57 protein-coding genes and 1 tRNA gene (2 of these 58 only partly in view) are annotated in these 54,744 nt (G+C 58.3%); 27 read left to right on the top strand and 31 right to left on the bottom strand.

Translation table 11 applies throughout. The annotated features are described in order from the left end of the window. Nucleotides 1-732, bottom strand: the 5' portion of a protein-coding gene (locus QUE75_RS16360) for a calcium/sodium antiporter (RefSeq protein ID WP_286251811.1). Its footprint begins 234 nt before the window's first position; 732 of the gene's 966 nt are visible here — the first part of the coding sequence; the start codon lies at nucleotides 730-732; its stop codon lies beyond the left edge, outside the window. 230 nt (nucleotides 733-962) lie between these two features. On the opposite strand from QUE75_RS16360, the gene QUE75_RS16355 reads away from it, so the two are divergent. The 6 genes from QUE75_RS16355 to QUE75_RS16330 all read left to right on the top strand — a co-directional run bounded on the left by QUE75_RS16355 (nucleotide 963) and on the right by QUE75_RS16330 (nucleotide 5,226). Further along, nucleotides 963-1,118 carry a hypothetical protein gene (locus QUE75_RS16355; RefSeq protein WP_167392879.1) on the top strand — a complete coding sequence of 52 codons (156 nt, stop codon included), beginning with the start codon at nucleotides 963-965 and terminating at the stop codon, nucleotides 1,116-1,118. 140 nt (nucleotides 1,119-1,258) lie between these two features. After that, a complete protein-coding gene (locus QUE75_RS16350; protein ID WP_286251810.1) occupies nucleotides 1,259-2,008 on the top strand; it encodes a ParA family protein in 750 nt (249 codons plus the stop codon). Nucleotides 2,009-2,057: 49 nt separating this feature from the next. Further along, the gene (locus QUE75_RS16345) at nucleotides 2,058-2,726 is read left to right on the top strand and encodes an alpha/beta hydrolase (protein WP_286251809.1); all 669 of its coding nucleotides are present in this window, start codon (nucleotides 2,058-2,060) and stop codon (nucleotides 2,724-2,726) included. Nucleotides 2,727-2,775: 49 nt separating this feature from the next. After that, complete coding sequence (locus QUE75_RS16340) at nucleotides 2,776-3,147, top strand: thiol-disulfide oxidoreductase DCC family protein (RefSeq protein ID WP_106694103.1); 372 nt, start codon at nucleotides 2,776-2,778, stop codon at nucleotides 3,145-3,147. Between the two features lie 52 nt (nucleotides 3,148-3,199). Then, entirely contained in the window at nucleotides 3,200-3,766 is a 567-nt protein-coding gene (locus QUE75_RS16335) for an NADPH-dependent FMN reductase (protein ID WP_058090471.1), read from the top strand. A gap of 59 nt (nucleotides 3,767-3,825) precedes the next feature. Then, a complete protein-coding gene (locus QUE75_RS16330) occupies nucleotides 3,826-5,226 on the top strand; it encodes an SLC5/6 family protein (protein ID WP_286251808.1) in 1,401 nt (466 codons plus the stop codon). Here the strand turns inward: QUE75_RS16330 and QUE75_RS16325 are convergent. The 3 genes from QUE75_RS16325 to QUE75_RS16315 are packed head-to-tail and all read right to left on the bottom strand — an operon-like array spanning nucleotide 5,223 to nucleotide 8,550. Then, on the bottom strand, nucleotides 5,223-6,731 hold the full coding sequence (locus tag QUE75_RS16325) for a flavin-containing monooxygenase (RefSeq protein WP_286251807.1): 1,509 nt from the start codon (nucleotides 6,729-6,731) through the stop codon (nucleotides 5,223-5,225). The genes QUE75_RS16330 and QUE75_RS16325 overlap by 4 nt on opposite strands. A gap of 22 nt (nucleotides 6,732-6,753) precedes the next feature. Beyond that, entirely contained in the window at nucleotides 6,754-7,680 is a 927-nt protein-coding gene (locus QUE75_RS16320; RefSeq protein WP_106694099.1) for a ferritin family protein, read from the bottom strand. A gap of 39 nt (nucleotides 7,681-7,719) precedes the next feature. Beyond that, entirely contained in the window at nucleotides 7,720-8,550 is an 831-nt protein-coding gene (locus QUE75_RS16315; RefSeq protein ID WP_286251806.1) for an SDR family NAD(P)-dependent oxidoreductase, read from the bottom strand. A gap of 166 nt (nucleotides 8,551-8,716) precedes the next feature. Between QUE75_RS16315 and QUE75_RS16310 the strand changes: the two genes are divergently transcribed. Continuing rightward, nucleotides 8,717-9,340, top strand: a complete 624-nt coding sequence (locus QUE75_RS16310) for a TetR/AcrR family transcriptional regulator (RefSeq protein WP_106694097.1) — start codon at nucleotides 8,717-8,719, stop codon at nucleotides 9,338-9,340. A 67-nt stretch (nucleotides 9,341-9,407) separates the two neighbouring features. Here the strand turns inward: QUE75_RS16310 and QUE75_RS16305 are convergent. From QUE75_RS16305 to QUE75_RS16290, 4 genes are all read right to left on the bottom strand, one after another. After that, nucleotides 9,408-9,483, bottom strand: a tRNA-Phe gene (locus QUE75_RS16305). Between the two features lie 118 nt (nucleotides 9,484-9,601). Beyond that, nucleotides 9,602-9,874, bottom strand: coding sequence for an oxidative damage protection protein (locus QUE75_RS16300; protein ID WP_061332992.1), 273 nt, complete (start codon nucleotides 9,872-9,874; stop codon nucleotides 9,602-9,604). 83 nt (nucleotides 9,875-9,957) lie between these two features. Continuing rightward, nucleotides 9,958-11,022 carry an A/G-specific adenine glycosylase gene (gene mutY / locus QUE75_RS16295; protein ID WP_286251804.1) on the bottom strand — a complete coding sequence of 355 codons (1,065 nt, stop codon included), beginning with the start codon at nucleotides 11,020-11,022 and terminating at the stop codon, nucleotides 9,958-9,960. Then, nucleotides 11,019-13,193 (bottom strand): AsmA family protein, encoded by a 2,175-nt coding sequence (locus tag QUE75_RS16290; RefSeq protein ID WP_286251802.1) that lies wholly within the window; start codon nucleotides 13,191-13,193, stop codon nucleotides 11,019-11,021. The genes mutY and QUE75_RS16290 overlap by 4 nt, the downstream gene beginning before the upstream one ends. A 193-nt stretch (nucleotides 13,194-13,386) precedes the next feature. On the opposite strand from QUE75_RS16290, the gene QUE75_RS16285 reads away from it, so the two are divergent. The 5 genes from QUE75_RS16285 (at nucleotide 13,387) to hisF (ending at nucleotide 16,911) form a co-directional block, all read left to right on the top strand. Then, nucleotides 13,387-13,848 carry an SRPBCC family protein gene (locus QUE75_RS16285; protein WP_106694642.1) on the top strand — a complete coding sequence of 154 codons (462 nt, stop codon included), beginning with the start codon at nucleotides 13,387-13,389 and terminating at the stop codon, nucleotides 13,846-13,848. Between the two features lie 106 nt (nucleotides 13,849-13,954). Continuing rightward, nucleotides 13,955-14,548, top strand: coding sequence for an imidazoleglycerol-phosphate dehydratase HisB (gene hisB, locus QUE75_RS16280; RefSeq protein WP_058090483.1), 594 nt, complete (start codon nucleotides 13,955-13,957; stop codon nucleotides 14,546-14,548). A 27-nt stretch (nucleotides 14,549-14,575) separates the two neighbouring features. After that, nucleotides 14,576-15,214, top strand: a complete 639-nt coding sequence (gene hisH / locus QUE75_RS16275) for an imidazole glycerol phosphate synthase subunit HisH (RefSeq protein WP_061332988.1) — start codon at nucleotides 14,576-14,578, stop codon at nucleotides 15,212-15,214. A 176-nt stretch (nucleotides 15,215-15,390) separates the two neighbouring features. Further along, on the top strand, nucleotides 15,391-16,128 hold the full coding sequence (hisA, locus tag QUE75_RS16270) for a 1-(5-phosphoribosyl)-5-[(5-phosphoribosylamino)methylideneamino]imidazole-4-carboxamide isomerase (protein ID WP_152439019.1): 738 nt from the start codon (nucleotides 15,391-15,393) through the stop codon (nucleotides 16,126-16,128). A 9-nt stretch (nucleotides 16,129-16,137) separates the two neighbouring features. Beyond that, a complete protein-coding gene (gene hisF / locus QUE75_RS16265) occupies nucleotides 16,138-16,911 on the top strand; it encodes an imidazole glycerol phosphate synthase subunit HisF (RefSeq protein WP_072676352.1) in 774 nt (257 codons plus the stop codon). Here hisF and QUE75_RS16260 read toward each other — a convergent pair. From QUE75_RS16260 to gpmI, 4 genes are all read right to left on the bottom strand, one after another. Beyond that, a complete protein-coding gene (locus QUE75_RS16260) occupies nucleotides 16,908-17,687 on the bottom strand; it encodes a divergent polysaccharide deacetylase family protein (protein ID WP_152439683.1) in 780 nt (259 codons plus the stop codon). The genes hisF and QUE75_RS16260 overlap by 4 nt on opposite strands. A gap of 35 nt (nucleotides 17,688-17,722) precedes the next feature. Next, nucleotides 17,723-19,117 (bottom strand): S41 family peptidase, encoded by a 1,395-nt coding sequence (locus QUE75_RS16255; RefSeq protein ID WP_106694644.1) that lies wholly within the window; start codon nucleotides 19,115-19,117, stop codon nucleotides 17,723-17,725. An 87-nt stretch (nucleotides 19,118-19,204) separates the two neighbouring features. Then, nucleotides 19,205-20,308, bottom strand: a complete 1,104-nt coding sequence (locus tag QUE75_RS16250) for a murein hydrolase activator EnvC family protein (protein ID WP_106695143.1) — start codon at nucleotides 20,306-20,308, stop codon at nucleotides 19,205-19,207. A 53-nt stretch (nucleotides 20,309-20,361) separates the two neighbouring features. Beyond that, the gene (gpmI, locus tag QUE75_RS16245) at nucleotides 20,362-21,909 is read right to left on the bottom strand and encodes a 2,3-bisphosphoglycerate-independent phosphoglycerate mutase (RefSeq protein ID WP_286251791.1); all 1,548 of its coding nucleotides are present in this window, start codon (nucleotides 21,907-21,909) and stop codon (nucleotides 20,362-20,364) included. A gap of 217 nt (nucleotides 21,910-22,126) precedes the next feature. Between gpmI and QUE75_RS16240 the strand changes: the two genes are divergently transcribed. The 8 genes from QUE75_RS16240 to QUE75_RS16205 all read left to right on the top strand — a co-directional run bounded on the left by QUE75_RS16240 (nucleotide 22,127) and on the right by QUE75_RS16205 (nucleotide 30,242). Further along, nucleotides 22,127-22,543 (top strand): rhodanese-like domain-containing protein, encoded by a 417-nt coding sequence (locus QUE75_RS16240; protein WP_106694646.1) that lies wholly within the window; start codon nucleotides 22,127-22,129, stop codon nucleotides 22,541-22,543. A gap of 132 nt (nucleotides 22,544-22,675) precedes the next feature. Continuing rightward, entirely contained in the window at nucleotides 22,676-23,173 is a 498-nt protein-coding gene (gene secB / locus QUE75_RS16235) for a protein-export chaperone SecB (RefSeq protein ID WP_058090491.1), read from the top strand. A 139-nt stretch (nucleotides 23,174-23,312) separates the two neighbouring features. Continuing rightward, on the top strand, nucleotides 23,313-25,310 hold the full coding sequence (locus QUE75_RS16230; RefSeq protein WP_286251787.1) for a TonB-dependent receptor plug domain-containing protein: 1,998 nt from the start codon (nucleotides 23,313-23,315) through the stop codon (nucleotides 25,308-25,310). A gap of 37 nt (nucleotides 25,311-25,347) precedes the next feature. Next, on the top strand, nucleotides 25,348-26,472 hold the full coding sequence (locus QUE75_RS16225) for an HmuY family protein (protein WP_286251785.1): 1,125 nt from the start codon (nucleotides 25,348-25,350) through the stop codon (nucleotides 26,470-26,472). 3 nt (nucleotides 26,473-26,475) lie between these two features. Continuing rightward, entirely contained in the window at nucleotides 26,476-27,549 is a 1,074-nt protein-coding gene (locus tag QUE75_RS16220) for a hemin-degrading factor (RefSeq protein WP_286251783.1), read from the top strand. Beyond that, nucleotides 27,546-28,400, top strand: coding sequence for a heme/hemin ABC transporter substrate-binding protein (locus tag QUE75_RS16215; RefSeq protein ID WP_068351437.1), 855 nt, complete (start codon nucleotides 27,546-27,548; stop codon nucleotides 28,398-28,400). Before QUE75_RS16220 ends, QUE75_RS16215 begins: the two co-directional genes overlap by 4 nt. Then, nucleotides 28,390-29,427, top strand: a complete 1,038-nt coding sequence (locus QUE75_RS16210; RefSeq protein WP_286251780.1) for a FecCD family ABC transporter permease — start codon at nucleotides 28,390-28,392, stop codon at nucleotides 29,425-29,427. The genes QUE75_RS16215 and QUE75_RS16210 overlap by 11 nt, the downstream gene beginning before the upstream one ends. A gap of 20 nt (nucleotides 29,428-29,447) precedes the next feature. Further along, complete coding sequence (locus QUE75_RS16205; protein ID WP_286251777.1) at nucleotides 29,448-30,242, top strand: heme ABC transporter ATP-binding protein; 795 nt, start codon at nucleotides 29,448-29,450, stop codon at nucleotides 30,240-30,242. Here QUE75_RS16205 and trmL read toward each other — a convergent pair. The 5 genes from trmL to traF form a co-directional block, all read right to left on the bottom strand. Next, nucleotides 30,200-30,664, bottom strand: coding sequence for a tRNA (uridine(34)/cytosine(34)/5-carboxymethylaminomethyluridine(34)-2'-O)-methyltransferase TrmL (gene trmL, locus QUE75_RS16200; protein ID WP_286251776.1), 465 nt, complete (start codon nucleotides 30,662-30,664; stop codon nucleotides 30,200-30,202). The genes QUE75_RS16205 and trmL overlap by 43 nt on opposite strands. A gap of 5 nt (nucleotides 30,665-30,669) precedes the next feature. Next, the gene (locus QUE75_RS16195) at nucleotides 30,670-31,848 is read right to left on the bottom strand and encodes an acetyl-CoA C-acetyltransferase (protein ID WP_138435453.1); all 1,179 of its coding nucleotides are present in this window, start codon (nucleotides 31,846-31,848) and stop codon (nucleotides 30,670-30,672) included. A 139-nt stretch (nucleotides 31,849-31,987) separates the two neighbouring features. After that, a complete protein-coding gene (locus QUE75_RS16190) occupies nucleotides 31,988-32,728 on the bottom strand; it encodes a pteridine reductase (protein ID WP_230715551.1) in 741 nt (246 codons plus the stop codon). Between the two features lie 15 nt (nucleotides 32,729-32,743). Beyond that, nucleotides 32,744-33,856, bottom strand: coding sequence for a multifunctional CCA tRNA nucleotidyl transferase/2'3'-cyclic phosphodiesterase/2'nucleotidase/phosphatase (locus tag QUE75_RS16185; protein ID WP_286251771.1), 1,113 nt, complete (start codon nucleotides 33,854-33,856; stop codon nucleotides 32,744-32,746). A 161-nt stretch (nucleotides 33,857-34,017) separates the two neighbouring features. Further along, nucleotides 34,018-35,262, bottom strand: coding sequence for a conjugal transfer protein TraF (gene traF, locus QUE75_RS16180; RefSeq protein ID WP_106694655.1), 1,245 nt, complete (start codon nucleotides 35,260-35,262; stop codon nucleotides 34,018-34,020). Between the two features lie 248 nt (nucleotides 35,263-35,510). Between traF and QUE75_RS16175 the strand changes: the two genes are divergently transcribed. Both QUE75_RS16175 and QUE75_RS16170 read left to right on the top strand, forming a co-directional pair. Next, entirely contained in the window at nucleotides 35,511-36,050 is a 540-nt protein-coding gene (locus tag QUE75_RS16175; RefSeq protein WP_286251769.1) for an LPP20 family lipoprotein, read from the top strand. A 33-nt stretch (nucleotides 36,051-36,083) separates the two neighbouring features. Next, a complete protein-coding gene (locus QUE75_RS16170; RefSeq protein ID WP_286251767.1) occupies nucleotides 36,084-37,286 on the top strand; it encodes a flagellar assembly protein T N-terminal domain-containing protein in 1,203 nt (400 codons plus the stop codon). Nucleotides 37,287-37,288: 2 nt separating this feature from the next. Here the strand turns inward: QUE75_RS16170 and QUE75_RS16165 are convergent, their stop codons facing one another. The 8 genes from QUE75_RS16165 to trhP all read right to left on the bottom strand — a co-directional run bounded on the left by QUE75_RS16165 (nucleotide 37,289) and on the right by trhP (nucleotide 45,394). Beyond that, the gene (locus tag QUE75_RS16165) at nucleotides 37,289-37,747 is read right to left on the bottom strand and encodes a SufE family protein (protein WP_058090504.1); all 459 of its coding nucleotides are present in this window, start codon (nucleotides 37,745-37,747) and stop codon (nucleotides 37,289-37,291) included. Further along, on the bottom strand, nucleotides 37,744-38,286 hold the full coding sequence (sufT, locus tag QUE75_RS16160) for a putative Fe-S cluster assembly protein SufT (RefSeq protein WP_152439009.1): 543 nt from the start codon (nucleotides 38,284-38,286) through the stop codon (nucleotides 37,744-37,746). Before sufT ends, QUE75_RS16165 begins: the two co-directional genes overlap by 4 nt. Nucleotides 38,287-38,304: 18 nt before the next feature. Beyond that, nucleotides 38,305-38,661 carry a HesB/IscA family protein gene (locus QUE75_RS16155; RefSeq protein WP_061332969.1) on the bottom strand — a complete coding sequence of 119 codons (357 nt, stop codon included), beginning with the start codon at nucleotides 38,659-38,661 and terminating at the stop codon, nucleotides 38,305-38,307. A 12-nt stretch (nucleotides 38,662-38,673) separates the two neighbouring features. Then, nucleotides 38,674-39,927 (bottom strand): aminotransferase class V-fold PLP-dependent enzyme, encoded by a 1,254-nt coding sequence (locus QUE75_RS16150; protein WP_286251764.1) that lies wholly within the window; start codon nucleotides 39,925-39,927, stop codon nucleotides 38,674-38,676. A 4-nt stretch (nucleotides 39,928-39,931) separates the two neighbouring features. Beyond that, nucleotides 39,932-41,218, bottom strand: a complete 1,287-nt coding sequence (gene sufD / locus QUE75_RS16145) for a Fe-S cluster assembly protein SufD (RefSeq protein ID WP_138435446.1) — start codon at nucleotides 41,216-41,218, stop codon at nucleotides 39,932-39,934. A gap of 15 nt (nucleotides 41,219-41,233) precedes the next feature. Then, nucleotides 41,234-41,995, bottom strand: coding sequence for a Fe-S cluster assembly ATPase SufC (gene sufC, locus QUE75_RS16140; RefSeq protein WP_286251761.1), 762 nt, complete (start codon nucleotides 41,993-41,995; stop codon nucleotides 41,234-41,236). A 41-nt stretch (nucleotides 41,996-42,036) separates the two neighbouring features. Then, nucleotides 42,037-43,485 (bottom strand): Fe-S cluster assembly protein SufB, encoded by a 1,449-nt coding sequence (sufB, locus tag QUE75_RS16135; RefSeq protein WP_286251760.1) that lies wholly within the window; start codon nucleotides 43,483-43,485, stop codon nucleotides 42,037-42,039. A gap of 586 nt (nucleotides 43,486-44,071) precedes the next feature. Continuing rightward, complete coding sequence (gene trhP, locus QUE75_RS16130; RefSeq protein WP_286251758.1) at nucleotides 44,072-45,394, bottom strand: prephenate-dependent tRNA uridine(34) hydroxylase TrhP; 1,323 nt, start codon at nucleotides 45,392-45,394, stop codon at nucleotides 44,072-44,074. Between the two features lie 187 nt (nucleotides 45,395-45,581). Here trhP and QUE75_RS16125 point away from each other — a divergent pair, with 187 nt between their 5' ends. Continuing rightward, nucleotides 45,582-45,938, top strand: coding sequence for a helix-turn-helix domain-containing protein (locus QUE75_RS16125; protein WP_072676369.1), 357 nt, complete (start codon nucleotides 45,582-45,584; stop codon nucleotides 45,936-45,938). Here the strand turns inward: QUE75_RS16125 and fabB are convergent, their stop codons facing one another. After that, nucleotides 45,939-47,150 (bottom strand): beta-ketoacyl-ACP synthase I, encoded by a 1,212-nt coding sequence (gene fabB, locus QUE75_RS16120; protein WP_152439004.1) that lies wholly within the window; start codon nucleotides 47,148-47,150, stop codon nucleotides 45,939-45,941. 11 nt (nucleotides 47,151-47,161) lie between these two features. Beyond that, entirely contained in the window at nucleotides 47,162-47,671 is a 510-nt protein-coding gene (gene fabA / locus QUE75_RS16115; RefSeq protein ID WP_061332961.1) for a bifunctional 3-hydroxydecanoyl-ACP dehydratase/trans-2-decenoyl-ACP isomerase, read from the bottom strand. A 249-nt stretch (nucleotides 47,672-47,920) separates the two neighbouring features. Here fabA and QUE75_RS16110 point away from each other — a divergent pair, with 249 nt between their 5' ends. Beyond that, nucleotides 47,921-48,454 (top strand): SRPBCC family protein, encoded by a 534-nt coding sequence (locus QUE75_RS16110; RefSeq protein WP_138435443.1) that lies wholly within the window; start codon nucleotides 47,921-47,923, stop codon nucleotides 48,452-48,454. Here the strand turns inward: QUE75_RS16110 and QUE75_RS16105 are convergent. Continuing rightward, complete coding sequence (locus tag QUE75_RS16105) at nucleotides 48,406-49,590, bottom strand: NnrS family protein (RefSeq protein WP_286251751.1); 1,185 nt, start codon at nucleotides 49,588-49,590, stop codon at nucleotides 48,406-48,408. The two genes, QUE75_RS16110 and QUE75_RS16105, sit on opposite strands and share 49 nt — an antisense overlap. Nucleotides 49,591-49,715: 125 nt before the next feature. Between QUE75_RS16105 and QUE75_RS16100 the strand changes: the two genes are divergently transcribed. Continuing rightward, on the top strand, nucleotides 49,716-50,093 hold the full coding sequence (locus QUE75_RS16100) for a SirB2 family protein (protein ID WP_286251749.1): 378 nt from the start codon (nucleotides 49,716-49,718) through the stop codon (nucleotides 50,091-50,093). A 5-nt stretch (nucleotides 50,094-50,098) separates the two neighbouring features. On the opposite strand, the gene QUE75_RS16095 is transcribed toward QUE75_RS16100, so the two are convergent. Further along, entirely contained in the window at nucleotides 50,099-50,920 is an 822-nt protein-coding gene (locus QUE75_RS16095; protein WP_106694665.1) for an ion transporter, read from the bottom strand. A 216-nt stretch (nucleotides 50,921-51,136) separates the two neighbouring features. Here QUE75_RS16095 and QUE75_RS16090 point away from each other — a divergent pair, with 216 nt between their 5' ends. Then, nucleotides 51,137-52,489: a hypothetical protein gene (locus tag QUE75_RS16090; RefSeq protein ID WP_286251745.1), complete on the top strand. Its 1,353-nt coding sequence runs from the start codon at nucleotides 51,137-51,139 to the stop codon at nucleotides 52,487-52,489. A 27-nt stretch (nucleotides 52,490-52,516) separates the two neighbouring features. On the opposite strand, the gene QUE75_RS16085 is transcribed toward QUE75_RS16090, so the two are convergent. Together QUE75_RS16085 and QUE75_RS16080 are read right to left on the bottom strand one after the other, a co-directional pair. Next, nucleotides 52,517-52,975 carry an EVE domain-containing protein gene (locus tag QUE75_RS16085; protein ID WP_230715799.1) on the bottom strand — a complete coding sequence of 153 codons (459 nt, stop codon included), beginning with the start codon at nucleotides 52,973-52,975 and terminating at the stop codon, nucleotides 52,517-52,519. A gap of 18 nt (nucleotides 52,976-52,993) precedes the next feature. Further along, nucleotides 52,994-54,349, bottom strand: coding sequence for an MFS transporter (locus tag QUE75_RS16080; RefSeq protein WP_286251740.1), 1,356 nt, complete (start codon nucleotides 54,347-54,349; stop codon nucleotides 52,994-52,996). Nucleotides 54,350-54,624: 275 nt separating this feature from the next. Between QUE75_RS16080 and QUE75_RS16075 the strand changes: the two genes are divergently transcribed. Then, nucleotides 54,625-54,744, top strand: the 5' end (the start) of a protein-coding gene (locus tag QUE75_RS16075) for a universal stress protein (RefSeq protein ID WP_286251738.1). Its footprint extends 342 nt past the window's final position; the window shows 120 of its 462 coding nt (coding positions 1-120); the start codon lies at nucleotides 54,625-54,627; its stop codon lies beyond the right edge, outside the window.

The following is a 54,744-nucleotide window of genomic DNA, read 5'->3' as shown; positions in this document are numbered from 1 at the left end:
GCCCAGAATGTTACCCAGTGCCAGGTCGTGCTCACCTTTGCGGGCCGCAATGATGGAGGAAGCGAGTTCCGGTAGCGACGTGCCGATCGCAACAATGGTCAGGCCAATGACCAGGTCACTGACGCCGAAGCGGGTAGCCAGGTCGACGGCTCCCCAGACCAGGATGCGGGAACTGATAATCAGCAGGAGAAGCCCCACCACCAGCCAGAGAATTGCCTTGCGAATGGGCATGGGATGAGCGGCAAGCTCGGCATCCATTTCAGTGGCGAAGGCATCATCGTTTTTTCTCATGCCAGACCAGATGCTCCATCCCAGCAACAGCGCAAACAGCACCAGCAGGCCGGCTGCATCCAGCCGGCTGAGTTCACCATCAAACAGCAGCCAGGCCGCCGCAAGGGTAACAAGAGCCAGAATTGGCAATTCCTTGCGCATGACCTGAGAGTGCACGGCGATGGGCGCAAGCAATGCAGTAATCCCCAGTATCAGGGCGATGTTGGTGATATTGGAGCCATAAGCGTTACCCAACGCCAGACCCGGATTTCCCTGGCTTGCAGCCAAGGCTGAAACCACCATTTCAGGTGCAGACGTACCAAAGCCAACTACCACCATACCAATCAATAGAGGCGGCATGCCGAAATGACCAGCCGTCGCAGCCGAGCCTTCCACAAAACGATCCGCGCTCCAGACCAGAAGGGCGAGACCGGCAAGAATGGCGAGAGAAGCAATCAGCACGTTAGTGGCTCCCTGGTTAATGTCGGAGTATTTGACGGCAATCGCGGTGGCCGCACAATTACACAGAACTACCTATGAGCAAAAGGTCTTTCCAGGACGCCTGGCGCTGTCAGGGCCGCTGCGACCAGAAATGTGAGCCACACCGTGAGTGTCATTGCTTACGCTCTTGGAATTTGGGAACGTGATATAATAGTGAAGATTGAATGTAGGCCAACAAAGGAGAAACCGAGATGGCCAGAAAAAAGGCGAAAGCCACACAGCACAGCGCTGTGCAACGGGAACTGAGAACACCAAAGTACCAGATGCGCGTGGTTGAAGACAAAACCAAGTACAAGCGCAATCGGGACAAAACTGTGCGGATGGAGGGCTTCCGCAAAGCCGCGTGAGCGTGGTTTTACGAAAGCCCTTCATACTCGCGACACCCCCGTTCCAGCTATTGCTCTGTCATAAAAGCTTCATAGAAGCCTGGCGGGTGGCTGTTATCCTGTAGTGTTTTCTGACACCAGACACGGCAGGAGCCCCCGTCATGAGAATTATTGCCTTCTACAGCCCCAAAGGTGGCGTGGGTAAAACCGCAGCGGCCGTCAATATGGCCTACCTGGCCAGCCGCGAGAACATCCGCACATTGCTTTGGGATCTCGACCCGCAAGGGGCTGCCAGTTTTTACCTGGCGGGTGCGGAAGTGGTCAAAGGCCGCAAACTCTCCAAGCTGCTGGAAGGCAAATCTCCCATCGCCCGCTTCATCCATGAAGACGTATACCCCAATCTAGACTTTATCCCCGCCCATAGCAGCTTCCGTAACTTCGATATCAAGCATGAACACGACGAAGGACACAACGTCCTGAAAGACCTACTGGCGCCGTTGTCTGAAGACACCAGTCTGGTGGTTCTGGACTGCCCGCCCACGCTCTCGCGCCTGACCGAACAGGTTCTGGAAATGGCCGACAAAGTCTATGTACCGGTGGTGCCTACCTGGTTGTCACTCAACAGCTGGAACCAGTTACGGGAGTTTGTGAAAGACAAGAAGTTGGGTAACAAGAAACTGCGGCCGTTTTTCTCGATGGTGGACCGGCGCAAGAACCTGCATCGGGAGATACTGGCTCAGCCTGCTGAGTTGCTTGGCGCCCCGGTAAACGCAGCTGTTCCTTATGCCAGTGTGGTTGAGCGGATGGGAGAGGAGGGCCAGCCGCTGGAACTGTTGGCGCCAAATAGCCCGGCCGCTGTCGAGTTTCGTAAGCTGTGGGTGAGCGTCCGGAAGGATCTTTGGGCTCGCTGACCGGGAAAGTGTTAAAGTCGCCGGACTTCACCTGACTTCCGGAGGCCCGATGACAGCCCTGAATACCTTGCAAATTGATACCGGCGAGAACCCCCAAACCACCATCATCTGGCTGCATGGCCTGGGCGCCAGCGGCCATGATTTCGAACCCGTTGTTCCGGAGTTTCGTTTCTCCCGGGAGCAGCCCGTTCGCTTTATCTTTCCGCACGCACCGGAGTTGCCAGTAACCATCAACGGCGGCATGGTCATGCCTGCCTGGTACGACATCTTGGCCATGGATGTGGACCGTAAGGTGGATACTACGCAACTGCGCGCTTCTGCCGGGATGGTGGCTGAGCTTATCCAGCAGGAACGGGAGCGGGGCATCACCAGCGAGAACATCATTCTGGGTGGTTTTTCCCAGGGTGGCGCGGTGGCCTATGAGCTGGCGTTGAGTTACCCGGAGCGGCTGGGCGGCCTGTTTGCCTTGTCTACCTACTTTGCCACTGCGGACTCCATTCGATTAAGCGACGCCAATCGGAAACTGCCGATCTTTATCGGGCACGGCCGATTTGATCCGATTGTGGCAGAGCACCTGGGGCTGGCGGCGCAGCGAAAGCTTCAGGATCTCGGGTATGAGCCGGAGTATTACTGCTATGGTATGGAACATAGCCTTTGTCTGGAGGAGGTGAGGGATTTGGACGGGTTTCTGTTCCAGCTCACCTCGGAACGAAAGTAAGGGGCGTGAGCCCCGGGCGTTGCCATAGTTTTAACAAAAGGGAGGCGTTATGACGCATGCCCAGGACAAATTGTTGGTATTCTATGACGGTTCCTGCCCTGCCTGTATCAAGGATCGCCGCTGGTATGAGAAGCTGGCCGGGCGGACCGGTGAGTCCGTAGAGTGGCTGGATATCACCGGCCGTGACGAAGAGCTGCGGCAGCAGGGTATAGACCCGGACAAGGCTCTGAGAGAGCTTCACGTCAAAGACGGTGAGGGCAATATCCATCGGGAGTTGGATGCGTATATCCTGCTGATGTCCCGAGTGTTGGTGCTGAAGCCGTTGGCCTGGGTAATTGGTTTGCCGGTCATTCGTCCCGCGCTTGCTCGACTCTACCATCGATGGGTTGACCGCCGTCTTTCGGACGAAAAAGGGCGATAAGAATCCCGGCGTATCAGCAAAACTGAACAATGACTGAAGAAGGAAATCCGGTATGCCTCTCAAGCTACAAACGATCATCTGCAGCACCCGCCCTGGCCGTGTTGGCCCATCTATTGCCGAATGGTTTAACGGTTTTGCCAATGAGCAGGGCAGTTTTTCCAGCGAACTGGTTGACCTGGCGGAGTTTAACCTGCCGGTTTATGACGAACCTAACCACCCCCGCCAGCAGAAGTACCAGCACGACCACACCAAGGCCTGGTCTGAGAGCGTCGCCAAGGCGGACGCCTACGTGTTCGTGATTCCCGAATACAACTTCTGCCCGCCACCCTCCTTCATGAACGCGATCAACTATGTGTACAACGAGTGGAATTACAAGCCCTGTGCCTTTGTCAGTTATGGAGGTGTTTCCGGCGGCCTGCGTTCCGCGCAGATGGCCAAACAACTGGTTACGACGGTGAAGATGATGCCCATGGTTGAGAGCGTGATGGTGCAGATGCCCTGGGAACTGCTGGATGATAATCGCAGATTCCAGCCGGCAGACCACCACACCAGTTCGGGGGGCAGTATGCTGGCGGAGCTGGCCAAGTGGGCGGATGCGCTCAAAGCCATGCGCCAGTGAGTGGGCCAAGTGCCGACCCCGGAACCTGATCCGGTTAATACCGGCGGAGGAAGTGCGACTTGTTCTATCTAACGGTTGCCGTGCTCAGCGCGGCACTCCTTGGTTTTGCGGTTCTTGGTCTACGCGCAAGACGGGCGGACGGTCTGCTGGATGACTATGTCACCGCTCGAAACTCTCAGAGTGCACAGGCCATCGGGCTATCGTTCCTGGCTTCGGGCATGGGGGCGTGGATTCTTTTTGCACCACCGGAAATTGGTGCGTTTGTGGGGCCTGTGGCGCTGGCGGGTTATGCGGTCGGCTCCGCGTTGCCGTTTCTGGTGCTGGGGTTCTATGGCCCTGCCATCCGTAAGCGCTTACCGGCAGGCCGCAGTATCGGCGAGTTTGCCGAGGCTTGCTATGGCGCCGGGGTACGACGCTGGGTGTCGTTGGTTTCAGTGGCCTACATGGCGTGTTTCCTGGCGGCGGAACTCACCGCTATTGGCGCCATTGCCGCGCTGCTCTCCGATATACCACCTGCGTTGGTGATTCTCGGTGTGGCGCTGGTCACGCTGATCTATACCTCTGTTGGTGGTTTGAGGGCAAGCCTGGCCACAGACCGTTGGCAGGCCTGGTTGTTGTTGGCCTTGTTGCTGCTTGTGGGTGGTGTTGCCTGGTACTGGTTGCCCTCCATGCCAGCGGAGGCGGTCATGCCTTCTGTGCCTGTTGGCAGTGCGCTGTCTGTGGCGCTCACTCTGGTGATTGCGGTGACCGCCGCCAACCTGTTTCACCAGGGCTATTGGCAGCGGGTGTGGGCAGCTGAAACGGATAGTGCCCTTGGGCGCGGCGCGGTGTTGGGTGGCATCAGCACGTTTCTGGTGGTGATGGCCATTGGTAGTCTGGGGATGCTGGCGGCCATGCATGGTTTACCGCTGGGCGAGCCTCCCATTCCATTCTTCGCATTACTTTCCGCCGCCCCGGCCTGGCTTGCTCTGCCAGCGCTGGTTCTGGCGGTGACGCTGGTGGCCTCCAGTGTCGATACCTTGCAGAACGCTATTGCTTCCATGGCGGTGGCCAGTTCCGGACGACGTGGCCTGTCAGTGCGTGCTGCCCGCTGGGCGACGGTGATACTGATGGTGCCGGTGGTGTGGGTGGCGCTTCAGGGCTTCTCAGTACTGCGGCTGTTCCTGATTGCAGACTTGCTGTGTGCGGCGATTGTGGTGCCGGTGCTGCTGGGATTGTGGCGCCGTATGTCGCCGCTGGCAGCGGTGACTGGTGGTCTGGCCGGGTTGCTCGGTGCCGTGCTTCCCGGCTGGGTGAGCCAGGGGAGCTTCACCGCAGGAGCTCTGGCGGCGAGCTTTCCGGACAGCATCCCGACGCTGGCGCCATTCCTTGGCGCCTTGCTGGCATCGAGCCTGGTCAGTTTGCTGATAGCCTGGTTGTATCCGGGTACCCGGGCTCAGGAGGCTGTCGGGCGGCCTTAAACGGTCTCGCTCGCGGCCTCTTCTGCCAGCAGGCGGTAATCCTTTAGCTCCAGATCGGCCATCTGCTTTGCGTATTGTGTTGCGAAGCCGGGGTACATCGTCGCGTTGAATCCATCCTCGGTGAGGTACCAGCTTTGGCATCCGGAATTCCAGTTGGTTTTGGCCAGCCGGCTCTGGATGCTTCGGTTGTGGTCGTCCTGGGCTGATTGCCGAACATCCAGGGCTTTGAGCTTGAGGCTCTTGATGGTGCGAATGCTCCGGACGATGTAATCCATCTGGGATTCCATGTAGACCAGCGCAGAATTGTGGCCTGGCCCGGAGTTTGGCCCAAAGGTGAAAAACAGATTGGGATAGCCCGACACGTTGATGCTCTTGTACGCCTGGGCGCCTCGCTTCCATTCCTCGTTCAGTGAGCGTCCGCCGATGCCGGTAATCGGGAACGGTGTACCGGCGTTGCTCACCTCAAAGCCGGTGGCAAACACAATGCAGTCGAACTGGTGCTCGATGCCCTCTACTGTGCGGATTCCGTGTTGGCTGATCCGGTCTATCGGCCAGGTGATCAGCTTGGTGTTCGGTTTCTGCAGGGCCGGGTAGTAGTCGTTGGATACCAGAATGCGCTTGCAGCCCAGGCGATAGTCCGGGGTCAGTTGCCGGCGTAGCCAGCGGTCCGGTACCTGTTTGCGCAAGTGCCACCGCCCAAGGCGCTCGGCAAAACGGGTCAGCGGCGAGTTCCAGATAACCGCTAGCGCCATGGACTCATGGGCCAGATAGAGTGCCTTGCGGACGGCGGTCTGACTCACGGGCGCTTTGCGGAACAGCGTCTTGTTCCAGTCCGGTGTGGTGAAGTCCGGCCGTGGCATAATCCACGGCGGAGTGCGCTGGAAAACCGTCAGCTTGCCGGCGCATTTGGCCAGCTCCGGTACGATCTGTATGGCGCTGGCACCCGTGCCGATCACCGCGATGCGTTTGCCCTTGAGGTCGTAATCATGATCCCAGGCGGCGCTGTGTATCTTCTTGCCCTCAAACTCGTCCAGGCCGGCGATGCCGGGCCAACCGGGGTTGGACAGCGGCCCCTGGGCCATCACGGCGGTGCGCCCTGAAAATACATCTCCATTCGTGGTCGTTGCCTGCCAGAGGCCTTTGTTCTGGTCCCAGGCCAGGTTGCTGACATTCTGGTTGAACCGGATGTATTGCCGAAGGTTGAAGTGATTCACCAGGTGATGGATGTACTCCAGAATTTCCCGGCTTCCCGAGAAACTTCGGGACCAGTTCGGGTTCTGGGCGAACGAGAAAGAATAGAGATTGGAGGGGATGTCGCAGGCAGCCCCCGGATACTGATTGTCTCGCCAGGTGCCTCCAACATCGTCTGATCGCTCCAGAATGGTGATGTTGCGAATGCCCTGCTGTTGCAGGCGAATGGCGGTGCCCAGGCCGGCAAAGCCGGCACCGATAATCAATGCATCGGCGGGCGGCTGCTGTTGAGCAAGCGGTTGGTTGTTCTTCATCAGGTAATCTCGTAAACGGTGGTCAGGCGGTCGGGTGATAGGTGATCTCTTTGACCCAGCTGGGTACGGCCGGAAACGCCTTCCTTGGAATGACGTCAGCCACCTTCACCAGGGCATCAATGGGCGCGTGGTAGAAGCGTTTTTTGCGGTCGACCACGAACCGGCCGTGGTGCTTGATGATCTGGAACCAGGGGTTCCTTCGGCCGTCCCCAGTGCGCCCTCCGATCTTTTCGAATTTGCGCATGGCCTCGTACAGCTTCTCCTCAGGCAAGCCCATCTCGACAATGTTGTCCCGCATCTTGTTAAGCAGCGGAAAGTAAGAGGCAATGCCCAGAATCAGTCTCGGGTCCATCAGCTGCGCGGTCATCCGAATAAGCTCGATGTAGGTTTTGCCATGGCCCTGCATTTCCATCACGGTGAAACCCACGCCAAGGTGGCGGGCCTCATCACCATTGATCAGTTCGAAGGCTTGATGGCACACCGGGTCGTCTACCGTATCGAGAAGGAACTTGCACAGCGCGCCGTCGAGCGCGATTTCCAGCATGGGTACCACGGTGCCTAACACATAGACCGGCTGATCATCGGCAAACCTGTCCAGCCACTCGATGACCAGCCTCAGGTTGTTGTTCGGCTCCGGCAATTCGCCATCTTCCAGCATGCCCCAGCGTTTCATTAACGCCATTTCGGCGTTGGCGTGGCGCTGTTCTTCAGCGTGGAAATAGGTGTAGATCTGGCGCAGAGTGTCGTCCGGCGCTTTCTTGGCCATGGCGGCAAAGGCCCTGGCACCCACGTGCTCGATCCACATCAGGTCTGCCATGAAGGCTTTCAGTTTTGGCCACTGTTCAGGGGTAATCAGCTCAGCGCCCGGAGCATCCCAGTCGACATCCGACAGGCTCCACTGAGTGTTTTTGATCTTTTCCAGCATGTTATCGAGATCAATCTTTGCCATGTCAGTCTCCTGGCTTGTGGGGAGTGTTAAGGCCTGTCATCAGACGAATTTGGACGTCATCCGGCGATTAATAAGCCCAGTAATCGCCGCATAGGAATTCGGCAGCAGACGTTTGATTCGCCAGATCATGCGGGCATCGACCTGTGGCATAACGTAAAGCTGTTTGTTATCCAGGCCATCCAGAGCCATGCGAGCAACCTTGTCGGCGGACATGCCGATGCGGTCCATCAAGCGGTTAAACAGGTCATTGGATTCGCCCTGTATGCGGCCGTTGGCCGAGATGTTGGTTTTCACGAGGGTAGGGCACAGCGCGGTGACGCTGACGCCGGTGCCCGAGAGCTCCGCTGCCAGGGTTTCTGATATCGCCAGCGCGGCGGCCTTGGTGGCGTTATAGGGGCCCATGAGCGGTGCCGCGGAGAAACTGGCGGTTGAGGCCACATTGATAATGCCGGCCTGCTCCTGCAGGCGCAGCCCGGGGGCGAACACGTGGCAGCCATAGACCACGCCCCACAGGTTGATGTTGACCGTCCACTCCCAGTCTTCGATCGATGTTTTGCCGATGGTTTTGCCACCTACGCCAACACCGGCGTTGTTGATGACCAGGTTGACCGGTTCTGGCAGCAGCTCGTCGGCTTTATCAGCCAGCGCCTGTACCTCCTCCAGCTTGCTGACATCGCAGGCGACCGCCCAGGCCTGGCCACCAAGGCGGCGGACTTCGCTGGCGGTTTGTTCCGCGGCGTCCAGATTGATGTCAGAGCACACCACAAGGCCCCCGCGCCGGGCGAGTTCCAATGCCAGCGCTTTGCCGATGCCGCTGCCGCTGCCAGTGATGACTGCACGGGCATTTTTAGTCAGAGAGTTTTTAAGCATGAGGATTTCCGCAGTTTTGACGTAAGTGTGACGCTGCCAGGGCTTGTGCCGCCCGAAAGGGACAAAACCAGTGCCGAATAGGCCTGAAAGCCTTGCCCTGCTTGTGTTCGCGCCCAGCTGACTGCAGATTAGAGCGAACGCTTGTTCGGATTCAATTCGGAAAATTATGCCCAGGAAACCAAAACAGGATCGCTCGCGCGCCACGGTGGATGCGATTGTTGAAGCCGGGTTTATTGCCCTGAGTCAGCGGGGGCCTGCCGACACCACAACACGTCACATCGCTGAAATAGCAGGCGTGGGGGTAGGTTCGCTGTATGAATACTTCGAGAACAAACAGGCGATCTTCAACGCCATGAGCCAACGCTTCATCTCCGACACAGCGGCGATGATCAAGCCGTTAACGCCAACACTGGTACAGATGCCCATTGATGAGGCGATTCGCACATTGCTGAACCAGTTCCGGAGTTTTCTTGAGCAGGACGATGGCCGGTACCTCAAGTGTGTGCGATACGCCATGGCGGTGGACTTTGAACTCCACCTGGACCCGCTCTACAAGGTGCTCAACAACGTCATCATGCGCTACCTGATGGAGCACCCGGAAACCCTTCGGGTTAGCCGCATTCCAGCGATCACCTACATTGGAATTAATGGCGGCATATTCGCCGTTATCCGCCATTTGTCGGACCCGGACCCGATGGTCAGTTTCGATGAAATGGCGGACGGACTGGCGAGTATGATTGGCCATTACATAGCGGCGGAGTTGTCGCTTTTGGGGGATGTGGTGAGATAGTCAGGAAGAAACGGAGAGGGCAGAAACAACAAAACCCGCACAAGGCGGGGTCTGTCTGAATTCTTAATGGTGCCCGGAGGCGGAATCGAACCACCGACACGGGGATTTTCAATCCCCTGCTCTACCAACTGAGCTATCCGGGCGTGTTGAGCTATGTGCTGCAACGGGGCGCTATTAAACCGGTTTAGGGTTGGGTAGTCAAGGCCGCCCGGCAAAAATTTTCAGAATCTTTTCCGGTTGTTCAGGCCTTGATCAGTTTGGCTATTTTTCCGGTGGAACGTAGCCCTCGGCCTTGTCGAATGGCTCGTTGTTGAAGAAGCGTTCCATCTGTGCCTGAAGGTATTTCCGGTTGTTCGGGTCCATCATGCTCAGGTGCTTTTCGTTGATCAGCATGGTCTGCTGGTTTTGCCATTCTTCCCAGGCCTGCCTGGAGACGTTGTCATAGATCTCCTGGCCTTTGGGGCCGGGCATGGGGGGCATGGCCAGGCCTTCCATTTCTTTCTGGTATTTGCGGCAGAATACGGTGCGGCTCATGGCGGCTCCTGTGTTGATGTTCAGTTTGGCGAATGATAACAGATCAGTTCCGGGTGTGACTTGAGCATCGGCAATTGCTGGGGTCAGAGCAGGGCGGCTTGCTCCGGTTCTGTCAGCAGGGTGCGAATAGGGGCAGGCAAGCCCAGAGACAATGCTTCATCACGATGCAGCCAGCGGTGCCTGTCGGAATCGGCGATGCCGGATACGTCTATGACTGGCAGTCGCGCGGGTTGGATGTGCAGGTGGTAATGGCTGAACGTATGCCGAAAGCTGCTGATCAGGTCCGGGTTCTGGCAGGTGATGCCCAGTTCTTTCTCGCAGGCTTCCTGCAGTTCTTCCGAGCTGTAGGCCGGGTCCAGCTCCGGCAGGCTCCACAGGCCGCCCCAGATGCCGCTGGGTGGTCTGCGCTCCAGCAATATCCGGCCTTCTGCATCTTCCAGGATCAGCATCCAGGTGGTTCTCTCTGGTTTGGCTTTCTTCGGTTTTGAACCAGGGTAGAGCTTCACCTCGCTGTGGGCTCTGGCTGCACAGCCATCGCTGATAGGGCAGGAGTCGCAGACGGGTTTGCTGCGGGTGCAGACCATGGCGCCCAGGTCCATAATGGCCTGGGTGTAGTCCCGGGCGCGATCTTGGGGCGTGTGTGTTTCTGCGTGTTCCCAGAGTGTGTTGAGCACCTGGGTTTGCCCGGGCCAGCCGGGTACAGCGTGATAGCGGGCGAGAACCCGTTTTACATTGCCATCCAGAATGGTGGCCCGTTTTCCGAAGGCCTGGGCAATGATGGCCGCAGCGGTTGAGCGGCCAATGCCGGTGAGGGATTCGAGTTGCTCCTGGTTGCAGGGGAACTCGCCCCCGAATTCCTCAACCACCTGTTTGGCGGCTTTATGCAGGTTGCGGGCGCGGGCATAGTAGCCAAGGCCGGACCAGTGGCTGAGCACATCGTCTTCCGGTGCGGAGGCCAGGGCATGCACATCCGGAAAGCTCACCATAAAGGCTTCGAAGTAGGGGATGACGGTGGTGACCTGGGTCTGCTGAAGCATGATCTCAGAGACCCACACCCGGTAGGCGTTGCGGTTATGGTGCCACGGCAGGTTGTGCCTGCCGTGCTGGTCGTACCACGTCAAAAGCTGGTCGGCGAACCGGTCACTCATCGGTTGAACAGCCCCCGAACGGCATCCCGCACACGCTCGCCGTCTTCGCCCAGGCGCTTGTCGATTTCCTCGCGAGCCTTCTCTTCGGCCCGCTGTTTGGCGCGATCTGTCTCTTCCCGAACCTTTGCGCGGGCCGCATTGGCGGCGATGTCTTTCAGGGTGTCACGGAAACGTGATCCGTCGAATGAGCACAGGCCTGCGGGGTTCTCAACGAAATTGCCGCGACATTCAACCGGAATCACCACGTTCTGAACGTATTCGGTAACCCGGCAGGCATTGTCACGGTGAATCTCGCCGACAATTCTGAGTCCCAGTTCGTAATCCAGCTGGCTCTGCTCCATGTCTACCGTGCCGTCGCCTTCCAGGCGCATACCGGCGAGTGCGGCAACCAGGTCGGTGTTGTTCAGGGTGTTGCCATCAATTTTCAGGGTGCCGCGCATATCGTTGAAGGGTGTGTGGGTGCCCCAGTCGGTGGTGCCCAGGGTTTCCTGGTTGGCCAGAGCAATGCCCTGGCAGGCCATGCGTGTCAGGTTCATGTTGCGCAGCATGCCCTCGGCCAGATTAAAGCTGATCTCGCCCTTGGCGTTGTTGCGCAGGGTAGAGACGCGGTTGCCGTTGGTGTCGACAGCCACTTTCAGGTTGGCCGCGCCGGACAGCATGTCTACCTCGGCAAGGTCGGTAAGCAACGGCAAGGTTTTTACGTTGGTCACATCAGAACGAACCCGCCATTTCGGATTGTCTGTGCGGGCATCGATGGTGACGTTGGCGCCGAAGCTGCCGTCATAGAGTTTGCCGCTGAACTCATCCACTTGCAGCAGGCCGTCTTTGGCGGTGGTGCTGGCCTTGATCTCGTTGATGGTCAGGTTGCTGATGATCAGCTCGCCCAGGCCAAAATCGATATCCAGCAGCAGGTCACGAAGGGTTTCCAGTGGCAACAGGTCGCCTTCCGGACCCGCTTCGGCGGTTTGCTGTGGAGCCGCCTCTTCTTCATCGGAGGCTGGCGGCAGGTAACGGTCGGCGTTGATCTTGTCGCCCTGCAGGTTAAAGGTGAGCCCGCCGTTGGTCAGATTGTAGCTGCCGCCGCCGTTGAAGGTGGTGTCATCCAGGGTGATTTTCAGGTCGCTCAGGGCAACGGTGCCCGGCTGGCCGCCAAGGTTGGTGGACAGTGCAATGGCTTTGAGCACATCCGGATCGTCGGTTTCTATTGCCGGCTGGCCCAGATTGCTCAGAAGTTGCTTGAGCGAGAAACTGGCAATCTCCAGGCGGCCATCCAGTGCTGGCTGATCGCCGAAACCCCTGATATTCAGGTTGGTGCTCAGCTTCAGGTTAGCCAGGCTGGCGGTGAAATCGTTTAGAGAGGCGGTTTCCTCCTCCAGATTGGCCTGCAGCGAGCCGGCCACTTCCGCCTTCACGGATTTGCCACCGAACGGTTCGCCGTTCATGTCAAAGACGGCTTTGAGGCCGGATACCGCAAATTCGTTCAGCGCCTGATTGGCGTTCACACGGGCACTGATGCCGCCATCAACAGCAAATTGCGGTTGGGCGGTTTCCACCTTGAAGCGAATGTCGAGGGGGAATTCGGAGCCCAGGGTGATATTGCTGGCGGAAACCGTGAAATCTTGCAGGGTCACAGACTGGCCGGTGCCCAGGTCGTTGTAGTGAATCCGGGCGTTGGTGATTTCGATGTTTTCAACGTTGAAGTCGAGCATCTCGCCGCCCGCGGCTTCCTCGGATGCTGTGTCGGGCTCCGCTGCCGCCGGTTCAGGCGCCTCGGCGGGTTCACCTTCGGGCATGATTCGCGTCCAGTTACCCTCGCCCTGTTCGTTCACCACCAGTCGCGCATCCAGGCCGTCCAGCAGGAAGGTATTCACCCGCGGCGCCATGGCAATCAGCGACCAGAAATCGATCTGGGCAACCAATCGCTCCAGCGCAACCAGCCGCTCGCCTTCCAGAGTGGCCTCGACATCGTTCAGCTCAAGGCCCAGAGGAATGAAAGACCAGCCAATGTCGCCTTCCAGAATTAGATCCAGGTTGGTGTGTTTCTCAACCGCAGCCTCAATCTGGGGCTTGTAATCATTCGGATTGATGACGGCAACGGCAATGGCAATAGCGGCGACCGCCAGCACAATCAGGGCGATCACGGCATAAAGCGCATAGCGAATAACTTTCATGGTACGAGTTCCTTGTCTTCCCGGCAGGGTGTGGTACCTGACTATTACGGATGAATAACCCAAAGGATAACGCAGGGTTAGTAAATTAACAGTGCAGGAATATGACAATGCGTTAGTCTTGGTTCAAAATACCCTCTTTTCCGAGGCCGGCGCGAACGCCCGGCACATAAATAAGCACAAGAAGGAGTCGGCTGTGGCCATTACCGTATCGATTGAGCTGAACCGGGACCTGGAGATTCCGGCAGGCTATAACGAAGTATTCGATCTGTTGGCAGACGTCCCCAAATCTGCCAGCCACTTCCCGAAAGTAGATAAGCTGGTTGATCTCGGTGGTAACGCCTACCGCTGGGAAATGGAAAAAGTGGGTGTCGACAAGCACGCCATCCAGTCTGTGTATGCCTGCACCTATCACGCAGACAAAGACAACGGAAAGATCACCTGGGAGCCGGTAAAAGGCGAAGGCAACGGCGTGGTCAGCGGCGCCTGGACACTCACTGCCAACGGCGACAACTCAACCAAAGTGCGTTTCCAGACCAGCGCCCAACTGACAGTGCCCCTGCCCAGCCTGCTCAAGCTGGCCATCAGCCCGGTCATCAAACACGAGTTCAACAGCCTTGTAGACACCTACATGAACAACCTGAAGAACGCGTTCTGAGCTATCAGGGCGATTGATGCGGTTGCGGGACTCCGGCTGTGTTAACAGGTATAATCTGCGAATTGAATGTTTACAGTAGCAAGCCTGTTTTCTAGACGGAGTCTCCATGGCTGAACGCAAGGCTCGGGTAGAGCGAAATACCCTTGAAACCCAGATCTCTGTCGAGATCAACCTCGATGGCACCGGCAAAGCCTGCTTTGACACCGGCGTGCCCTTCCTTGAGCACATGATGGACCAGATTGCCCGCCACGGCCTGGTAGACCTGGACATCACCTGCAAGGGCGACCTGCACATCGACGATCACCACACCGTGGAAGACATCGGCATTACCCTCGGCCAGGCTTTCAAACAGGCTGTTGGCGACAAAAAAGGCATCCGCCGTTACGGCCACGCCTACGTGCCCCTGGACGAAGCCCTGTCCCGCGTGGTCATCGACCTCTCCGGCCGCCCCGGTTTGCTCATGGACGTACCCTACACCCGCGCCAGCGTGGGCGGGTTTGATGTGGACCTGTTTGCAGAGTTCTTCCAGGGCTTTGTCAACCACTCCATGGTGACCCTGCACATCGACAACCTGAAGGGCAAGAACACCCACCACCAGATCGAAACCGTGTTCAAAGCCTTCGGCCGCGCACTGCGCATGGCGATTGAAATGGACGAGCGCATGGCGGGCATCACCCCGTCCACCAAAGGCGCCCTGTAACCGGTCACCGAAAGGAACAGATACACCATGAAGACCGTCGCCATCATCGACTACGGCATGGGCAACCTGCATTCCGCCCGCAAAGCCGTAGAGCACGTGGCCCCGGACTGCACCGTGCTGGTTACAGACGATGCCGCCAAAATCCGCGAAGCCGACCGGGTGATCCTGCCCGGCGTTGGCGCCATCCGCGACTGCATGGCCGAAATGCACCGTTTGGGCGTGGTTGAACTCGTCAAAGAAGTTTCCCAGGACCGCCCGTTCCTCGGCATCTGCGTCGGCATGCAGGCATTGATGGCCCGCAGCGAAGAAAACGGCGGCGTGGAAGGCATCGGCCTGTTCCCGTCCGAAGTCCGCTACTTTGGTGACAACCTCACCGAAAACGGCGAACGCCTGAAAGTGCCCCACATGGGCTGGAACCAGGTGTACCACACCGTAGACCACCCGCTCTGGCACAACATCCCGGACGGCGACCGCTTCTACTTTGTGCACAGTTACTACGCCGAAGCCGACGGCAACGCCGACATGGCCGGCCGCACCCGTTACGGTGTCGACCTGGCGGCAGCGGTGGCAAGGGACAACATATTTGCAGCGCAGTTCCACCCGGAGAAAAGCGCCCGGGCAGGCCTGCAGTTGCTGGAAAACTTTACGAACTGGACTGGAAAGTAAGCAGGCAAGCACATAGTAGCGCTCTGGGGCAGGGAGGCCTTTCAGGGACTGTCTGCAGCAGGGATGCTGCAGTCAAGCGTACAGGGATGTATTTACAGCGTGTCCCTGAAAGGCCTCCCTGCTCCAGAGTGCGAGCGCCAAACTCCTTGCCCGACTTTCTGAATAGGAAGAACAAAATGCTCATCATCCCCGCTATCGATTTAAAAGACGGCAAATGCGTAAGACTGCGCCAAGGCCGCATGGAAGACTCCACCGTATTCGGTGACGACCCCGTCGACATGGCCACCAAATGGGTCAACGCCGGCGCCCGCCGCCTGCATCTGGTCGACCTCAATGGTGCCTTCGCCGGCGAACCGGTCAATGGCGAAATCGTAAAAGCCATTGCCGTAAAATACCCGAACCTGCCCATCCAGATCGGCGGCGGTATCCGCTCCGCCGAAACCATCGAAGCCTACCTCAAGGCCGGCGTGCAGTGGGTCATCATCGGCACCAAGGCCGTTAAAGAGCCCGAATTCGTCACCGAAATGTGCAAAGAATTCCCGGGCCACATCATCGTCGGCCTGGACGCCAAAGACGGCCGCGTCGCCACCGACGGCTGGGCTGAAGTCTCCGAAGTCATGGCGGTAGACCTCGCCAAGCGCTTCGCCAACGACGGCGTATCCTCCATTGTTTACACCGACATCGCCCGCGACGGCATGATGCAGGGCGTAAATGTGGAAGCCACTGCCAAACTGGCGGAAGAGGGCGGTATCCCGGTTATTGCCTCCGGCGGCGTCACCAACATGGACGACCTCAAGCGCCTGGCCACCGTAGCGGACAAAGGCGTGATCGGCGCCATCACCGGCCGTGCCATCTACGAAGGCACCCTGGATGTGGCCGAAGCGCAAGCCTACTGCGACAGCCTGAAAAACTGAGGACAGATCATGGCACTGGCAAAACGCATCATTCCCTGCCTGGACGTCGACAAAGGCCGCGTGGTTAAAGGCGTCAACTTCGTGGATATCCGCGATGCCGGCGATCCTGTTGAAGTGGCCCGACGCTACAACGAACAGGGCGCGGACGAAATCACCTTTCTGGATATCACTGCCAGCAGTGAAAGCCGCGACACCACCTACGAAACCGTAGAGCGCATGGCCGCAGAAGTGTTTATCCCGCTGACCGTGGGCGGCGGCGTGCGCACCGTAGACGACATACGCAAGCTGCTGAATGCTGGTGCCGACAAGGTGTCCATCAACACGGCTGCGGTCTTCAATCCGGAATTCGTGAAAGAAGCTGCCGAGCGTTTTGGTCGCCAGTGCATCGTGGTCGCCATTGACGCCAAGCGCGTGAGTGCAGAAGGCGAAGAACCCCGCTGGGAAATCTTCACCCACGGTGGCCGCAAGCCCACCGGCCTGGATGCCGTTGAATGGGCCAAAAAGATGGTGGATCTGGGGGCGGGTGAACTGCTGCTGACCAGCATGGACCGCGACGGCACCAAGATCGGTTTTGATCTGGGGCTGACACGAGCCATCAGTGATGCCGTGGCGGTGCCGGTGATTGCCTCAGGTGGTGTGGGTGAGCTGCAGCATCTGGCGGATGGTGTTACTCAGGGTGGTGCCGATGCGGTACTGGCAGCCTCCATCTTCCACTTCGGTCAGCACACCATTCCCGAGGCCAAGGCCTTTATGAAGGCACAGGGTATCGAAGTTCGGGATTAATCCCCTTTAGCGTAGGCAGGCCGAATGGCCTGCTTCTCGCCTTCCGCAAACATCTCCCGGTTGCCATTGCGCATGGCCCAGATGCCGCTCACGGTCGCGACGGCAATGCCTTGTTCATCCAGTTTCGGCAAGTGCTTCTCCAGATAATCCACAGTCACTTTGTGGGGGTGGCCGATGCCGATGGCCGTGCCTTTTTCTTTGGCGGTTTTGATCAGAAGCTGGAACTGCTGGTCCACAAACTCTTCGGTTTGTTCGTGGTCCAGGAATACGTCCCGGGTCAGGCTGGGAATCTGGTAGGCCTGTGCCACTTGCCCTGCGATTGAGTTGGCGATGGTACGGCTGTCAACAAAATACACCGGGTATCGGTAAAGCTCCTTCATCACCCAGTCCATAGGCTGCAATTGCTGGGTAAGCAGGCTGCCCATGTGGTTGTTCACCCCGCTGACATGGGGAATGGACTGCAGCGAGCGCCTCAGAGTTTTGGTCAGGGTCGCTTCGTCCATATCCGGTGTCAGCCCCCCGGGCCCCAGCCCAAAGTGCCGGGTATTGGCCATCGGCGCATGCAGCATGATTTCCTTGTTCTGCTGATAGGCGAGCTTGGCGAGAGAGGTAGTGTGTTTGCGGAAGGGCAGGAAGGCCAGTGTCAGCGGCTGTTCCATCTGCGCCAGCCGCTGCCCTTCGTACAGGTTATGGCCCATATCATCGATGATAATAGCAATCGTCGGGGGATACTGATCTCCCCCGGGGCTCGCGGCAAAGACTGCCGGCCCGACCATCAAGCCGGCCAGCAGAATAACGGTTTTCAATAGCCTCACTGATTTTTGCCCTGATCCCGCCGGTTGAGAATGTTCATGCCTTTCAGTAGGTTCAGCGCGGAACGCAGCTGGTAATCGCGCTCAGCTGCAGAAGCCGGAGTTTCGGCTTGCTGTTGCCGTTCCAGGCGTTCCTGTTCTTCATCCTGACCTTGCAGGTGGCCGCTCAGGTCTGCCTCGGTAAAGAAGGGACGTCCGTCAAGTTCGGTCAGCTCGGCGGGGCGAACTTCGATGTCTGGCTTGATGCCGGTGGCCTGGATCGAGCGGCCTTCCGGTGTGTAGTAGCGGGCGGTGGTCATCTTGATAGCGTGGGTTTCGTCCAGCGGGATAACGGTTTGCACGCTGCCCTTGCCGAACGACTTGGTGCCCATAATCACCGCACGGCCGTGGTCCTGCAGCGCACCGGCCAGGATCTCGGAGGCGGAGGCCGAGCCACCGTTGATCAGAACAACGATGGGGGTGCCTTCCATAATGTCGCCGGCTTTGGCGCTGAAGCGAAGCCGCGAGCTCTGGATGCGCCCCTCGGTGTAAACAATCAGCCCTTCATCCAGCAAGGCGTCTGCGGTTTCGACGGCTGCCTGCAATACGCCGCCGGGATTGTTGCGAACGTCGATAATCAGGCCATCCAGGTCGCCGCCATATTCTTCTTCCAGTTTGGTCAGGGCCTGGCGGAACTGCCGTCCTGTTTCGGCCTGGAACTGGGTAATCCGCACATAGCCGTAACCGTTTTCAATCATCCGGGATTTAACGCTGGTTACCTTGATGACATCGCGGGTAACGTCGATCTCGATCGGGGCGCTCTCGCCTTCCCGCATGATGGTCAGGGTCAGTACCGTGCCCGGTTTGCCGCGCATGAGTTTCACGGCTTCCTCAAGCGACATGCCTTTGACCGGCTTTTCGTCCAGTTTGATGATCAGGTCACCTGCCAGTACGCCGGCTTTGTGAGCGGGGGTGTCGTCAATGGGTGCAATGACTTTTACAAAGCCGTTTTCCATACCCACTTCAATGCCCAGACCGCCAAACTCACCGGAGGTGCTTTCTTCCAGTTCCTCGTAATCCTTGGGGGCAAGGTAGGTGGAGTGGGGGTCCAGGTCAGACAGCATGCCTTTGATGGCGCTTTCGAGGAGTTTGCGGTCTGACACTTCTTCCACGTAGGCGGCTTTAATGCGGCTGAAGACTTCGGTGAACTTCCTCAGGTCATCCAGGGGCAGTTGTTCTTCCGGGTCAGGGAGCTGAATCTGTACCCGCTCGCCGTTCTGGATGCCTTCCAGAATCTGCTGGGTCTGGGCTTCCTGGTCTTGTGCCAGGGCCAGTCCGGGGGCGGCCAGACAACAGGTCGCAAGTGCGATGGCGCGTAGTGGTGAGATCTGGAGAGTACTTCTAACCCGTTTCATTCACATATCCTGTTGTGTTTCCGCAAGTTGGACCAGCTAGGCTCCCGACAGTATGGCGCCCGGCGCGGTGTTTGTCAGCCCTTTGGTTCAGGGTTTGCCAAGCCAGCTGCGGGGGTTGACCGGTTTGCCGTTCTGGCGCACTTCAAAATACACCGCCGGATCTTCCGTGCCTCCGGTGCGCCCGGCCAGGGCAATGGTTTCGCCAGCACCTACCCAGTCCCCGGGGGCGGTGAACAGGCTGCTGCTATGACCATACAATGTCATATATCCGTCGCCGTGGTCGATGATGGTCATCAGACCAAAACCGCGAAGCCAGTTGGCGAAAACGACGCGGCCGTAGTGCACGGCTTTGACCTCGGCTTCTTCCGAGGTGTTCATGATGAGGCCATTACGGCGAAGCTTGCCATCGGCGTAGGTTGCACCGTAGTTACTCACAACCCGGCCCTGGACCGGCCATGGCAGGCGGTTACGCAGTGATTTGAAGGGGCGCGACTCGTTGGGGGCGGGAATGCTGGCAATGGCTTCCTGAACCTCTTCCAGCAGCCGCTCCAGACGTTTGCGGTCTGCCTCCAGATCATCCCGCTCGCCGCGGCGGGTGCGGATGTCGGCATTCAGGGCCGCCAGGGTTTGCTCGCGCTCCTTGCGGGTGTCCGCCAGTTGCTTCTGGCGCTGCTCAAGGTTGCTTTCGGTTTTCGCCAATTCCACCCGGCTGGCCTGGACAGCCGCGCGGGCGGCTTTGAGTTCCTGAAGACTGGCCAGGAAGGCTTCAAGCCGTTCAACGGTATCTTTGCTGAGATATTCGTAGTAGGTCAGGGTGCGGGCGATCATGCCCGGCTCGATTTCATTAAGAAGAACTTTCAGGGCTGGTGCATCGCCTTCCATCCAGGCGGCGCGTATTTGTTTCTTCAGGCTGTCCCGTTGTTTGTCGAGGGTCTCGGCCAGTTCGTTTTCCTGCGTCTGCAGTTCGCCAAGCCGTTGCTGCTGTTCATCCGCCCGGGCCCGAAGTTCGCGGCGCTCACGGGTCAGGTCGCTGATTCTGCGTTCGGTGGCAACCAGCTGCTTTTCAAGGTCGGACCGGTTCTTCTCGGCGCTGACCAGCCATTTGTCGATAGTGGCGATACGCTTTTTAAGCGCTTCGACCTGGGCCGGCGTGACCTCCTGCTGGGCGTGCAGTGGCGTGACCCCCAGCATGAGGGCCACTACCAGTATGGCGAGCCGCGTGAACACGTATTCCGGCAGCCGGATCAGCTGAAATCGACCAGGCTGTGCCCGGACATTTCCTTTGGCTTTTCGTCGCCCATCAGGGCGAGCAAGGTCGGTGCAATATCGCACAGGCTGCCGTCATCCTTGAGAGTGACCTTGCGGTGGCCGGTATAAACCAGCGGAACCGGGCCGATGGTGTGGGAGGTGTGCAGCTGGCCTGAGTTCGGGTCGGTCATCTGCTCACAGTTGCCGTGGTCGGCGGTAATCAGCGCTTCACCGCCCACCTCGTCCAAAGCTTCCACCACCCGCTGCACGCACTGGTCCAGGCACTCAGCGGCTTTGATGGCGGCGTCCAGTTTGCCGGTATGGCCAACCATGTCGCCGTTGGCGTAGTTGCATACGATCAGGTCGTACTTGCCGCTCTTGATGGCTTCGACCAGCTTGTCGGTGACTTCCGGTGCGCTCATTTCCGGCTGCAGGTCGTAGGTGGCGACTTTCGGGGACGGCACCAGAATGCGGTCTTCGCCTTCAAACGGGGTTTCCAGGCCGCCGTTGAAGAAGAAGGTGACGTGGGCGTACTTTTCGGTTTCAGCGATGCGCAACTGGGTCTTGCCAAGCGCGGCCATATATTCACCCAGGCCGTTGCTCAGCTGCTCCGGCGGGTAGGCGCAGGAGGTTTTGATGTCTGCCGCGTACTCGGTCAGCATGACAAAGTCGGCCAGTGCCGGGTGCTTTCGGCGGTCAAAGCCGTCGAAGTCCTGTTCCACGAAGGTGCGGGTCATTTCCCGTGCGCGGTCGGCCCGGAAGTTCATGAACAGTACCGAATCGCCGTCGTTGATGGTGCCTTCCGGCTGGCCTTCGGCGCGAATGTGAGTGGCTTTTACGAACTCGTCGTTTTCGCCCCGCTCATAGGCTTGATCCAGCGCGGTGAGCGGATCTTCAAACGTGAATTCCGCCTCGCCCAACGTCATGGCGTTGTAAGCGGCTTCCACCCGATCCCAGCGGTTGTCGCGGTCCATGGCAAAGTAGCGGCCCACGATAGTCGCCACCCGGCCAACGCCCAAGGCTTTCATTTTGGTTGCGGCTTTTTCCAGGGACGGGCGAGCACTGCGCGGGGGCATGTCGCGGCCGTCCAGGAACGCATGAATGTACACCTCTTTGGCACCACGGGCCGCGGCAACCTCTGCGGCAGCCAGCATATGGTCCTCGTGGCTGTGTACGCCGCCGGGGGACAACAGGCCCATGATGTGAACGGCCTTGCCATTGGCTACGGCTTTATCAATGGCGTTGCACAGGGCGTCGTTGCTCTGGAACTTGCCGTCTTCAAGGTCTTTGTCGATACGCGTCAGGCTTTGATAGACCACTCGGCCGGCACCCAGGTTCATGTGGCCTACTTCGGAGTTGCCCATCTGGCCCTGGGGCAGGCCCACAAACATCCCTGAGGTGTTGATCAGGGTCTTGGGCTGATTCTGCCAGAGCTTGTCCCAGAACGGAGTCTGGGCGTTGGAAATGGCATTGTCTTCAGCCGGGTCCCGGTGGCCCCAGCCGTCGAGAATAATCAGTGCAGTGGGCTTGCGCGTCTCGGTCATCATTTCGTCCGGTTGATTGCGAAAGTAACGGATTTGAAGTGGGTCAGATTGTAACCGTTTTCATTTGCGCAGGCCACGTAAGGGCGCACATCGGTATCATGCATTGGCACTATGGTTTGAGGCTCGGGGCTTGCAGCCTGCCGGCGAAGACGCTTGCCTTCTTTGAGTCGTTACGGGTGTGTATAATCCCGCCAAATCAAATTTTCAGGGTAGTTTCATGGACCGCTTGTTTGAATTCGTAGTCAATCATTACATTCTGGTATCACTGTTCGTGGCATTCCTGGTGGCCATTCTGGTGTTGGAATCCCGGCGGGGTGGCACCAAAATTTCGGCTCAGGGTGCCGTTACTTTGATCAACAAGGATGAGGCGGTAGTGGTGGATATCCGGGATCGCAAGGAATTTGGCGAAGGTCGCATTACCGGCTCCATCAATATCCCGTTGAACAGCCTCAAGAGCCGCGCCAATGAGTTAAGCAAGTTCAAAGACAAGCAGATTATTGTGGCGGACAAAATGGGCCAGCATTCGGCCATGGCGGTCAAGCAGCTGAATGCTGAGGGCTACGCCAATGTGGTGCGCCTGAATGGAGGTATCACCGATTGGAGAGCCAGCAATCTGCCGCTGGTGAAAAAGTAACAGGGCTTGATCTGATTGCCGATCTGTCGCACTGTTTCACATTACCTGCCGGGACCACGCAGTAGACTGTTTCGGCTCACGTGACCATAACAACGGGCTATTGCCCTTTTTACCAGAACGAAAGGACTGATCATGGCTGAGAATCAGCAAGCCGCAGGCACCGAAAACCAGAACCAACCCCAGTTTGCCCTTCAGCGCATTTATGTGAAGGACCTGTCTTTTGAGTCCCCGAATGCTCCCCTGGTGTTTCAGGAGCAGTGGAAGCCGCAGGTGAACCTGGATCTGAATACCGCCCATAACAAGATCAGTGATAATCAGTATGAAGTTGTTCTGTCGCTGACCGTTACTGCCAAGGTGGGCGAGAAAGTTGCCTACATCGTTGAAATCCAGCAGGCCGGCGTATTCATGGTGTCTGGTATTGAAGGCCCGCAGCTGGGTCAGATGCTGGGCGCGTACTGCCCGACGATTCTGTTCCCCTACGCCCGCGAAGCCATCGACGGCATCGTCAACAAGGGCAGCTTCCCGGCCCTTATGCTGGCGCCGGTGAACTTTGACGCCATCTATGCCCAGGCGCTGAAGCGCAAGCAGGAAGAGGCGGCAGGCGAAGCCAAGGAAGAGCAGACTCACTAATCGTTTGGTTTTCTGAAGAGATTAAAAAAACCGGCTGAGGCCGGTTTTTTTGTGCGCGCTTGATATTCATCAATTGAAGGGTTGATCTTTTATGTAAACAAAATAATAATCGTACGCATTACGATTATTGGTGGGTGATATGTTGAATTCGAAAGCTGATCTCCAGCGGTGGTCGCTGTTCCTTTTGCTTTTGGGAGGTTCCGGTAACACGGTTGCCGAGGCCTTTTACCTGGATGAGCTGGTTGTCACTGGAACAAGAACGGAGCGTCAGTTGCTGGACACTCCTGTGCGCACCGAGGTTGTCACCGCGAAGGAGCTTGAGAGAACTCACGCCCGGAGCATGAAAGAAGCGTTGGAGAACGTGCCCGGGGTTCAGCTGAGGGAGGTTCACGGGAAACCCGGGTATGAGGTTTGGTTGCAGGGAGTTGAGGCTGACCGGGTTCTGGTGCTGATCGATGGTATGCCGATGACGGCGACGACGGGTTCATCCGTTGATGTCAGTCAGTTGGCAGTCCTTGATATCGAGCGTGTCGAAGTAGTCAAGGGAGCTGTGTCTGCTCAATACGGCAGCGCCGGTATCGGTGGGGTGGTCAACATCATCACCCGTCCGCCAGCTTCCGGGTTCTCTGGTCATTTCACCGCTGACGTCGGTACCTATGGCGATCAGAACCCTTCCGGGAGTGACGCCGACCCCGCGCGCTATTCGGCCCGAGCCTCGGTCCAGGGTGGCAATGAACAGCTGGCCCTTCGGTTATCCGCATCACACCAGCATTCCGATGGCATCGACCCGCAGCCAGAGACCTGGGCCCGACCGGGCGATGAATACGACCGAACCGATCTCAGCTTCCGCACCGACTGGTCTCCAAACAGCAACCACCGGCTGAGCGCTGCGGTCGCCCGATTCGAAGAGGAGTCCGGGTCACGGTTTACCGAACGCAACCCGCCTATCAATCAGGGTAAGGATGAAACGGTCACTCGCACCCGCTATACCCTGGCTGGCGACCATGGTCGCAATTCAGATTTGCGTGCCGGTTGGGCCGCTGTCCATGAGACCCTCAACGACGATACCTTGAAATACACGGCCAGCAGTGTCTTTGATGACCGTCGTGCCGAATCTACTCTGTCCCGTTTTTCGGCCCATTTGGGCAAGCCGGTGGGGCTCAGTCATCACTTGCAGGCTGGTGTCGATGTTAACCGCGAAACCCTCAAGCAGACCAAGGACGGCGCTTCCGAGCTGGGTGCTGAGCCTCGCCGGCAGCGTGAGAGCCAGGAGGTCTGGGTTCAGGACACCTGGATGCCCACCGCGAATCTTGAGTTGGTGCCCGGCGTCCGTTTCCAGAATGACTCCGATTTCGGAACCCACACCGCCCCGAAGATCAATGCACGCTACGACCTGATCCGGACCGATTCCCTGACCGGCTTCCTCCGAGGTGGCGTTGGCGCCGGATATCGGGTGCCGAATCTCAAGGAGAGACACTTCACTTTTGACCACAGCCAGCTTGGCTACATCGTGCAGGGGACTCCTGATCTGGAGCCGGAGCAATCCGTCAGCTACCAGTTTGGAGGAGGCCTGTCCTGGAACAGGTCTGCATGGCTGGAAGCGAACGCCTTCTTTAATGATATCGAGCAACTGATCCAGACCTCGCCGGATGCCGAGGCTACCGAGGCGCGGAACGACGGAGTTCAGGTTTTCTCCTATGAAAACCTTGCCGAGGCAAGGACCTGGGGATTCGAGACCACGGCTGGCTGGGAGCCCTCCGAGCACTGGCGACTCACCGCCGGCTATACCCTGACCAGAACCGAAGACGTGGCAACAGGCGATGAGCTTAATCACCGCCCAAGGCATCAGGCGCGCCTCGGGCTGGATGGTCCGTTTTGGCTGCCCGGACTGTCCTGGAGTGCGAGGCTTCGGTACCAGAGTGAAGAGTTCGTGAATGCGGCCTCGGGAACCGAGTCCCCGGGGTATACAACGGCCGACCTGAAGCTGAACTACCGGTTCTCCGACCAGCTTCGATTGTTCGCCGGTGCCGAGAACATCACCGGCGAACAGCGTGATTTTTCCAATGCCAGTGAAGATTTCAGACCGGTTGCCGGGCGTTTCCTCTACGCCGGGCTGACGGTTTCCTTTGGCCAATGATGCCCGAACACCCGAAAAACATATGAAGGAGACATCCATGGAAATTTTCGATAACAGGCCTCTGGCCGTTGTGCTGGCCACCCTGGCTCTGACGGCCTGCGGTGGAGGTAGTGACAACTCCATCGCGGAGGACGATACAGATAATGTCAGCAATTTTTCCGAGCAGTTGCTGCCCGCGGCAACGGAGACCGTCTACCTCAATCTGGAAACCGGAGCGATGGTGGAAGACGGTGGCGACTGGCACATTGCCGCCAACCGTTTGAGCTTCAAGGTGAACAGCGGTGCTTCCGGAAGCGGAAGCGTTGTCGGCGCTCTGGCTATTGCCCAGGACGATTTTTACGATGGTAATGGCGACCCCATCGCGAATGTGTTCATCAACGCCACCGCCAACTCAGAGCAGGAGCACTTGCTGGGCATTCTTGAAGAGCCGGCTAGCTGGCAGGAGGATGCCTTTGCCAGTGCATTTGGGGCCTCAGATACCTGGTCTCAATACGATTTCGCCACGGGCGTGATCAGAGAGGCAGACGATGTTGGTTATCTGGTGCGTTCTGCCGAGGGAAATAGCTATGCCCGAATGCGGGTTGTCGACTTCAATTTCCCGACCCGCGAAGGACAAGGTATTGAAGATTTCACACTGGAGTTTGACGTGCAGGCCTCTGGCGCGTCGCAATTCAGTGCCACACCAGTCACTTTCACTCCCCCTGCAGGCTATGACGGCGGCGACGTATGCTTCGATTTTGACTCAGACGCCGTTGTTGATTGTGATACCAGCGACAACTGGGATGTCCAGGTCGGCTTCTCTGGTCGGGACTGGTACCTGAAATCCAACAGCGGTGTGTCTGGCGCCGGGAAAGGCGGGGCCTCCGACCCGATGACCTGGAGCGAACTTGCCGCCAATGACAGCGATCCAGGTGTACCCCAGCTCTACAACACGGACTCAACCGGCGGGGTATTCACGGATAACACCTGGTACGCCTACAACCTGACCAACCAACACAAGATCTGGCCCAACTTCCGAACCTTCCTGATCAAGGCTGAGGCTGATGATCCTGAGTCCACGGTCTGGGCGTTGCAGATCGTCGGATACTACGACCAGAACGGAACCAGCGGACAGCCTACGGTGCGTTGGTTGCCGGTGGAACTTCAGCAAGCCGAGGAGTAAGTCATGCAACAGGCAATAACCGATTCAGTAGGTGTGCCGGACAACCTGCCGGCACGATGGGATGCCATAAGACAACAGGAGCCAAATCTCAGGATCCGCCAGGTCGCAGACCGGCTTGGGGTCAGCGAAATGGAGCTTGTACGGCTCCGGGAGCGTGATGCCGTCGTTCCACTGGTAAATGAGTTTAGTCAGATCCTTGGGGCCCTGGAGCAGGTCGGACCGGTGATGATTCTTGCCCGCAACAACGAGGTAGTTCATGAAGTTACCGGTTGCTTCAGAGACTTCACGGTCGGCGGCTCTGGAGCTATGGGGCTGGCGGTTGGAGAGATTGACATACGGGTGTTTTTCAAACACTGGGCCTGGGGCTACCGGGTACTGGAGCAGGTGCGGTCTGGGCTACGGGAGAGCCTTCAGTTTTTCGACCAGTACGGCACGGCCATTCACAAGATTTATCGAGTGGACACGACCGATGCTGATGCCTGGGAAAAAATGGTTGAACGCTTTACAGCAGCCCGCCAGGAAGCCTTTAAACCGGTAGGCCGGCGAGAGACATTGCAGCGTTCGTCCCCGGAAACCGTGGATGTTGATGCGCTGCGCACCGGCTGGGAGAAACTCAAGGATGTCCATCATTTTGGAGCCCTGTTAAAGCGTGCCGGTGCTGACCGCCTGACAGCGCTCGAGCTGGTGCGTGGTGAGTGGGCCACGGAGCTCCAGTCAGGGGATCAGAATGTGCTGGATCGGTTGCTGGGATTGCTGAGAGACAACCAATGCCCGGCGATGTTCTTTGTCGGCAATCCCGGGATTGTCCAGATCTTTACCGGGGGTGTCACAAATGTTCGCCGCACTGGCCCCTGGATGAACGTACTGGATCCGGGCTTCAATCTGCACGCTAACACCGACGGTATCAAACGCTGGTGGTTGGTACGACGTCCGTCCACCGATGGCCTGATCACCTCTGTGGAAGCTTTCAATGGAGACGGAGAACTGGTTCTGACGGTTTTTGGTGAACGTAAACCCGGCATTCCGGAATCCGAACTCTGGCGTGAACAGGTCGCAACGCTTGAGGCTTTGTCATGAGGCTGCGGTGGCTCCTGTTCATTCTGATTGGATTGTCGCTGGCATCGGGCTCGGTGTTTGCCGAACCGAGCCGTCTGGTGACTGCAGACGGAGCCATCACCGAAATCGTCTATCGCCTTGGGCAGGAGTCGCGCCTGGTTGGAGTGGATACCACCAGCGGTTATCCGGAGCAAACGGCTGAGTTGCCCAAGGTTGGTTATCTGCGCGCTTTGCCTTTCGAGGGCGTTCTGGCACTGAAGCCGGATATGCTGATTACCTCAGAGCAGGCTGCGCCCGCCAGGAATCTTGAGCGCCTCGCGCGCGCCGGGGTTCGGGTTGCGCAACTGCCGTCGCGGTGGACCGCGGAGGCAGCGCTGGAGCGCATATTGTCTGTTGGCGAGCTGCTCGGGGCAACCGAGGAAGCGCGGGCTCTGGTGGCTGGCGTAGAGGCGGATATCCGCCGGATTCAACAGAACACCGGAAACCGTGATTACCAGCCCAGAATTCTGTTCATCCTCGCTGCGGGCAACCACTCGGTCATGTTGGCCGGGTCGGATACTGCAGCGAATGCGCTGGTTGAACTGATCGGGGCCGAAAATGCTGCCCAGGGTATTAAAGGGTACAAACCGGCCAACCGGGAGGCGATTCTTGCTTCCCGCCCCGATGCGGTGGTGATTGCGGAATCCACTCCGGGCCAGTTCGACATTGCGGGGTGGCCAGAGGTTGAGCGCCTTGAAGCATGGCAGTCCGGGCATCGGCTGGTGGCCGACAGTATGTTCCTGCTCGGCTTCGGCCCTCGCTTGCCGGAAGCTATGGCGGCGCTTAACGATGCCTTGCCCGGCCAAAGGGAAATAGCCGCCAATGATCCGTGACCATTCCGGTCGTTTGCCGTTGGCGCCGGCGCTCTTGTTGCTGGGAGCTCTCCTGGCGGTTGCGGCCCTGGCATCGATAGGTAGTGGTGCCTACGACCTTGCACTGATGGATATTCTCAAGGTGGTTGCTGGCCGGGAAGCTTCGGATCCGGTAGCGGCTATGGTTGTGTTGGAAGTCCGGTTACCCCGGTTTCTGCTCGGCTTTCTGGTTGGAGCTGTATTGGGGGTTTCCGGCGCGATCCTACAGGGGCTTTTCCGAAACCCCCTGGCAGACCCTGGCCTGATTGGTGTCTCTGCTGGTGCGTCACTGGCAGCCATTGCCGTTATCGTTCTTGGCGGGACGGCCCTTGGTGGTTGGGTGACCCTGGCGGGACAGTGGGCGTTACCTCTGGCTGCGTTTGCCGGCGGCAGTGGCACCGTCATTCTGGCCTGGCGGATTGCCAGTCGTGCTGGCCAGACCGCTGTGGCAACGCTTCTATTGGCGGGTATTGCCATCAACGCAGTGGCGGGCGCAGCAACCGGTTTGCTGACGTTCTACGCAAGCGATGAGGAATTACGATCCCTGACGTTCTGGACAATGGGGAGCCTTGGCCACGCTGCCTGGGACGATCTTGTTTTGGGCGCACCTTTCATGATCCTGGCTTTAATGGCAGCACCCTGGCTGGCCAGACCGCTGGACGCGTTTTTGTTGGGCGAATCGGTAGTGGGCCACTTGGGGTATCGAACAGCCACCGTTAAGAAGGTTGCGATACTGGTTGTCGGGCTAGGTGTTGGCGCAGCCGTGGCCGTAAGCGGACTGATCGGCTTTGTCGGATTGGTTGTGCCGCACCTGGTAAGGCAGCTGCTGGGAGCGAGTCATCGAGTGGTGTTGCCAGTCAGTGTGCTGATGGGGGGAACCCTGTTGGTTGCGGCTGATGCCATCGCGCGAGTTGTTGTTGCACCCGCCGAGTTGCCCATCGGGCTGATGATGTCTCTGATCGGAGGTCCGTTTTTTCTGGGTTTGCTCATGCGGAGAAAGGTGATGTGATGGTCCTGGAAATTCAGAACTTGAGTGTATCTCTAGCGGGAACGGAGATTGTCAGCGATATCAATCTGACGGTGTCTGCTGGTGAAGTATTGATGCTGCTGGGGCCGAATGGTGCGGGTAAGTCAACGCTTATGAAAGCACTGGCTGGAGAATTGCCGTACCGGGGCCGGATCCGACTTGCAGGCCGCGAACTTGGTGGCTGGTGCCCGGGTGAGCTGGCACGCCATCGGGCGATTATGCCTCAGAGTGTTGAGGTTAACTTCCCACTAACGGTGGAGGAAGTGGTGGCCCTTGGTCGTCCGGCCGCAACCCGCCGATGCGCGGATTCCGTGGCAGAAATCCTGATGGAAGCCCTGGAGATCAAGCATTTGCGGCATCGACTGGTGCCGGGATTGTCCGGCGGGGAACAGCAGAGGTTGCAGCTGGCAAGAGTGCTGGGGCAGATATGGGATACCCGACAGGATCGACTGTTATTGCTGGACGAGTGTACGTCGGCGCTGGACCCCGCGCACCAACAGATGGTGTTGGAGCTGGTAGGCGCAATGGCCAGGGAGCACGGGGTGGCCGTGCTGGCCATCGTCCACGACCTCAATCTTGCGGCTCAGTTTGCAGACCGAATGGTGGTCATGAAGTCTGGCCGCTGCTTTCATGAAGGGGGCTCCAGTGAGGTCCTGACGCCGTCACTATTGAAAGCGGTTTACGGCTATCGGACTCGGGTTATTCAACTCCCTGAGGGCTATCCGCTGGTCATTCCCCTTGCCAGCGCGAGTACTCAGACAGCGCCGTTGAATCCGGTCTGCCGCCAGGCCTCATAAACCACCAGGGCGGCGGTATTGGACAGGTTCAGGCTGCGGCTTTCCGGGCGCATGGGCACCCGCAGCCGGTTCTGTTCTGGCAGGGCTGCCCGAACGTCTGCCGGCAGCCCTCGGGTTTCCGGTCCGAACATCAGGTAGTCGCCATCCTGGAAAGCGGCTTCGTGATAGTGGCGACTGCCTTTCGTGGTGAGCCCGAACAGTCGCGCAGGCTGCTCGGTTTCCAGGAAGCTGGCGTAATCCGGGTGGATCTTCACGGTGGCGTACTCGCTGTAATCCAACCCGGCCCTGCGCATCTGTTTGTCCTCCAGGGAAAACCCCAGAGGTTCAATCAGGTGCAGCTGACAGCCGGTGTTGGCGCAGAGCCGGATGATATTGCCGGTGTTGGGCGGTATCTCCGGCTCATAGAGTACAACGTGCAGCACCGGGCTTAGCGCTCCACCGCCAGGGCAACGCCCATGCCGCCACCGATGCACAAAGTCGCCAGGCCTTTCTTGGCGTCGCGGCGTGCCATTTCGTGCAGCAGGGTGACCAGAATACGGCAGCCGGAAGCGCCGATCGGGTGGCCAATGGCAATGGCGCCGCCATTTACGTTGACCTTGCTGGTATCCCAGCCCATGTCCCGGTTGACCGAGATGGCCTGGGCCGCGAAGGCTTCGTTGGCTTCGATCAGGTCCAGCTCGGCCGCTGTCCAGCCGGCGCGCTCAAGGCAGCGCTGGCTGGCGGGAATCGGGCCGGTACCCATGATGGTGGGGTCAACACCAGCATTGGCGTGGGCCTTGATGGTGGCCAGCGGGGTCAGGCCCAGTTCTTTGGCTTTTTCGGCACTGCACACCATCACGGCGGCGGCGCCATCGTTCAGGGATGAAGCATTGCCAGCGGTCACGGAGCCGTCTTTCTTGAACGCCGGGCGGAGTTTACCAAGGCTGTCTCCGGTCACGCCGTCGCGGGGGCATTCGTCCTTACTGATCACCAGCGGGTCGCCTTTGCGCTGGGGAATGGTGATCGGAACAATCTGGCCGTCAAAATAGCCGGCGTTCTGGGCCGCTACGGCTTTTTGCTGGGAGGCTGCGGCAAATTCGTCCTGCTCGTCCCGGCTGATACCGTACTTCTCCACGATGTTTTCGGCGGTGATGCCCATGTGATAATCGTTGAAGGCATCCCACAGGCCATCGTTCACCATGGTGTCGACCATGCTCCAGTTGCCCATGCGCTGGCCATTACGGCTGTTGGGCAGAACGTGTGGCGCCTGGCTCATGCTTTCCTGGCCACCAGCGACAATCATCTCGGCATCACCGCACTGAATGGCTTGCACCGCCATATGAACCGCTTTCAGGCCGGAACCACATACCTTGTTGATGGTGATCGCTGGTGTGGAGCTTGGCAGGCCGGCATTGATGGCTGCCTGGCGGGCAGGGTTCTGACCGCAACCGGCAGTCAGTACCTGGCCCAGGATGACTTCATTGATCTGCTCGCCGGCCACGCCGGTTTCTTCCATCAGCGCCTTGATCACGGCGGAACCGAGTTGGTCGGCCCGCAGGGTGGACAAACCGCCACCGAAGCTGCCAACAGCAGTACGTTTTGCGGCAACAATCACGACATCACGCATGGGAATTCTCCGTTGCAAAGGGCAGGATCAGGACGATGCCTGCCGGCGTGTGAATACAAGATGGCAAGCATTGTAGCGGGAAAGCCTGGCTCGGCCAAAACAACCAAGGTATGGGTTGATTCAGCCTGCCGGGAGTGATTTACATATTCAGACTGCGACCGCCGTCGACGGAGAGAATCTGACCGGTCACAAAGGGGGCATCACACAGCAGGTAGGCGATGGCACCGGCAATGTCGTCGGGGTTGCCGGTACGGGCCAGGGGTGTTTTGTCCAGAATGGCCTGCTGATAAGTTGGATCAATCGCGGCATCGCCCTCTGGCCAGAGGATAGCGCCAGGCGATACACCGTTTACCCTGATCTCTGGGGCATGATCTTTGGCCCAGGATCGGGTGAGGGCGGCCAAGCCCGCTTTGCTGGCGCAGTACAGGGGGTGATCGTTCAGCGGTTTCTCACTGTAGATGTCGATCAGATTTATCACGGCCCCATTGTTCTTCTTCAACTCAGGCAGGCAGTGTTTGAGCAAAAAGAATGGCGCTTTCAGGTTGGCGCCCATGATGGCGTTCCAGTCGTCTTCACCGGAGTCTTCGGTGGTTCTGGGATAGAAGACTGAGGCGTTGTTGACCAGGCCATCCAGCCGCTCCCAATGTTGGCAGGCGGTTTTGGCCAGCCTGGCAACCTGTTCCATGTCTGTCAGGTCTGCCTGTATCGAGGTGGCTGAGTCAGACCGTTCCCGGTTCAGTTTTTCCATCAGTTCGGCCGCTTGGTCCGCCCTCGAACGATAGTGGATGACCACATTCCAGCCCCGGGCGTGCAGGACCTCCGCGGTACGGGCGCCGAGACGGTGGGCGGCGCCGGTGATCAGAACAACAGGAGCTGCCATAAAGAATTCCTCTGGTCAGTTGGTCAATGCCTGTTTGATACGTGCCAGCCGCTCGTTGCGGATTGCATCGCCCAGGGCTTTTCCTTTGTGGCCCTGTTTGATCAAGTCTTGCGGGTTGACCGCTGAGGCGTGTCGTGCGGCCAGGTTGAGCCGGTCAAGTCTGTCTGACTGGCCGGGTTTGACGGCGCAGGCAAGGGTTTCCTGCAAGTGGAGAAAACGCTCCGGGCGGCGCGAGAGGTCGGCTTTCTCCAGCAGCTCCAACGCTTGCTCCGGCGCAAGGGCCTTCGGGCCCTGATCGCCCAGGTGCTCCATATAAAGGCAGACCAGGTGGACCATGTCTTTGCAGTCATTCGGGCTTTTCATGGCTTTTGCGCGAGCGACAGCGTCGGGTTCCGGCACGGCGCACAGCAATGCGGCGAAGCGCTGGGCCGTGTTGCCGTTTTTCCGGTGCACGCAATGCAGGGCCTGAAGTCCGTGCTGGAGAATGTCCGGGCTGGCGAGCTCTGGAATCAGAACCTCCAGTGCGCCAACGTCTTTGAGTACATCGAAAAAGACACCGGGCGCTTGCTCATGCAGTGCTCGTTGAACCTCCTGCCACACGCGCTCCGGGACAAGATCCCCCAGCTCGCCCTCACGGACCATCTGTTGCATCAGGGCCCTGGTTTCGTAGCATACGGTAAAGCCCATGGGTTGCAGGCGCGCGGCAAACCGTGCGGTTCTCAGGATGCGCAGGGGGTCTTCCGCAAAGGCTTCGGACACATGACGAAGCTTTTTCTGCTCGAGGTCGCCGTGACCGTGGAAAGGATCGACCAACTCGCCATCTTCGGTTTCTGCCATGGCGTTGATGGTCAGGTCCCGGCGCTTCAGATCCTGCTCCAGGGTGACATCCGGGGCGCTGTATACGGTAAACCCATGGTAGCCCCGGCCCTGCTTGCGTTCGGTGCGGGCCAGGGCGTATTCCTCGCCGGTTTTCGGGTGCAGGAAAACCGGGAAATCGGCCCCTACCTGTTTGAAACCCTTCGCTCGCATTTCATCTGGTGTGCTGCCGACCACCACCCAGTCACGGTCTTTTACCTCAAGGCCGAGCAGTTTGTCCCGAACGGCGCCGCCTACCAGATAGGTTTGCATGGAGCTGGGGTTTCCTTTGGTGTGTGGGTGCAGTCGGTAGATTATCCGGCCACAGTCTGCCGTAGGCAAACCCCAACTGTGACTTTGAGCGGCAAGGACGCGGTGAGGCACAAAAAAAGCCCGGGTTACGGGGCAGGCCGGGCTCTGGAACTACGGCGATATCAGAAGGAGGTGCCAAGCTCGATCGCGGCACCCACATCAGCGCTGCTGTACAGGGCGCCAATATCCAGACGCGCGCCGAGAACGTTCAGTCCCAGACCAGCGGTGAATTGGGTATCTTCTTCAATACCGTCGTTGTCGCTGTTGCTGGCCAGGTTGTGGCGGATACCGGCGCGCAGCTGGGCGTAGCGCCAGGCGTCGAATTCGGCACCGACCGCCAGCCATTGGGTATCGTCTTCAAAGCCGAAGGCTTTTTTCTTGGTCAGGTCCAGTTCGGCGGTGACTACGTGGTAGTCGCTCTTGTGGGCGATGGCGGCGGTAACCATGGGGTTGAGTTCGAGGGTGCGTTTCTCTTCACCTCGAGCTTGGGCAGAGTCCAGCTCCATGGGTATCAGGTTTCTGGCAACAATGCCCGCATTCCACTCGCGGTTTTCGCCGAAGGCATAGGCGGCACCAATGTCCAGGTTGAAGCCGCTTTTGTCGGTTTCGAACTCGTCACCGTCGAAATCATCGTCGTCAAATCTTGAGACTCGTTCGGTGTATTGGAAGGTTCGGAGTTCGATGTATTTGGGGGTTATGCCTAGCTGAAGCTGCTCGCCGTTATTGAGCTCGAAGGATCTGGCGAAACTCAAACCAACCTCTGCAACTGCAGAGGCAAGGATGCTGCCTCTGGACTCCAGTTCGTCGGTAATGCCAGGTGTCAGGATTCCGGCTTCGACAGCTGCCAATCGGGCGTCATCGTTTTCGCTGTACTCGCCTCGAACTGTTGCGGTTAGGTTGCCGTTCGCCATCACTCCAACCGACAGGCTAGGCCCGGGAAGAGCAACGGCCAACCCGAGACCGGCATTCACTCGGACAGTATCACGGTCGAAATTCTGAAGCTGCTCACGCAGCTTTCCGGCATTATCCTGGGCAGATCCCTGATTCAGGCTGTTGATGGATTGCTCGAGTTCGTCAATTGTGTCCTGAATATCATCAATCTGATCAACAACTTCTTCTTCATCCGCAAATCGTGCATTGACCGAAGGCAGCATCAGGCCGAAATCATCCGCCCAGTCGTGCTGGGGTGCCGCCATCATGGCCGGGTTGGCCAAGGGGGCAGCAGAGGGATGTGCTACGGCGACGCCAGTCCCGCCCATGGCGAAGGAGCGCGCAGACATGGGTGCCTGCGGGCTCGCAAGGGCAGAGGTGGTGGCAATGGAAAGGCTGATGGCCAGGGACAATTTGCAAAGGCGGTTTGTTTTCATGAACAGTCCTGAGTTGTTATATGCAGGTACAAACAATTAAGTACTTGAAAGGTTAGACGAGTTTAATCCGTGAAGCAGCTCACAACGGGTAACGGTTTGTTCCCGAACTGTAAACGAAGGCAGACTGTTGCCGCTTTCCCAAGGGAGAAAGATCGTTGTTTTTGAAAAAGCAAGTAACATCATTGGGTTGCTGATGCTGGCGTGATTTTTTCATGGATACTGCAAAAGTGTTTTCCGGAGACAAGATAATGACACTGCGATGGACTCTCGTGCCTGTTCTGGTTTTTACATTGGCAGCCTGCGCGCCGGTGGGCAGTTATCAGAACAGCTCGCAGGATACCCGTACCGAATTTGAACCCATCACCGTTCGGGTCAGTGGTTTTGGCACCTACCAGGATGTTCGTGAGGACCGCATAAATCCTCGAAAGCGGTTGATGGCCAGGCGTGCTTCGCAGCTGGATGCCTATCGGAACCTGGCTGAGCGGGTATACGGTACGGTGATTTACGGCAGCTCCACGGTGAATGATTTTGTCGTTAACAATGACAACTTCCGCACCTATGTAGACAGTTATATACGCGGTGCACGGATGGTGGCGGTGAACGAGCACAGCGATGGTGTGATTGAGACAGTGATGGAGCTCAAGCTGGAACCAAGGTTTCGCGAGTGCGTTTCACAGGTGGTGGATGATCAGGTTCGGGATCAATGTATGATCCCCATGCCGCGTCAGAACGACCGGGTAGGGGATGTGGAAACCCGGCGCACCCAGTCACTCTATTATCTGGATTAATCCGCTGATGCCCTGGCGGAATGCGGGAGAAGTATGAAAGCCATTGTTCTATTGTTGCTGTGGGCCTGCTCGGGCGTGGTCAGTGCCGCCGTGCTTGAGGGGGTGGGCCATGCCAATATCCGGGAGAACAATCTGGACCAGGCCCGCGCCGAGGCCCGGCAGGCGGCCATGCGTGATCTCGCCTTGCAGTATGAGGCCAGCGTAAGCACCCAGGATACGCTTGAAAACGGTGAGCTGACCCAGTCCCGAACGCGGCTTTCGGCCACCGCCCAGTTACGTAACGCCACCATCGTGGATGAATACCGCAGCGGCAACCTTTTGCGGGTGGTGGTGCGGGCCGAGATGGCGGATGCTTCCGGTACCGAAAGCTGTAAGGCCGGGGAAGCCTCCGGGCTGCGCAAGCGAGTTGCGGTGACAGGATTTCCGATTGTCCGGCCACAGCAGGGAGGTAACCCGGGGCTTGATGATGCCGGCGAGAAACTGCCGCAGGCACTGATTGCCCGCCTGCAGTCCCAGGGCAGAATGCAGGTGTTGGGCTCTACCTCGTTGCAACTTTTCAGCGATTTGCCAGACGCCCCGACCTCGCGCCAGAATCTGGCGGCGAATCATCTGACCAATGTGGTCCAACTGGCCCGGGAGCTCGGCGCGCAGTTTGTGGTGTCTGGCGTCATCAGGGATATCGGTGTGGCTGACCCTAATGCCTGGGGCAGTTCCATCGTGAACCGAATGCAGCGGGGGATCGGGCTGGTGGATACCAGTCGCCGGTTTGAAGCAGAAGTGATGGTGTTCGATGGCTTCAGCGGTTCCCCGGTGTTTCGTCAGCGCTTTGAAACCTCTGCTCGCTGGGATCCGAAAGGCGCAGGCACTGGTGGCTTTGCTTCGGCCGGCTTTGAAAAATCGGAGTGGGGGCAGGCGGTGACTGGCGTGATTGATGATATGGCTGTAGCCGTTAACAGTGCGTTGGCGTGCCAACCGTTCATGGCCCGGGTGACCCGTGTGGAGAGCAATCGTGTGACCCTGGCTTCCGGCGCGACAGCCGGATTGCGGCCGGGCGACGAGCTCAATATCTACCGTAGTCAGCGTTATTTCGATTCACTGGATGGTACACCCGAGCTGACGGATGCGAAGGTGTCCATTACCCTGGATAACGTCCACCCGGATTTCAGCACCGGTCGCCTGCCGGTGACCGGTGGCCAGGCGAATATCCAGAGGGACGATATTGCTATAATCTGGTGAGATCAGGCGGCTTCGGCCGCCGCGATGTCCCGGATCTTCCCGACCATAGCCCGCAGGCCGTTACCCCGTGTCGGGGAGATATGGCGGAACAGGTCCAGTTGTTCAAACAGTTCATCGATGTCGGTGGCCAACAACTCTCGCGGTGTCTTGCCGTTCAGGGCTACCAGAATAATGGCCGCCAGACCGCGCACGATGATGGCGTCTGAGTCGATCAGCAGGAACAGTTTGCCGCTGTCCTCATCGTGATGGTGAACCAGCCACACCTGGCTCTGGCAGCCATGCACATAATTCTCTTCTGTCCGCTCGTCATCCGGGAACGCCGGCAACTGTTTGCCCAGGTCCACGATGTAGGCGTAGCGCTCTTCCCAGTCGTCCAGAAACTCAAAGGCATCCAGAACGTCTTCCAGGGTGGTTTTTACCCCCAGAGGGTTGTCGAGAAATTGTTCCTTGCTGGCGGTCATAGCATTCCCAGTTCGAGTTTGGCTTCGTCGGTGAGCATATCGTTGTTCCAGGGCGGATCAAAGGTCAGCTCAACCGTTACCTTATCGACGTTGGGGACATGCTCCACCTTGGTTTGCACATCGTTGGTGATGACGGGGCCCATGCCGCAGCCAGCGGCGGTGAGGGTCATGGTGATGTGAATGTGGTTGCCGTCTTCGGTGCCGTTCTCGATTTTGCAGTTGTAGATCAGGCCCAGGTCCACCACGTTCACCGGGATTTCCGGGTCGTAGCAGTTGCGCAAGGCTTCCCACACCTGGTTTTCGTTGATGGTGCCGTCTTCCGGGGTCTCAAAGCTGCTTTCCAGGGGCTGTTTGCCCAAGGCGTCTGCGTCGTGACCTTCAATGCGAGCCAGGTTGCCGTTCACCGCGACGGTAAAGGTGCCACCGAGGGACTGAGTGATGGTCACGAAGGTGTCCGACGGAATCATGATTTCCGTACCGGAAGGCACCAGCCGGGCCTCCACTTCGCGCTTGGTTAGAACAACTTCCCGTTCTTGCATGCTCTGTAAGACCTCTGTTTATGCCACCGTAAAACTCTCGCCACAACCACACTCCGCTGTCGCGTTGGGGTTGCGGAAGCGGAACAGGGAGTTCACGCCCTCGGTAACAAAGTCGATTTCAATGCCGTTTACCAGGGGCAGGTGTTCCTGCTTTACGAATACATCCACGCCGTCGATGGTAAAAATACGGTCGTCGGATTCCGGGGTTTCCACCCACTGGGTTTCATACTTGAAGCCGGAGCAGCCACTCTTTTTGATGGCCAGGCGAATGCCCTTGGCTTCCGGTTTTTTATCCAGTTGTTTGCGAACGTGTTTGACCGCCGTCGGAGTCATGGTCACGTTCACATCATTTGGGGTGAAGACTTCGGCTGACATGTTTCCACCTCCTCAGGCAAACAGGCGCTGGATCTTTTGCAGGCCGGTAAACAGTTTCTCGACCTCTTCCAGCGTATTGTAGAACGCAAATGAAGCCCGGGCTGTACCGGGTACTCCGTAGAAATCCATCAATGGCATCGCGCAGTGGTGACCCGTGCGGATGGCAATGCCTTGCTGGTCCAGCAGGGTGCCGATGTCGCTTGGGTGCAGGCCGGCAATCTTGAAGGACATTACCGGTACTTTCTGCCTCGCGGTGCCGATAATCTCCATGCCCGGAACTGTCTCAACCAGCTCGTTGGCTCGTATAAGCAGGGCATTTTCTGCCGCTTCCATGGCCTGGCGGTCCAGCCCGTCCAGGTAGTCTATCGCGGCCGCGAGGCCCACGGCCTCGGCGATCGCCGGGGTGCCAGCTTCAAACTTGTAGGGCAGAACGTTCCAGGTGGTGCGCTCGAACGACACCCGCTCAATCATCTCGCCTCCACCCTGATAAGGAGGCATTTCTTCCAGCAGCTCTGCACGGCCATACAGCACACCGATGCCGGTGGGGCCGAACAGTTTGTGGGATGAAAACACGTAGAAATCGCAACCCAGCGCCTGCACATCCGGCTTGAAGTGGGGCACGGCCTGGGCGCCGTCAATCAGGGTGACCACGCCCTGTTTCTTCGCCTGTTCGATCAGTGGCGCCACCGGGTTTACTGTGCCCAGCACGTTGGATACGTGGGTAAGGGCCAATACTCGGGTGCGCTCGTTCAGCAGGCTGTTGAATGAATCAAGGTCAAGCTCGCCATCGGGGGTAACCTGCACAGGCACCACTTTGGCACCGGTGCGCTCGGCGATCATCTGCCAGGGCACGATGTTAGCGTGATGTTCCATATGACTGACCAGGATCTCATCGCCGGATTTCAGGCGCGGAGCCAGGCCATTGGCTACCAGGTTGATGGCTTCGGTGGTGCCCCGGGTCCAGATGATCTCTTTGGTGCTGGGGGCATTCAGGAAGTGCCGCACGATTTCCCGGGCACCTTCAAAAGCCGTTGTGGCGCGGTCCCCCAGGGTATGGGCGCCCCGGTGCACGTTCGAGTGCATTTCCCGGTAATAGCGATCCATGGCATCCAACACCGCCTGCGGCTTCTGGGCCGAAGCGCCGTTGTCCAGATACACCAGCGGCTTCCCGTTGATTTCCTGTGCCAGGATCGGGAAGTCTCGGCGGATGGCTTCTACATCAAACGCCGGGGAGTTGGTGTTCTTTACCACGGACAGGTCAGTCATGCCCTCAGGCCTCCTGAAAGGTTTGCTCAAAGAAATCGTTGAGCCGCGCCTGGGCAGTTTCGCGCACGGCTTCCACCGGAATCTGCTGCACCAGCTCGTTGATAAACGCCATGGTCAACAACACGTTGGCCTGCCGGCGGCCAATGCCGCGGGATACCAGATAGAACACCGAGGTTTCATCCAGCTGGCCAATGGTGGCGCCGTGTGCGCACTTGACGTCGTCCGCATAGATCTCCAATTCCGGCTTTGTATCAATCTCTGCACCGTTAGACAGCAGCAGGTTTTTGTTGTTCATATCCGCGTTGGACTTCTGGGCGTCCTGGTGGATATGAATCCGGCCGTTGAAGATAGCGTGGGATTGGTCCGCAGCAATATTGCGGTAGGTCTCTTCGCTGTTGCAGTGGGCAGCCACATGGTCAATGGATGTGTGGTTGTCGTAATGCTGTTTGCCTTGGGTAACCACCACACCATTAAGCTTGGTTTCGGCCCCTTCACCTTCCAGGCGAACCTGCAGGTCGTGCCGACGCAACGGGCCGCCGAAGCCCACGCAGTGGCTTTCGAACCGGGAGCTGCGTTGCTGCAGAACGCCGGTAGCGCCAATGTGCTGAACGTTTTCGCCTTCCATGTTCAGGCGAATGCTGGTGATGTTGGCGCCATCGGCCAGGTTGAATTCGGTAACGGTGTTAACCAGGGCGCTTGCGTCACCACTGGAAATGTATTCTTCCACCAGCGTCATCTGGCTGTTGGCGCCGGCTTCCACGTAGATGCGCGGATAGGCCGAACCACTGGCATCAGCGGTGGTTTCATGGATCACAAACAGCGGCTGGTCGAGCACGGCACCTGGCTTCAGGCGAATCAACAGGCCGTCCTCAAAACGGGCGCCGTTCACGCGGGCAAACTGCGCCTGATCGTGGTCCAGGGTGCTGCCTAATTGCAGTGACACCGCCTTGGCATCGTCTTCATCCAGGTCACTGAAACTCTGGATGATGATGCCGTTCAGGTCCGGATACTCACTGGCTTCCGGGATCATTACACCGTTATTAAAAACAACCTTGTAACCCGGCACCGCGAGGCTGTTGCCGCCTTTGCCTTCAGCGGGCAACGAGATGGCCATATCGTCGGCCAGCTTCAGGTACTTGCTGGAATACTTCCAGTTCTCGGTTTTTCGGGTCGGCAGTGGCATGTCCACCAGTGCGCTGGCCCGTTGTTTACGCAGCGCCAGCAACGGCTCCGGCAAAGATTGCCCGGCCGGGTGCAGGAAGGCGCTGGAAAGCGTGGGTGCTGATTTCATTCCGCGACCTCCTGATCAGTTGCTGGCGTCTTCGTCTTTAATGCCCAGCCAGCCGTAGCCCCGTTCTTCCAGCTCAAGGGCCAGTTCGCGGCCGCCGGATTTAACGATTTTGCCGCCGGCCAGCACGTGCACGTAGTCAGGCACAATGTGGTTCAGCAGGCGCTGGTAGTGGGTGACCATAAGGATGGCGCGGTCTTCGGCGCGCAAGGCGTTTACGCCGTTGGAGACGACTTGCAGGGCGTCGATGTCCAGGCCAGAGTCGGTTTCGTCCAGAATGGCCAGTTTCGGCTGCAGCAGCAGCGCCTGCATGATTTCGTTACGCTTTTTCTCGCCGCCGGAGAAGCCTTCATTCACGCCGCGCTTCAGGAACGCCGGGTCAAGGTCTACCTGTTTGGAGACTTCCTTGGCCAACTTCATGAACTCGGCGGCGTTCATTTCTTCTTCGCCCTTGTGCTTGCGCATGGCGTTCACGGCGGTGCGCAGGAACTGAAGGTTGCTGACGCCGGGGATTTCCACCGGGTACTGGAATGCCAGGAAGATGCCTTCGCGGGCGCGCTCTTCGGTTTCCAGGTCCAGCAGGTTGTCGCCGTTGAGGGTGACTTCGCCGCTGGTGACTTCAAATGCGTCGTTGCCTGCCAGAACCTGTGACAGGGTACTCTTACCGGAACCGTTCGGGCCCATGATGGCGTGAACTTCCCCGGCTTTGATCTCCAGGTTGATGCCTTTGAGGATTTCTTTGCCCTCAACGGAGGCGTGCAGGTTTTTGATGCTCAGCATTTGTACGCTTCTCTCTGTATTCCGAAATTCTGTAGTGAAAATTAACCAACGGAGCCTTCAAGGCTGACTTCCAGCAGCTTGCCGGCTTCCACGGCGAACTCCATCGGCAACTCCTTGAACACTTCCTTACAGAAACCGTTCACGATCATGGACACTGCCTGCTCCGGGTCGATACCGCGCTGACGGCACAGGAACATCTGCTCGTCGCTGACCTTGGAGGTGGTGGCTTCGTGCTCCACGATGGCCGATTTGTTCTTGCTTTCGATGTACGGGAAGGTGTGGGCGCCGCAGCGGTCGCCGATCAGCAGCGAGTCACACTGGGTAAAGTTACGGGCACCTTCCGCGCCCGGGCCGAATTTTACCAGGCCGCGGTAAGCGTTGGAGCTGCGGCCGGCGGAGATGCCCTTGGAGATGATGGTGCTCTTGGTGTTCTTGCCAAGGTGGATCATCTTGGTGCCGGTGTCGGCCTGCTGGTAGTTGTGGGTGAGGGCGACGGAGTAGAACTCGCCGACGCTGTTCTCACCACGCAGCACACAGCTCGGGTATTTCCAGGTGATGGCGGAGCCGGTTTCTACCTGGGTCCAGGAGATCTTGGAGTTCTTGCCGATGCAGGCGCCGCGCTTGGTCACGAAGTTGTAGATGCCGCCTTTGCCGTTTTCGTCACCCGGGTACCAGTTCTGTACGGTGGAGTATTTGATCTGGGCGTCGTCCAGGGCGACCAGTTCTACCACTGCTGCGTGCAGCTGGTTTTCGTCCCGCATGGGGGCGGTGCAGCCTTCCAGGTAGCTCACGTAGCTGCCTTCTTCGGCGATGATCAGGGTGCGTTCGAACTGGCCGGTGTTGGCGGCGTTAATCCGGAAGTAGGTGGACAGTTCCATGGGGCAGCGAACGCCCTTCGGGATGTATACGAACGAGCCATCGGAGAACACGGCGGAGTTGAGGGCGGCGAAGTAGTTGTCGCCAGCCGGGACAACGCTGCCCAGGTATTTTTTCACCAGGTCCGGATACTTCTGTACCGCTTCGGAGATGGGGCAGAAGATCACGCCCGCTTTTTCCAGCGGTTCCTTGAAAGTGGTGGCCACAGACACGGAATCGAAGACGGCGTCAACCGCAACGCCGGCCAGTTTGGCCCGCTCGTGCAGGGGGATGCCCAGTTTTTCGTAGGTGCGCAGCAGCTCCGGATCAACGTCGTCCAGGCTCTGGGGCATGTCTTCTTTTTTCTTGGGCGCCGAATAATAGGAGATGGAATCGTAGTCCACTTTCGGGAAATCCACGTGGGCCCATTCGGGCTCGTCCATTTCCAGCCAGCGACGGTAGGCTTTCAGGCGCCATTCGAGCATGAACTCCGGTTCCTGTTTGATTTCAGACAGGCGGCGGATTACATCTTCATTGAGGCCGGGTTCGAAGGTGTCGGATTCAATTTCAGTGACGAATCCGTGCTCGTATTCCCGTTTGATCAGCTCTTTCACCTCGTTGTCGGTGGTCGCCATGATCGTCGCTCCGTAATTCTCTCATCTTGGGCATGGTGCCCTGTGTTTCGCCGAGCATACCTTTGGCTGGGTGGTGTCGGCGGATGTCATCTGTTTGCTGGCGTTGCAGTGGTCGCTCGTGTCCTTGAGTACGCCCTGCAATCGGTTTTTGGATGACGGGGTTGGGCATTTAGGCCGGTTTCCCGTTGCTTCTGGCGAGCGATTATACAATACCAGAGTAATTTAGTCAGGTATTAAATCGGTTGTGTAGGGATTATACCTTAATCGGCCCTCGGGGCACTAAGGGGGGGGGGCGGTTATTGCCTTGATAGACTTTGGTGCTGGAGAGTGGCGCTCCTGGCCTTCTTTTATGGTGCAGGGAGTCGGGCGGGTAGGGCCTCCCAAAACACGCTGTGAATACGTCCTTGTACGCTCTGCTCCGCCTCCAAGCGCTAATCGCTCCTGCGTCGCGCTTGGAGTCCGGGGCAGGCCATCCATGGCCAGCCCGTGAAGCGCTTCCGCGCTCCACCCATGGCTCCGCAAGGTTTTGGGAGGCCCTACCCGCCCGACTCCGTCGACATTATTCGGATCGCCACTACGCTTGCCTTTAACTCGCTGGGCTATCAGGGAAAATCTTGGTCAGGTAAGTGAAGTCCAGCTTCTCCGGCAAGTTATCTGGCTTGGGGATTTTAACGATGTGACCGCTGCCGGGGGCGTAGTCCATGGTTTCGCCGTGGCGGTTTTCCATGGTGTCGGCGCTGAAGCGCAGGTTGCCGGCGGGTGTGATGAGTTCGAGTTGGTCGCCGGGGGCGAATCTGTTTTTGACGTCGATGGTGAGCCATCGGTCATCCGCATCGGTAATGGTGCCTACGACCTGCTGGGTGCCGAGGTAGGAGGAGCCCTGTTCGTAGGTCTGGTATTCCTGGGGTACGTGGCGGCGGAGGAAGCCTTCGGTGTAGCCGCGGTTCGAGAGGGCTTCGAGTTCGTTCATCATGTGCATGTCGAAGGGTTTGCCGGCGAGGGCGTCGTTGATGGCCTGGCGGTAGACCTGGGTGGTGCGGGCGACGTAGTAGGTGCTTTTGGTTCGGCCTTCGATTTTCAGGGAGTGGACGCCCATGTTGACCAGTTCGGCGACGTGCTGGACGGCGCGGAGGTCTTTGGAGTTCATGATGTAGGTGCCGTGTTCATCCTCGTACGCGGGGATGAAGCCGCCGGGGCGGTTGGGTTCTTCCAGGAGGATTTCTTTCGGTTCGAAGGTTTCCACGGCGTCGGCGGAGGTGGCGATCAGGTCGCCGGTCTGGTCGTGGCTGTGTTGTACCGGTTTGTAGTTCCAGCGGCAGGCGTTGGTGCAGGCGCCCTGGTTGGCGTCGCGGTGGTTCATGTAGCCGGACAGCAGGCAGCGGCCGGAGTAGGCCATGCATAACGCGCCGTGTACGAAGACTTCGAGTTCCATTTCGGGGACTTTTTCACGGATCTCGCGGATTTCGTTCAGGGCCAGTTCCCGGGACAGGATCACCCGGTTGATGCCCTGGCGGCGCCAGAATTCGACGGTGGCCCAGTTGACGGCGTTGGCCTGGACTGAAAGATGGATCGGTTGGTCCGGCCAGTGTTCCCGTACCAGCATGATCAGGCCCGGGTCGGACATGATCAGGGCGTCGGGCTTATGCTCCAACACCGGCGCCAGGTCTCGCAGGTAGCTGCGCACCTTGTCGTTATGGGGGGCAATGTTGGAGACCAGGTAGAACTGTTTGCCCAGTTCGTGAGCCCGTTCAATGCCCGCGCCAAGGGCTGCAATGTCTTTGAAACTGTTGTTCCTTACTCTCAGCGAGTACCGTGGTTGGCCGGCATAGACGGCATCGGCGCCATAGGCGAAGGCGGTTTCAAGGTGTTCGGGGGTGCCGGCGGGCGCGAGCAGTTCCGGGGTGGTCATGGGGGCTCCGGGTGGTTCTGGTAATCAGTGGTTGCAGGAAGGGCATCATGAAAAATGTGGATTTTGCCCTAAACTGAGTGCATCGCCATTGATCTTGCTCAAAGGTCGTATTGATTGATCTCGGCTAACATGTGTACGCTGACAAACTTTCACAGTGGATTAAAACAGAATGGCAGGGGGAATTGGCATGGCATCGGAGCCTCTGGGGCCTGAGGTTTCAAAGCGTTCGTTGAGTAATCGGGTCAGTGTGCTGATCCGGCTTCAGTTGGCGCGTGGCAAGGTGGGTGTGGAGACGGTGGCAGGGCAGCTGAATATGAGCCGCTACACGTTGCACAAGAAGCTGCGGCAAGAGGGGCTGACGTTTGCGTCGCTGCTGGAGCAGGTGCGCCGCGAACAGGCCATCACCTATATGAAGGATAAGACCAAGCCGCTGGTGGAGATTGCCGAGCAGCTTGGTTTTTCGGAACTCAGCGCATTCAGCCGGGCGTTCAAGCGCTGGATGGGCACTCCGCCGGCTGAATATCGCTCGCTCAGGCTGTCCTGATCAGACTTTCTTGAAAATCAGGGTGGCGTTGGTGCCGCCGAAGCCGAAGCTGTTGCTCATCACCAGGTCCAGGTTCTGGTTGTCCTGGCGTTCCCGAACGATGGGGTAGCCTTCGGCGCCTTCGTCCAGGTTCTGGATGTTGGCAGACGGGGCAATAAAACCTTCCCTTTGCATGATCAGGGTGTAGATGGCTTCGTGCACGCCAGCGGCACCCAGAGCATGGCCGCACAGGGGCTTGGTGGAACTCAGTGGCGGGATCTTGTCGCCAAAGGTGTCCTTCAGAGCTTTCAGCTCGGTGATGTCACCGGCCGGGGTGCTGGTGCCGTGGGTATTGATGTATTTGATCTCACCGCCAGCCTGCGCCATGGCCTGCTTCATGCAGCGAACTGCACCTTCACCGCTCGGGGCGACCATATCGGCGCCGTCTGAGGTGGCACCAAAGCCAACCAGTTCCGCGAGAATTGTCGCGCCGCGGGCTTCTGCGTGCTCCAGGGATTCCAGTACCAAAGCACCGCCACCGCCTGAAATAACAAAGCCGTCGCGATCCGCATCGTAGGTGCGTGAGGCCTGTTCCGGTGTGTCGTTGTACTTGGTGGATAGAGCACCCATGGCGTCGAACATCAGGCTCAGGGTCCAGTGAATGTCTTCACCGCCACCGGCGAGCATGACTTCCTGGCGGCCGAGGGCGATCTGGTCTGCTGCGTGGCCAATGCAGTGGGCACTGGTGGCGCAGGCAGAGGTGATGCCGTAGTTGATGCCGGTAATGCCAAAGGCGGTGGTAATGGAGGCGTTGATCGCGCTACCCATGGTGCGGGGTACCCGATAAGGGCCAACGCGGCGAATGCCTTTGTCGCGATGGGTGTCGATGGCGTCCAGAAGCTCTACGGTAGAGGCACCGCCGGTACCAAACACTGCGCCGGTGCTGTTGGCGCGAATCTGTTCGTCGGTCAGGCCTGCCTGCTCGATGGCTTCTTTGGCTGACAGGTAGCAATAGCCGGCCGCCGGGGACATAAAGCGCCAGATTTTGCGGTCAATCAGTTCCGACAGGTTCAGGTCGATCTTGCCGGCAACGTGGCTGCGCAAGCCGTTGTCCCTGGCCTCTTCGCTGAAGGCGATGCCGGAGCGGGATTCCCGAAGGGACTGGGCTACTTCTTTCTGGTTGGTTCCGAGGCTGGAGACAATCCCCATGCCGGTTACAACAACGCGACGCATCGTGCTAACTCCTAAAAGTCATCAGTAGATGTGAACAGGCCAACCCGAAGGTCTTTGGCGGTGTAGATTTCCCGGCCGTCGACTTCCATACGGGCATCCGCAATTGCCATGGTCAGCTTACGGCGGATGAGGCGTTTAATGTCCAGGCGGTAAGTAACCTTTTTGTTGGTCGGCAACACCTGGCCAAAGAATTTCACTTCGCCGGCACCCAGGGCGCGGCCTTTGCCTTCGCCGCCGGTCCAGGCCAGAAAGAACCCCACCAGCTGCCACATGGCATCCAGGCCCAGGCAGCCGGGCATCACCGGGTCACCCTGAAAATGCACTTTGAAGAACCAGAGGTCCGGGTTGATGTCCAGTTCGGCCACCAGGCTGCCTTTGCCGAATTCACCGTCGTCTGCCGCAATGTGGGTAATGCGGTCTACCATCAGCATTTCATCAATGGGCAGGCGCATGTCGCCCGGGAACAATTCGCCGTGACCGCAGCGGATCAGGTCTTCTTTGTCAAAGTGATCAGGATACATATTGCCTGTGTCTCTGTTGCAGAATCATTTCTTCTACTTTAGCGCCTATCGCCAGAAGAGCTATTGACCTTTAGTGGATGATAGTCGGCGTGAAGTTCCCCATAGTTTGGAAATAGTTCGCAAAAATCCTGTTTTGATGGTCATCAAGGTACTCGCACGGGCGGCTTGCTACTTTGGTCGCGCCTATGGGCTTTGCTTTCAGTTGACAGCCTGGTTACAGAAAACCGGGCTTGTAAAGGGGGTGACAAGATGGATCAGGAAACCATTGATGGCCAGTTAACACCGATGAACGGCCGGATTGCTGCCACGCTTGTGCGGGCTCTTGACCACTCACCCGAAGCAGTGTGGAGGATGCTGACAGATTCTGTCTGCCTGGCCCAGTGGCTGGCGCCAGGCATGTTGGAAGCAAGGCGCGGTGGCCGGGTGCAGCTGGATTTCGGTAACAGTGGCACGCCCATTGACTGCCAGATTACTGCCTGTGAACCAAACCGTTTACTGGCATACTCCTGGAGCGCCGGGGATGCGCCGGAGCGGCCGCTGGAGTGGCGCCTTGAGCCTGAGGAGGGCAGCACACGGCTGACGTTGACCCTGCTGCTGCCAGATGATGAGCTGGTTCCTATTGCCTGTGCCGGGTGGGATGCCCATATGGAAATGCTGATGGCCGCCCTGGAAGGCATCAGCATACATTTCCCGGCGGACCGTTTCCGCCGGGCGCGAGCCCGGTTTGAATCTATTTACCCCTCTCGGCCATCGGCCCTGGGGCTGGCTAACACACCGGTGTAGCGGACCAGGAAAATGAGATAAGCGATCACCCACAGGGCTGTGCTGGTGCCGATGCCAGGGTGCCAGGGGATGACATCAAATGCCGTGACAACTCGAATAACCGCTGCCAGTTGAACCGCCACAAAAGCCAGCACCATACCCTTGGGCAGAACCAATGGGCGGCCGGTGTGGCCGAGGGACACCCGGGCGATTACCCCCAGAATCAGGCAACCAACGGCGCCGGTACCCGCTGCGTGGGTCCAGGCATTGCTTGGCCAGCCTGCCAGCAAAGACCCGGCGAGCAGCAATAGGGCCACCGGGACCCAGAGAATGGACAGGTGCAGGATCCACAGCAAAGGTTCACTGCGTACCAGCCAGCCTTTCCAGTTCGCCAGGCGAGCCAGCATCAACCCGGCAGCCACCAGCGCCAGTACGGCAGTTACGGTTTGCCACCCGGTTACCAGCGAGGCCATCAGCAGGATCATAGAGAACAGCGTGGCCATATCCAGGGCCGGAATCATTTTGACGGCCTCGGCGTTGCCGCCTCGCTGGCGCAGCCAGCCGGCGGAGAAGGCTGGCGTGATGCGGCCGCCAATGATGCTGATCAGGGCCATGGCCATAATCAGCGCGCCATAGCTGAAGGACATATCCAGCCGGGTCACAAAGCCGATCTGCATCAGCCAGAGCAGCCCCAGTACCACCAGAATCATCACCTGCCGTTTCTGCCGGGCTTTCCAGACACGCCAGCCGGCATCGATCATCACCAGCGGCAGGAAGGCGAGGTTGACGCCCTGCACCAGCCATTCCGGCAGGTTGCCACCAAAGGCCAGGAGCAAGCGGCCAGCCAGCCAGACGCCCCAGAGACCCACCAGCAGTGAGCCATGGGTGCGTTCGGTTTGGGTCCAGACACATACCGCCGTCAGCAGAAAGCCCGCGATAGCCGCCGACAGGAAACCGAACAGCATTTCATGCTGATGCCAGAACAGGCCGGGCATAGCCAGGGGCAGTCGTACCGTACCGGTCACTTCCAGCACCCAAAGGGGGATGGCGACAATGGCCAGTACGGTCATAGACAGGAAGAAAATCCGGAATGGGTAACTGAAGAGCTGGCTGACGCTGGCGGAGGCGCGCTCAGGAGAGGCTGGAATGGACTGCATAACTAATCTCCCAAATACATGTATATGCAGTATATGTTAAAGCTGATGAGGTTGAGAAACCATACCTGCTTGGGGGTATTTTGCGTACAATGCGGGCATCATTTTGATTAGGAAAGGAATGTTCTATGAGTGCCTACGTATTGCTGAAGATGCTGCACATGGCCACCGCCTACCTGACGATTATTCTGTTCGCCCTGCGGTTGGTTCTTGATGCGGCGGGTCGACCGGGCTGGCGGCAAACCCCGATGCGGTTTATTCCCCACATCAACGACACCATTTTGCTGGTGTCCGCCATTTCCCTGTTGTTCGTGGTCGGCTACATTCACGCGATGCCGGGCTGGCTGATTGCCAAGATTGTGCTGCTGGTCGGTTACATTATTGCCGGCGTGTTTGCCTTGAAAACCACCGTGGCCAAGCCGGTGCGAATTGTCGCCTCTATTCTGGCCCTGGCCCAGGTGCTCGCGATTCTTCACCTGGCCATGGCCAAACCGTTCTTTGGCTAAAACGCCTATTTCCTCTCGCTGATCTGCCTGGTCAGCTCCTGGAGCTGCTGTTGAACAGCCTGGAGCTGGCGGGCGATCTCGTCTCGCTCGTCGTGGGCTTTCTCGGCTTCCTTGGCGTTCTGCTCTTCGCCCATCACTTCCAGTATTGCTCCGATCATCATGTTCAGAAACACAAACGCCGTCAGGAATATAAAGGTGAGGTAGTAAATCCAGCTTAACGGGTAGACCTCCATTGTGTCGTACATCACGTCAGTCCAGTCTTCAAAGGTCGCGACCCGGAACAGGGTGAGCATGGCGATGGATACATCCCCCCACAAGAACTCGTCAATATCGGCAAAGAACATGGAGCCCATGGCCGCATAGATGTAAAAGATGATGAACATCAGCAGGGCGATGTAGCCCATGCGGGGAATGGCTTTGAGCAGAGAGTTGATCAAAAAACGCAGCTCAGGCACCACCGATACCAGTCGAAGCACCCGGAACACTCTTAGCAGGCGGCCGAGCAGCACCGCTTCGGCGTTATCCAGCGGAATCAGGCTGCCGATCACCACCAGGGTATCAAACAGGTTCCAGCCATCGAACAGAAAGCGTTTCTTGTTCTGGCAGACACCAAAGCGGAACAGGATCTCCACCAGGAAAAACAGGGTGATGGCGTTGTCCAGAACGCTCAGGCTTCGCTCCACCAGTGGCGGGACATCGTAGGTTTTGGCACCGATGGTCAGTGCTGAAAGAATAATGATGGCAATAACCGCGCCCTGAAAGAGTTTGCTGGACTCAATGCGGCGCAGTTGTTCAAAACCGGAAACAGGGCTTAGTTCGGACGACATGGCAAACAAAGGCTCCAGAAAATTCGCGAGGAGCCGGATTCTAAAGCGCTAAGAGGGTATTGGGTAGCCTGAATGTTGATCAGCATTGGCCTGTGGGGGATGCATGCATTTTATAAACAGTGCTTATTTCACATGATCAGAATTATTCATTCGTGCTATGAGGAAAGGGTTTCCATAATCAGGTGACTCACAACAAATACAAGAGAGTGACTTCCCATGGCAGAAAGACCTGAGTTAGCCGGCTGGCGCTGGGGCCCGTTTACCTTGCGCGTGCCGTTCTACCATACCCGGTTATGCTGGTCGGAGTTTCTGCAGGGGCTCTTTGTCTCTGCGGCGACCGGCCTGGCTTTGATACCGGTGATGACAGCCTTCTTCGGTTTGAGTTTTGAGGAGGCGGTTGCGCTTTCCATGATTCATGCTTCCTTGATAGCTTCGGCAGTCATCGTTTTTGGCGAACCCTACGCGGGCGGTTGGATTACGCCTGCCTTGCCGTTAATTCTTGCATTTGTGATCGGTGGCTACGACGATCCGGTCAGCCGGTTTCAGGCCATGACCGCCCTAAGCCTGGTGTTTGCCGCTCTGGTTCTGATGCTGGGCATTACTGGCTTGGGGCGGCGCTTCATTATCTGGCTGCCTGACACCCTGAAAGCGGGCATTATCCTGGGCGCCTCCATCGCCGCGCTCAAGCGAGTCTTCGTGGACGACGCCGAGCGTTTCCTGCTGGAGCAGCCAATTGCCACCGGGTTGGCCTGCGCCATCTGTCTGATTTTCACTTTCTCGGTGCCAATGCAAAAGCTCAAGGCACGAAGCCGGTTCTTCTTCATCCTGGGTGCGCTGGGGCTGTTGCCGGGCTTTCTGGCAGCCGCGATTATCGGGCCGCTGGTGGGTGAGGTGAGCTTTGATATCCAATGGGGCTTTGTGGTGCCGCCGTTGGGAGAGGCGTTGGCCAAGGCATCGCCACTGGTCAATGGCTGGCCGTCACGAGAGATGATCATCCAGAGTATTCCGCTGGCCCTGATTGCCTATATCATCCTGTTCGGTGACCTGGTCACCGGTAACGAAGTGCTGCGGGAAGGCCTGAAAGTCCGCAAGGACGAGCACATCGACATCAACCTCAACCGTACCCACTTTTCCCTGTCCATCCGCAACGCCATCATGGGTATTGTGGCACCGTTCTTCCCGACCCAGGGCGCGGTGTGGACCGGCGTGCACGTTATCGTGGTCCAACGCTGGAAGCAGGGGCCCAAGTCCATGAACAGCCTGCATAGTGGGCTGGCATCTTATTACCTGATGGGCCTGCCATTCATATACTTCCTGCTGCCATTACTGACCGGGCTCAAGCCCCTGCTGGGCGTGGCGTTGTCCCTGACCCTGGTGCTCACCGGCTTTGCCTGTGCCTACATCGCCATGTCGATACCCCGGGATAATGCATCACGGGGCACTGTGGTGCTGATTGGCGCGGCGCTGGCGTTCTTTGAACCCTGGCAAGGCTTGTTGCTGGGGGTTGTGGCGACGCTCGCCCTGGTGGGCTGGGACAGAAGCCCCGATCCAATTCCTCACGATGAGTAAGTGCCGGTCATTCTGGGCAAAAGGTGGTTAAGCCACCTGTTGCAGAATAATCTGCCACTCTTCATCACTGACCGGCATCACCGACAACCTGCTGCCTTTTTTGACCAGTGGCAGGTTGTCCAGTCCCGGCAGTGATTTCAGCTCATCAAGGGGGATCAGGCGCGGAAGTTTACGTTCAAAAGCCATATCCACTGCCTGCCAGCGGGGTTTCTCCGGCGTGCTTTTGCTGTCGTGGTAGGGCGATTCCGGGTCAAACTGACTAGGGTCTGGGTAAGCGCTCCGGGTGACGGTCACGATGCCGGCAATACCAATATGCTTGCAGCTTGAGTGATAGATAAACACCTCATCACCCTCCGCCATCTGTGCCATGAAATTGCGCGCCTGGTAGTTACGCACGCCGTCCCAAGGGATGCTGCCGCCGGACTTGGCGGCAAAGTCGTCAATACTGCACTCCGAAGGTTCGGTTTTTACCAGCCACTTGGCCATGGGTAAGGTCTCTCGTTGTCAGGGCTGTGGTGGTGGCTTCACCAGCGGTGCCTCCTGGTGCTGCCGGCTGAGTGGGTAGAACAGTTGCGGCGAGGCCAGTTCCGGCAGGTCTGTGCGTTCTTCATGGGCGGCCCACTCGGCCCTTTCAGCCTTGCGAATCGCATAGTGCATCCAGGCCAGGGCAGTGGCGACAATCATGAACATCAGCATAAAGCTGCTTTGCCAGATGCCGGTCATGTCGTTCAGCACACCGAACGCCAGTGGCAACAGGAAGCCGCCGATCCCGCCAATCATACCGACCACGCCACCCACCGCGCCAACGTGCATAGGGTAGTACACAGGAATGTGTTTATACACAGCTGCCTTGCCTAAAGACATGAAAAAACCGAGCACAAAGGTCAGCACAACGAACACCGCCAGAGTGATCTCGAAACTGAATCGGATGTCGCCGTCGATGCCGTGGATAACGTATTCCGTTGGCGGATAGCTGAGCAGGAAGGTGCAGACCACCGAGGCAATGAAGGTCCAGTACATCACCCTGCGGGCACCATAGCGATCAGACAGCCAGCCGCCAAGAATGCGGAACAGGGAGGCGGGTACCGTGTACATGGCGGCGATCATGCCGGCGGTCTGGATATTCAGCCCATAAACGCCGATCAGGTAATGGGGCAGCCAGAGCGCAAGCGCGACAAAGGCGCCAAACACAAAGAAGTAGTAGAGCGCGAAACGCCAGACCCTGAGTTCTTTCAGCGGTGCCATCTGCTCGGCAAAGGATTTTTGCTCAGCGTTAGCCCGCGCCTGTGCCAGCGGGTCCGTTTTTGCGAACACAATAAAAAACACACCCATCAGCGCCAGTACCAGGGCGTAGATCTGGGCGGTTTTTTCCCAGCCGAAGGCAATCAGTAAGAAAGGCGCTCCAAAATTGGTGACCGCAGACCCCACGTTGCCCGCCCCGAAAATACCCAGTGCTGTGCCCTGCCTGGAGGGCTCGAACCAGGCAGCGGTGTAGGCTACCCCCACGATAAACGCGCCGCCGGCCAAGCCCACGCCCAGGGCGCCAAGCAGCATCATGGGGTAGGTGGTGGCAAAGGTCAGCAGGTAAACACAGGCTGCCGTCGTCAGCATCAAAATGCCGAATACCCAGCGCCCACCGTAACGGTCTGTCCAGATGCCCAGAAACAGGCGGCTGATAGAGCCGGTCAGGATTGGGGTGGCCATCAACAGGCCAAGCTGTGTGTCACTCAGGCCCAGCTCTTCGCTGATACGGATGCCGATGATGGAAAAGATGGTCCAGACCGCAAAGCAGAGGGTGAACGCAAAGGTGGATAAACCCAGCGCCCGGTACTGGTCTTTGGGTGTCGGAGTGGTGGTCATGGCCGCTCTCGAACAGGGTGAATGGCTTCAGGTAAACCATATCAAATATGTTGGTTTGGCTTCTGGTGCATTGGAGGTACCTCCTGCTGGGTGCAGTGGTGGTAGGGGTTCTGGGGCTATAACGCGGAAGGGGATAGCTGCGGGGTTTCTCTGGTGGGGTACCCGCAGAACCTCTTGATGTACGTCAATTATGGGGCCCGCGCGCTGTGGGGTAATGCTGAGGAAAGTCAAAGTCCTGCCGGGTGCCGCCGGCAGCAAATGCCTCGGAGAACCCCATGAACATCATGATTGCCTACGATGGTTCCAGAAACGCCAGGCTGGCCCTGGCCCAGACCATCACCATGTTTCGCGCACTGTCGCCCAGGCTGACTCTGGTGGCGGTGGCAGAAAATCCC

The organism is Marinobacter shengliensis (assembly GCF_030297115.1).
Lineage (GTDB): Bacteria > Pseudomonadota > Gammaproteobacteria > Pseudomonadales > Oleiphilaceae > Marinobacter > Marinobacter shengliensis.
This window is presented reverse-complemented; position numbering and strand designations above follow the sequence as displayed.

Excerpts from the sequence above, each read along its gene's own strand:
- QUE75_RS16355 (WP_167392879.1), top strand. The coding sequence starts at position 963 with ATGGCCAGAAAAAAGGCGAAAGCCACACAGCACAGCGCTGTGCAACGG.
- QUE75_RS16350 (WP_286251810.1), top strand. The coding sequence starts at position 1,259 with ATGAGAATTATTGCCTTCTACAGCCCCAAAGGTGGCGTGGGTAAAACC.
- QUE75_RS16345 (WP_286251809.1), top strand. The coding sequence starts at position 2,058 with ATGACAGCCCTGAATACCTTGCAAATTGATACCGGCGAGAACCCCCAA.
- QUE75_RS16340 (WP_106694103.1), top strand. The coding sequence starts at position 2,776 with ATGACGCATGCCCAGGACAAATTGTTGGTATTCTATGACGGTTCCTGC.
- QUE75_RS16335 (WP_058090471.1), top strand. The coding sequence starts at position 3,200 with ATGCCTCTCAAGCTACAAACGATCATCTGCAGCACCCGCCCTGGCCGT.
- QUE75_RS16325 (WP_286251807.1), bottom strand. The coding sequence starts at position 6,731 with ATGAAGAACAACCAACCGCTTGCTCAACAGCAGCCGCCCGCCGATGCA.
- QUE75_RS16320 (WP_106694099.1), bottom strand. The coding sequence starts at position 7,680 with ATGGCAAAGATTGATCTCGATAACATGCTGGAAAAGATCAAAAACACT.
- QUE75_RS16315 (WP_286251806.1), bottom strand. The coding sequence starts at position 8,550 with ATGCTTAAAAACTCTCTGACTAAAAATGCCCGTGCAGTCATCACTGGC.
- QUE75_RS16310 (WP_106694097.1), top strand. The coding sequence starts at position 8,717 with ATGCCCAGGAAACCAAAACAGGATCGCTCGCGCGCCACGGTGGATGCG.
- QUE75_RS16300 (WP_061332992.1), bottom strand. The coding sequence starts at position 9,874 with ATGAGCCGCACCGTATTCTGCCGCAAATACCAGAAAGAAATGGAAGGC.
- mutY (WP_286251804.1), bottom strand. The coding sequence starts at position 11,022 with ATGAGTGACCGGTTCGCCGACCAGCTTTTGACGTGGTACGACCAGCAC.
- QUE75_RS16290 (WP_286251802.1), bottom strand. The coding sequence starts at position 13,193 with ATGAAAGTTATTCGCTATGCGCTTTATGCCGTGATCGCCCTGATTGTG.
- hisB (WP_058090483.1), top strand. The coding sequence starts at position 13,955 with ATGGCTGAACGCAAGGCTCGGGTAGAGCGAAATACCCTTGAAACCCAG.
- hisH (WP_061332988.1), top strand. The coding sequence starts at position 14,576 with ATGAAGACCGTCGCCATCATCGACTACGGCATGGGCAACCTGCATTCC.
- hisA (WP_152439019.1), top strand. The coding sequence starts at position 15,391 with ATGCTCATCATCCCCGCTATCGATTTAAAAGACGGCAAATGCGTAAGA.
- hisF (WP_072676352.1), top strand. The coding sequence starts at position 16,138 with ATGGCACTGGCAAAACGCATCATTCCCTGCCTGGACGTCGACAAAGGC.
- QUE75_RS16260 (WP_152439683.1), bottom strand. The coding sequence starts at position 17,687 with ATGGTCGGGCCGGCAGTCTTTGCCGCGAGCCCCGGGGGAGATCAGTAT.
- QUE75_RS16255 (WP_106694644.1), bottom strand. The coding sequence starts at position 19,117 with ATGAAACGGGTTAGAAGTACTCTCCAGATCTCACCACTACGCGCCATC.
- QUE75_RS16250 (WP_106695143.1), bottom strand. The coding sequence starts at position 20,308 with ATGCTGGGGGTCACGCCACTGCACGCCCAGCAGGAGGTCACGCCGGCC.
- gpmI (WP_286251791.1), bottom strand. The coding sequence starts at position 21,909 with ATGACCGAGACGCGCAAGCCCACTGCACTGATTATTCTCGACGGCTGG.
- QUE75_RS16240 (WP_106694646.1), top strand. The coding sequence starts at position 22,127 with ATGGACCGCTTGTTTGAATTCGTAGTCAATCATTACATTCTGGTATCA.
- secB (WP_058090491.1), top strand. The coding sequence starts at position 22,676 with ATGGCTGAGAATCAGCAAGCCGCAGGCACCGAAAACCAGAACCAACCC.
- QUE75_RS16230 (WP_286251787.1), top strand. The coding sequence starts at position 23,313 with ATGTTGAATTCGAAAGCTGATCTCCAGCGGTGGTCGCTGTTCCTTTTG.
- QUE75_RS16225 (WP_286251785.1), top strand. The coding sequence starts at position 25,348 with ATGGAAATTTTCGATAACAGGCCTCTGGCCGTTGTGCTGGCCACCCTG.
- QUE75_RS16220 (WP_286251783.1), top strand. The coding sequence starts at position 26,476 with ATGCAACAGGCAATAACCGATTCAGTAGGTGTGCCGGACAACCTGCCG.
- QUE75_RS16215 (WP_068351437.1), top strand. The coding sequence starts at position 27,546 with ATGAGGCTGCGGTGGCTCCTGTTCATTCTGATTGGATTGTCGCTGGCA.
- QUE75_RS16210 (WP_286251780.1), top strand. The coding sequence starts at position 28,390 with ATGATCCGTGACCATTCCGGTCGTTTGCCGTTGGCGCCGGCGCTCTTG.
- QUE75_RS16195 (WP_138435453.1), bottom strand. The coding sequence starts at position 31,848 with ATGCGTGATGTCGTGATTGTTGCCGCAAAACGTACTGCTGTTGGCAGC.
- QUE75_RS16190 (WP_230715551.1), bottom strand. The coding sequence starts at position 32,728 with ATGGCAGCTCCTGTTGTTCTGATCACCGGCGCCGCCCACCGTCTCGGC.
- QUE75_RS16185 (WP_286251771.1), bottom strand. The coding sequence starts at position 33,856 with ATGCAAACCTATCTGGTAGGCGGCGCCGTTCGGGACAAACTGCTCGGC.
- traF (WP_106694655.1), bottom strand. The coding sequence starts at position 35,262 with ATGAAAACAAACCGCCTTTGCAAATTGTCCCTGGCCATCAGCCTTTCC.
- QUE75_RS16175 (WP_286251769.1), top strand. The coding sequence starts at position 35,511 with ATGACACTGCGATGGACTCTCGTGCCTGTTCTGGTTTTTACATTGGCA.
- QUE75_RS16170 (WP_286251767.1), top strand. The coding sequence starts at position 36,084 with ATGAAAGCCATTGTTCTATTGTTGCTGTGGGCCTGCTCGGGCGTGGTC.
- QUE75_RS16165 (WP_058090504.1), bottom strand. The coding sequence starts at position 37,747 with ATGACCGCCAGCAAGGAACAATTTCTCGACAACCCTCTGGGGGTAAAA.
- sufT (WP_152439009.1), bottom strand. The coding sequence starts at position 38,286 with ATGCAAGAACGGGAAGTTGTTCTAACCAAGCGCGAAGTGGAGGCCCGG.
- QUE75_RS16155 (WP_061332969.1), bottom strand. The coding sequence starts at position 38,661 with ATGTCAGCCGAAGTCTTCACCCCAAATGATGTGAACGTGACCATGACT.
- QUE75_RS16150 (WP_286251764.1), bottom strand. The coding sequence starts at position 39,927 with ATGACTGACCTGTCCGTGGTAAAGAACACCAACTCCCCGGCGTTTGAT.
- sufD (WP_138435446.1), bottom strand. The coding sequence starts at position 41,218 with ATGAAATCAGCACCCACGCTTTCCAGCGCCTTCCTGCACCCGGCCGGG.
- sufC (WP_286251761.1), bottom strand. The coding sequence starts at position 41,995 with ATGCTGAGCATCAAAAACCTGCACGCCTCCGTTGAGGGCAAAGAAATC.
- sufB (WP_286251760.1), bottom strand. The coding sequence starts at position 43,485 with ATGGCGACCACCGACAACGAGGTGAAAGAGCTGATCAAACGGGAATAC.
- trhP (WP_286251758.1), bottom strand. The coding sequence starts at position 45,394 with ATGACCACCCCGGAACTGCTCGCGCCCGCCGGCACCCCCGAACACCTT.
- QUE75_RS16125 (WP_072676369.1), top strand. The coding sequence starts at position 45,582 with ATGGCATCGGAGCCTCTGGGGCCTGAGGTTTCAAAGCGTTCGTTGAGT.
- fabB (WP_152439004.1), bottom strand. The coding sequence starts at position 47,150 with ATGCGTCGCGTTGTTGTAACCGGCATGGGGATTGTCTCCAGCCTCGGA.
- fabA (WP_061332961.1), bottom strand. The coding sequence starts at position 47,671 with ATGTATCCTGATCACTTTGACAAAGAAGACCTGATCCGCTGCGGTCAC.
- QUE75_RS16110 (WP_138435443.1), top strand. The coding sequence starts at position 47,921 with ATGGATCAGGAAACCATTGATGGCCAGTTAACACCGATGAACGGCCGG.
- QUE75_RS16105 (WP_286251751.1), bottom strand. The coding sequence starts at position 49,590 with ATGCAGTCCATTCCAGCCTCTCCTGAGCGCGCCTCCGCCAGCGTCAGC.
- QUE75_RS16100 (WP_286251749.1), top strand. The coding sequence starts at position 49,716 with ATGAGTGCCTACGTATTGCTGAAGATGCTGCACATGGCCACCGCCTAC.
- QUE75_RS16095 (WP_106694665.1), bottom strand. The coding sequence starts at position 50,920 with ATGTCGTCCGAACTAAGCCCTGTTTCCGGTTTTGAACAACTGCGCCGC.
- QUE75_RS16090 (WP_286251745.1), top strand. The coding sequence starts at position 51,137 with ATGGCAGAAAGACCTGAGTTAGCCGGCTGGCGCTGGGGCCCGTTTACC.
- QUE75_RS16085 (WP_230715799.1), bottom strand. The coding sequence starts at position 52,975 with ATGGCCAAGTGGCTGGTAAAAACCGAACCTTCGGAGTGCAGTATTGAC.
- QUE75_RS16080 (WP_286251740.1), bottom strand. The coding sequence starts at position 54,349 with ATGACCACCACTCCGACACCCAAAGACCAGTACCGGGCGCTGGGTTTA.